Here is a 55,147-nt window from a genome sequence, read left to right on the forward strand (position 1 = left end):
ACCGGCGACATACACCGTCGAGCCGACGCCCACCCCGGCGCGGACCGCGCCATGGAAGCCGGTCGGCAGAATGTCGGACAGCATGGTCAGGTCGCGAATCTTGGCCATCGCCTTGTCGCGATCCGGAATCTTCAGGAGGTTGAAGTCGGCATAGGGGATGGTGACGTAGCGGGCCTGACCGCCGATCCAGCCGCCCATGTCTACATAGCCATAGGCGCCGCCTGCGCGCGACGGATTGACCGTCAGGCAGACGCCGGTGTCCTGCGACTTGCAGCAGCGGCAACGGCCGCAGGCAACATTGAACGGAACGGAGACAATGTCGCCGATTTCGAGCATCTCGACATCGATGCCCTTCTCGATGACTTCGCCGGTGATTTCGTGGCCGAGAACCAGGCCGGGCATGGCTGTCGTGCGGCCGCGGACCATGTGCTGGTCGGAGCCGCAGATGTTGGTGGAAATGACTTTCAGGATGACGCCATGTTCGATGCGGCGGCCATCGGGGGCCTCCAGCTTCGGATCGTCGATGTCGCGGACTTCGACCTTGCCGGGCCGCAGATAGACTACGCCTCTATTCTTGCTCATTCTCGTCTCCTCCGTTGAAAATGCCGCCATCCCGCAGGGCTCCTCCCGCTGCGGGCTGTGCTCACAGATTAGAGCATATGCAAACAGGCACCGTTCCGAATGCGACGGTTTGGGTCCGGAATTGGCCTGTTAGTGCCGCTTCGGCTGGCCGCTTTCTTTCGCCAGGCTCTTCTTCAGGGCATCCATGATATTGACGACATTGCCTGTCGATTTGACAGCAGGTGCCTTCTTGGCCGGTGCCGCCTTTTTCATGGTTTTCAGCTTGGCGCGGATAATGCTCTGCAGCCGCTTCTGCACCGGATCCTGCATCAGGGCGGGGCTCCAGTCCTGCGTCTGGTCCTTCACCAGCTTCTTCATCATCGCCAGCACCTTGGCATCGGGCTTGGCGTCGATAGCGACCGTTCCCACAGCCTCGCGAACCTCGTCGCCGTAATGCAGCGTCCAGAGCACGATCCCCTTGCCCTGCGGCTCCAGAAGCACCGCGCGTTCGCGGCGATAGAGCACCAGCCGGGCGATGCCGACCACGTCATTGGCAGCCATCGCCTCGCGGATGACGCAGAAAGCCTCGGTCCCGACCTTGTCTTCGGGTGCCAGGAAATGCGGCTTGTCGTACCAGATCCAGTCGATCGAGCCGCGCGGCACGAACGTGTCGATATCGATCGTCCGCGTGCTTTCCAGGCCGACCTCGTCGAGTTCGGCATCTTCGAGCAGCACATAATCGTCCTCGCCGCGCGGATAGCCCTTCACCTGCTCCCTGGCCGCAACCGCCCGGTGGGTAACGCTGTCCACATAGCGGCTTTCGACGCGGTTCTTGGTGTTGCGGTTCAAAACGTTGAACCGCACCTTGTTGCTGTCCGTCGTCGCCGGCGTCAGCGACACCTGCGCCGTCACCAACGAGAGCTTCAGATAGCCTTTCCAGAATGTCTGCCGGGGCATCTCGGTTCTCCTCAGGCCGCCTTGTCCAGTTCCGGATAGTGGCGGAAAATGCCGTTTACGTTGAAGGCGAGGCGGCGAGCGGATTTCAGGTAGGCAGCGATATTCGGCCGCTGCTCGACCCTATCGTGCAGCGCCTGCAACAACGGATATGTCTCCGCCGAGCCCTTCATCGCCTTGGGAAAGGCATAGCGCAGTCCTTTGAGCACCTGAAACAGCGACAGGTCCACATAGGTTAGCTTGTCGCCCGAGATATGCGCCGGCCCCTTCGGGTTGTTGGCGATGACGCGCTCGAAATAGCCGAAAAATTTGGGGATGCGCTCCTTGATGAACTCGCCCGAGCGCGCCTTTGCCTCTTCCTTCTGGTCTTCATAGTAGAGTGACGTTGCGATCGGGTGATGCGTGTCGTGCACCTCTGCGACGAAATCGGTGATCGTCAGCTGCAGGCCGTTGAGGACATAGCGCGCCGTATCATGCTTCGGTGCCAGGTCAAGCTTCGCTCCGAGATAGAACAGAATGTTGGCGACATGGGAAATGATCAGGTCGCCGTCCTTCAGGAATGGCGGCGCGAAGGGGATGTCACTACCCGAGCCGCTCTTCATGATTTCCATCATTTCGCCCGTGCCTCTGCCGGGCTCCCGCGTCACGTCGATGTRGCTGGCGCCARCTTCCTCAAGCGCAAGGCGGACGAATTCGCCGCGACCCTGTATGCCGTCCCAATAATAGAGCTCGTATGCCATTCAACTCCCCGGCCAGATACGCCATGTTTCATCCATTGAAGTGTAGCGGCTGGCGCATCCGTCAACAGGCGCGGCTTTTACCATCAGTGATGAGCGTGTTGCGCATTGCGCTTGCGAGTTGCCGCTGCCTTGCTGGCGGAAGCGGAGCGCTCGGCGGGCGTGCGTGAGGCAGAGGCTTTGCCGCCGGTCCGGCCGCCCTTTCCCGCGGAGACGTGGGTGTCCGTCTTGCCGCGGCCGGATCCGGATTTGTTGCCGCCGCCGTCTTCCTTGTTGACGGTCGCCCAGGCCCGGCGCTCGGCCTCCTCGTGGGAGAGCCCGCGATCCTCGTAGCTCTCTTCGATATGCTCCGCCTTGCGCTTCTGCTTGCCGATATAGGCCGATTTTTCGCCTCTGGGCATCATCGCCTCCTGTTGCTCCAAACAAGTTTCAACCGCCCGGAACTTGAAAAGTTCCGTCCATTCCGCGGCGCGGTACGATTCTTACGTAAACGGAACAAAAATCGCGTTGACCCCGTTTTTGGCGGCGAGTCCTGAAACCTCATGACCAAAAAGGAAGGAGCACAGACATGGACAACCACATCAGCGAAGCCGATGGAAACGGCAAGATCGATCTGAATGGCCAGCTATCGCCTGTGGCCTACAGCCTCAAGGTAAGGAAGGGCACAGGCCAATCCTTTGAGATCAACGTTCGCCTGATGGCGTCGCGCGACTGGCTGCTGCAACGCGGCTTCGCCAGCGATGCCGTGCTGATCAGCGCCAGTGGCGCGCGTATTCCCGTCTATCACCCTGGCGGCGCGCTTAATATCGGCGACAGTCTGGCGGTCGAACTGATTGCGCGCGACGACAGCTGCGTCAGCACCGATGACATCGTCCGCAAATATCCCGAGTTCAACAGCGGCAGCCACAAGCTCGATGGGTTCTAGGCGATCGGGCGCTGCTGGGCCGCGGTCTTGATGGCTGTGTCGAGAGCCGTGCTGCTGAAGGGTTTTGTCAGCAACACGGAGCCGGCAAAGCGGGCCGCTTCCGGAAGGCTGCTATTGCCGGTGGCAAAGACCAATCCGACGGACGGGAATGCCGCACGCGCCTTGGCGGCAAAGGCGGGGCCGGACATACCCGGCAACCCGACATCGGCGACGATGATATCGACCGAGGCAGCAGCGAGGATTTCTACGCCGCGTTCGCCGCTCTCGGCTTCGATCACGTCATAGCCGAGATCCTGCAGGATCTCGGCTGTATCCATGCGGATGAAAGCGTCGTCTTCGACCAGCAGCAGCTTGAGCTTTTCCTGGACGATTTCGCGCGGCGGCGTTCCGGGCGCGCTGATTGCCGCTGCGGCGCTCTGGCGGCGCTGGGCCTGATTGGCAAGCACATGGCGGATCTTCCGGGCCAGCGCTTCGCGGGTATAAGGCTTCGAAAGCAGCTCCAGCCCCGGATCCAGACGGCCGCCATGGACGATGGAGTTTTCGGTATAGCCGGATGTGTAGAGGACGCCGACATGCGGAAGCCGTTCGCGCGCCATGCGGGCCAGTTCCGGGCTCTTCAGCGTGCCGGGCATGACGACATCTGTGAACAGAAGGTCGATATGGACGCCGCTCTCGATGACCGTCAGCGCGCTCTGCGCATCGCGGGCCTTAAGCACGTAATAACCGAGATCGGTCAGCATCTCGACGACGGTGGCGCGCACGCCTTCGTCGTCCTCGGCGACCAGAATGGTCTCGGTGCCGCCTACGGCAGGCACGGTCTCGATGCTGGCGATACGATCCTCGCTCTGGAAGGAGCGCGGCAGATACAGCTTCAGCGTCGTGCCTTCGCCGATCTCACTATAGATCTTCACATGCCCGCCGGATTGCTTGACGAAGCCATAGACCATTGACAGGCCGAGCCCGGTGCCCTTGCCTTCCGGCTTGGTGGAGAAGAACGGTTCGAAAGCCTGCTCGATGACATCAGCCGTCATGCCCGAACCGGTGTCGCTGACGGCGAGCACGACATATTGGCCGGCAACGACCTCGGGATGGGTGCGGCTGTAGGAATCGTCGAGAAACGCGTTGCCGACCTCGATCGTCAGCCTTCCCGAGCCATCCATTGCATCGCGAGCGTTGATCGCCAGATTGAGCAGGGCATTCTCGATCTGGATCGGATCGGCAAAGGTGTTCCAGAGCCCGCCGGAGACGATGGTCTCAACCTCGATTTCCTCACCCAGCGCGCGGCGCAGCATGTCGTCCATGCCCGAGACGAAGCGGCCGATATTGATCACCTTCGGTTCCAGCGGCTGGCGGCGGCCGAAGGCCAGAAGCTGGCTGGCAAGCCGTGAACCGCGATCGACGGCGGTGAGGGCGTTGGAGATACGCTCCTTGGCGCGGGTATTGCTGGAGACATCCTTGCCAAGCAGCTGGAGATTGCCCGAAATCACCTGCAGCAGGTTGTTGAAGTCATGCGCCACGCCACCGGTCAGCTTGCCGATCGATTCCATCTTCTGCGCCTGCTGGAGGGCAGCTTCCGCATGCTGGCGATCGGCGATCTCTGCGGCAACACGAACCTCGAGCGTCTCGTTCAGCCGCCGGAGCTGTTCCTCGACATTGCGGCGCTGATTGAGTTCCATCTCCTGGGCGCGAACGAGGCGCGCATTGTCGATCGCCACGGCGGCCTGGCCGGCGAGGCTAACAAGGCTCGATTCCGCGGCATCATTGAAGCGGCCGGGTTGCGCATGGCCAAAGAACAGGCCGCCGATCACCGAGCCGTCGCGCGACTTGACCGGCACGGCGAGATAGCTGCGCACGGGCAGGTGGCCCTTCGGCATTCCCGCATGCGGCGCGTTCTTGCCATAGCGTGGGTCGAGCAGGATGTCGTCGGAGCGTACGACGCCTTCACCATTGAAGGTCGGCGCGAAGACCTTGGTGTTGCGCGGCATCGGAAAGCGCTCGAAGTTCTTCCGGTCAACGCCCGACAGGGCATAGAGCATATAGCTGCCGCCTTCTCCGTCATCGACATTGTAGAAGAAGGCGCCGAACTCGGCGCCGGTCAGTGCTACGCCGGCATCGACTGCGGTTTGCGTCAGACGCTCGACATTCAGCTCGGCGGTGATCGCCGATCCCGCCGCATTGACGATCGATAGCGCATCCGACTTGATCCGGAGTTCATCGAGCGCCCGCCGCTCGCCACGTTTCGCGGTGACCTGGCCGGAGACCTCCATCGTCGCACAGAGAATGCCGACGATCGAGCCGGTCTCGTCGCGTAGCGGCGTATAGGAGAAGGTGAACCAGGCATCCGCAAGCTTGCCGCCGCGGCGCATCGGAACCAGCAGCTCTTCGAAAAGCTGCGCCTGGCCGTCAAGCGTTGCCTTTACGATCGGCTCGAACTGCGGCCAGATATCGCTCCAGACTTCCTTGAAGGGACGACCGAGAGCATGTGGATGGCGCTCCGAAAAGATCGGCACATAGGCGTCGTTGTAGATGAAGGCGAGGTCCGGACCCCAGGCGATGAACTTGGCATGGCGGGAATCGAGGGCGGCGTCGACGATGAAGCGGAGCGAGGCGGGCCATTGATCGACAGGTCCCAGACCTGAGGCGCGGAACTCCGGATCCCGAAGCATTTTGCCGATCCCGCCGCCACCCTTCGGCCAATCGCCTTCAGTCTGCCCCGTCATTCAAATTCACTTCCGTGCGATGCCGCTGCTTTCGCAGCGCGATTCTGCCCAATTGCAGGCTAAAATAGAGGGTCGCACGTATTGGGAAAGGCCTGACGGAAAATAAGCTTAACACGCGTGTATTCTTGCGCGCGAAGGACTGCCGGAGATGGGGGAACTACTTGCGGCCGAAGCGCTGGGCAACCGCGATCGCCTTGGTCAGATCGAAGAAGCGGCCGGATGCCGGACGGCGCTCCGGAAAGACGAAGCCGACCATATTGTCGATGACAATCACCAGCCCGATAGCGAGCAGAAAATAGGCCAGCGCGGCGATCGTCAGGACAAGCATTGTTCCCTCACACCGGCGCTATGAACATGTAGCAGCTGGCTACGATCAGGGACACGAGGATGACGTCGAAATAGCCTTTGTTCATGGCGGTTCTCCCATTCCCGCCAATAACATTCCAGGCGGGCTTTGGTTCCGCCATTCGTGGCCATTTCGCGGCAATATTTTGAAGATGCCAGATTGTGGTCTTCATTTGGCCTGATCGATCCCCCGGGGAGCTGTCTGCTCCATGAATCACACCATAAAACGCAAGTAATTCAGATATATGACACGAATAGGCAGACGCGGGTTTCCGCGCGTCTGCGAAGATCGGATAAATGATGTCAGGCTAAGCCGATTTGCGGCTTGCCGTCTTCTTGGGTGCGGCCACGGCCTTCACGGCGCCATTGGTCTTGGCACCGGCCGTTGTGGTCCGCTTTGCCCTGGTCTTGACTTCGGTGCCGTCCTTGGATGCGGCAGAGGTCTCGAGCGTTTCGCGCTCTTTCCTTGCCTGTTCCCAATGAACTGAATCGCGCCCCGTCGGGTGGCCCTCTTCTTCCCAGAGGGAATATGCACGCTTCTTGATCCACTCGTCGCGAGTTTCTGCCATCGCTGATCTCCCGTCACAACATGCCGCAGTCAAACGCTAGACTAGATGGGATGGTTCCAGAGGAATCATGCAGTTTCAAGAAGAATTTTGACACACTGCAAAATATTGTTTGCGGTGCAATATAAATGGGCAGTTTTGCTCGCTGGCAGCCTGCAATACTGCACAAAACTTGTGCTTTTCTCACTGCTAATGTTCGTGGGTCTGTACCGATGGAACAACCGGCGCGATCACGGATTTCGGAACATGTTCGGATATCAGCGACAAGGGGACGGCATGACCGGCAATGCGAAGCACGCCTGGGGGCCAATCAGGGACGGCGATGAGACCAAGTTCCGGCTTTGGGCACCGGGAGAAGCGGCGGTTGTTCTGCAGCTGGCTGGCGCCGGCCATGCAATGCAAGATACCGGTGATGGCTGGTTCGAGACGCGCGTGCCCGGACCGCTCGAAGGACAGGATTACGTCTTCGTTCTCGGAGATGGACGCGCCGTGCCCGACCCTGCTTCGCGCCAGCAGCGCGGCGATGTGCATGGCCCGTCGCTTGTGCCTGCCAGCGTCTATCGCTGGCGGACCGACTGGAAGGGAAGGGACTGGGAAGAGGCCGTCATCAGCGAGATCCACGTCGGCACCTTCACCGGCGAGGGCACGTTCTCAAGCGCGATCTCCAAGCTCGATCATCTGGCAGGGGCGGGCATCACGGCAATCGAAATGATGCCGGTGGCGCAGTTTTCCGGCGAGCGCGGATGGGGCTACGACGGGGTGCTGCATTACGCGCCGCATTCGGCCTACGGGACACCGGATGACTTTCGCGCCTTCATCGATGCAGCGCATGCCCGCGGCATCATGGTGCTGCTCGATGTCGTCTACAATCACTTCGGCCCTGAAGGAAACTACCTGCACGGCTATGCCCCGGATTTCTTCCGCGCCGACCGTCAGACACCGTGGGGAGCGGCAATCGATTTCGCTCAGCCCGCGGTGCGCCGCTATTTCATCGACAACGCACTCTATTGGATCGGCGAATTTCAGCTCGATGGCCTGAGGCTCGATGCCGTCGAACAGATCCATGACCTGTCGGAGCGCCATGTCCTCGAAGAATTGTCGAAAGAAGTGCGTAGCGCTTTTCCGGGCCGAAAGGTTCACCTGATCGTCGAGGATCAGCGCAATCTCGTCAGTCTGCTGGAGCGGGATGAAAAAGGCGAGGTCAAGACCTACACGGCCGAATGGAACGACGATTTCCACCATGTCGCGCATATCATCGCAACCGGCGAGGACAACGGTCACTACAAGCCCTTTGCCGGCGACCTCTGGGAAAAGACGAAGCTCGCCCTGCAGCATGGCTTCGTCTATCCCGACCGTGCCGATCCGCCGGTGCTGCCGCGCGACGAACGTGTCTATCTGCCGCCCGAAGCCTTTGTGAATTTTCTGCAGAACCACGACCAGATCGGCAATCGTGCCTTCGGCGAGCGTTTGCTGAGCCTGTCCCGGCCGCCGATGGTGGAGACGCTGACAGCGATCATGATGCTGGCGCCGCAGATCCCGTTCCTGTTCATGGGCGAGGAATATGGGGAGACGCAGCCCTTCTATTTCTTCTGCGACTACGCCGGCGAACTCGGCGATATGATCCGCAAAGGCCGCATGAGGGAAGCTGAAGGCTTCGGTGGTCTGAAGGAAGGCCAATCGAAGGAGACGCTGCCGGACCCGAATGCGCGCGCGACCTTCGATGGCTCAGCCCTGCAATGGCAGCGCGCCGAGACTTCGGATGGCAGGCGCCGGAAAGCGTTCGTCGCGGAGCTTGCGCGGATCCGGCAACAGCATGTCGTACCGCTGCTGAAGCGGACACCGCGGATGCAGGCCGAGGCACCGGAAACCGCCGATGGCGCCCTGGCGATCGATTGGGCGATGGACGGCGCGCGGCTGCAGCTGCGTGCCAACCTCACGTCGCAATCGATAACGCTGCCCGCGGTCAATGGTCAGACGATCTTCGAGCTGGTCCGCGAGGTACATGGGGAGGGATTGCCGGCGGAATCGGTGGTTTTCGCCATTGCCTGACCGCATTTCACAGCCGCATGAAAGATTCACGCCTGACGCGAAGAGTGGCGAATTGAACGCTGCCATTTCGCGGCTATATTCCTGACCGATGTTTTATCTCATCTCGACCTACTGGCCGCATATTCTTTTCATCATCTCGATCGCCATGGGAGCCGCGGCGGCGATTCACGCCGCCATGACCAAGGAGGAAGTGCGCGCCGCGATCGGCTGGGTCGGCGTCATCATCCTGTCGCCGATCGTCGGTGCCGTGCTTTATGCCATTGCCGGCGTCAATCGCATCCGCCGCAAGTCGCTGAGTATCCGGCGCGATGAACTGCTGCCCGATGAAGCGCTGGACGAGCTCGAGACCTTCGATGCCGATGCGGAGATGGTGATCAGCGGCTATGGCTACCGCTTTGCCGCCATGCAGACGCTCGGCGACCGCGTTGCGCGCAATCCGCTGACAACGGGCAACACGATCGACATGCTGGAAACGGGTGACGATGCCTATCGTGCAATGAAGGCGGCGATCGATGGTGCCGAGCGCAGCGTTCTGCTGGAGACCTATATCTTCGACCGCGACAGGATCGGCCTCAGGATCGCCGATGCGCTGATAGCGGCCGTCAAGCGCGGCGTGGAAGTGCGGGTCCTGATCGATGCCGTCGGCGCCCGCTATTCCGTGCCGAGCATCCTCGGCTATCTCGCCGAGGGCGGCGTGACCGTCTCGGTCTTTAACGGCAACGTCATCATAGGCCTCAGGCTGCCCTATGCGAATCTCAGGACCCACCGCAAGATCGTCATTGTCGATGGGCGGCTGGCGCTGACCGGCGGGATGAATATCCGCGAAGGGTTCAGCGAGGAGATGTCGGGCGAGAGCTATGCCCGCGACACGCATTTTTCTGTCACCGGTCCGGCCGTCGCCGATCTGTTCGATGTCGCCGCCGAAGACTGGCGGTTTGCGACGGGAGAGCTTTTGAACAGCGCGGCCTGGCAGACCGCCACGCCGGAGCGCGAGCCGGGTGATCCGGTGTTCATGCGCGTCGTTGCATCGGGGCCGGACCGCAGCGTCGAAACCAATCACAAGATGCTGATGGGTGCCTTCTCTGTCGCGCGAAAATCGATCCGCATCATGTCTCCCTATTTCCTGCCGGATCGTGAACTGATCAGCGCGCTGGTGACGGCGGCGCGGCGCGGCGTCGAGGTGGATATCATCGTTCCCGCCGTCAACAATCTGATGCTGGTCGACCGGGCAATGACGGCGCAGTTTGACCAGATCCTCAAGAATTACTGCCGAATCTGGCGGGCGACCGGCAGCTTCAGCCATTCCAAGCTTATGACGGTCGATGGCGCCTGGGCTTATGTCGGTTCCTCCAACATCGACCCGCGGTCGCTGCGTCTGAATTTCGAGATCGATCTCGAAGTGTTCAATGAAGGATTTGCAGCCGAGATCGACGAGCACGCCGAAGAGGTGCTGCGCACGGCAACGCCGGTGACGCTGGAGGGCTTGCGCGCCCGGCCCTTCCTGGTTCGTCTCGTCGAGAAGGTTCTCTGGCTCGGCTCGCCCTATCTCTGATTTTCTGCGCTTCCCCTATGGCAGCTTCTGTTGTGCCGCCTATAATCCCGGGAGAGCTATTTTCGATCAACGGAGCCTTTGCCCACTCCGATGCATGCCAGAAAAGACAGTATCCCCGCCAGCATCCTGGCCTCGATCCGCAACAGGAAGAAGCGGCTTGACGCCGCCCTTGCCGAAGCGCGGCCGCGTGCCGAAGGCACATTGATCGCCTCCTACAACGTGCACAAATGCGTCGGCGCTGACCGGCGGTTCGACCCTGAGCGGACCAGCCGCGTCATCCACGAGATTGATGCCGACCTGATCGCGCTTCAGGAGGCCGACACGCGTTTCGGCGAGCGCACCGGCATTCTCGATCTTGCCCGTCTGGAGCGCGAGACCGGCCTTATCCCGGTGCCGATCACCGGCATGGCGAAGGCGCATGGCTGGCACGGCAATGTCGTGCTTTTCAAGAAAGGCCTGGTGCGCGACGTCCACCAGATCAAGCTCCCCGGCCTTGAGCCGCGCGGCGCGTTGGTGGCCGAAATCGAGCTGGAGCGTGGCGGGGCACTGCGCATCATCGCCGCGCATTTCGGCCTGCTGCGCCATTCGCGCGCCCGTCAGGCGCAGATGCTGGTCGAACTGATGGCCGACCGGCACGAGATGCCGACGATCCTGCTTGGCGATCTCAACGAATGGCGGCTCGGCGACCGCTCGTCGCTGAACAGCTTTCAATCGGCTTTCGGGCCGCAGCCGCCGGCTGTTCCAAGCTTCCCGGCGCGACTGCCGATCCTGGCGCTCGATCGCATCATCGCCAACCGCAAGGGCGTTCTGACGACGATTGAAGCGCATGATACGCCGCTGTCGCGCGTTGCCTCTGATCATCTGCCGATCAAGGCGGTGATCAATCTGCAGACGATAGAGAAACTGGCGAAGGCATAGATTCTGTCGCTATCGAATGATGTCAGCGCATCTGTTCAGCATAGATGAAATGACATCCCGGCTTTGCGGCGATGACCGCGTCGAGCGCGGCTGCGGCAATCCTTTCCGCCGGATTGAGATGAAACTTCTTCGGCAGGACCGGCGCCAGAAGCCGAACCACGGCGAGTGCCGCTCTCTCCGCCCGCCGCGTCTCGCTACGCTCTCCGCCGATCAGGCTCGGCCTGCAGATCGTCAGGGATCGAAAACCGATATTCCGGATGTCCCGCTCGACCTCGCCTTTCGTCCGCGAATAGCAATTCATGGACTTTTCCGATGCGCCAACGGCGCTGACGATGGCATAGGTTTTGACGCCGGCGTCAAACGCCGCTTGGCCGAACGCGACCGGTAATTCGTGGTCGACGTAGCGAAATGCTTCCTTCGAACCAGCCTTAGCTTGTGTTGTTCCGAGCGCGCACAGGATTGCGTCCGGCTGGTACGATATGGAGGTTTGAACAAGCGCCTCCAGACGCGGGGCAACGGCGTTCAACAACCGGTCGCGGGCAGGCAGCGGCGTTCTTGTCGGCGCGACGACTTCGGAGATCGCGGCGTTGGCAAGTGCCAACTCCAATGCCTTGTTGCCGACCAGTCCCGTTGCGCCAAGCAATAGCAGCTTCATCTTCAGCTCTTTCATAGGGTGAGATCACGCCGGCCTTGTCAGGCATAGAGAATGCCCTGGCCCCGGAAGCCGTCAAGCAATTCCCGGGGCTTATATGGCTTAGGCGTCCGGGCGGCCTTGAGCGGCGTACGTCACGGCTTCCCATTCACCCCAATTTTTCAGCCGCGCCTCGTAGACCGATTTGAATTTCACGATCGTTCCCGTGCCGAGCGCCAAGCGGAGCGGTGGCTGATCTGCGTCCACGGCCTGAAACAGTGCCGCACTTGTTGCTTCCGGATCGCCGAAGTCTTCCGGCTTGAACGAGGCGCGAATGGCCTGGCGTATCGGGTTGTAGATGTCGATCGCCGGTGCAGACCGGGCCGATGAGCCGAAGCCGGTGGTGAAGTGGCCCGGCTCAAGGATCGTGACCTTGATGCCGAATGCTGCGACTTCACCGGCCAATCCCTCTGAAATGGCTTCGACCGCAAATTTGGTTGCCGTATATGTCCCGCCGGTCGGAAAGCCGATGACGCCGCCGATGCTCGACACCGTTATGATGTGACCGCTGGCCTGCGCCCGCAGGATCGGCAAGGTGGCCTGCATCAGCCACAGCGTGCCGAACACGTTCGTTTCAAAATTGGCCTTGGCCTGCTCGGGCTCGATCTCCTCGATAGCCCCGAAATAGCCATAGCCGGCATTGCTCACAACGACGTCCAGACGCCCGAAGTGCCTGTGCGCGTTGCCGACCGCCTCGAATACCGCGCCGCGATCCGCAACATCGAGAGGCAGTACCAGAATTGCATTACCATGAGCTGCTGCGAGCTCTTCGAGCGATGTGATGTCTCGTGCGGTGGCAGCGACCTTGTCGCCGCGCCGCAGGGCGGCTTCAGCCCAGACACGCCCAAATCCTCGCGCCGCTCCGGTGATGAACCAAACTTTGGCCGATGTCATATTGCGCTTCTCCGTTGATATAATTGCACTGAGTGCAGAAAATAAATATCGCACTGAGTGCAAGTTTGGCAAGCGCCTTTTTTGCGGTAAGAGTTGTGGTCATGGAAACCGCTGACACCGCCCCCATCGGCTTGCGCGAAAGCAAACGCAGATCGACGCTCGACCGCATCGCAAAAGCAGGCCTGAAACTGTTCATGGAGAATGGCTACGAGGCCACCACGCTTGACGCGATCGCGGCGGCGTCGGGAATATCGCGCCGGACGTTCTTTTCTTATTTGAAGTCGAAGGAGGATGTTCTCCTGGCGCACGAGAGCGGCGGCATTCCCGACATGCTGCGCCCCACCTTTCTTGCGCAGTCACCGGACCAGCCGCCGCTGGAGGCTGCTCGCAAGACATTCCTGATTCTTGCTTCAAGATATGAAAGCAAGGAATCCATTCTCGCCGACCGGATCCTGCGCTCGACGGAAACGCTTCGGCTGCGCAAGGATGCGCTTCACATTCAGTTGGAGGACGTGCTGGCGGAGGCGATGTACGAATTATGGCCGGGTGAGGCAGGGCGGTCGGCACTGCGGCTGGCGGCGATCACCGCAATGGGAACACTTCGCTTCGCCAAGGAGAACTGGCGGCAGGCAAATGGCGCACATCCGCTCACGTACTATATCGATGAGGGTTTTGATCTTCTTCAGCGCCCACTCGATCTCGCATAAAGCGAGCCGCAAACGGAAAAGCCCGCCGCAAGCGGCGGGCCTTCCGGAGACCGGGTCTCTTCCCTGGGAGGAATTATTCGGCGGCCTGAAGAACCGGGACCGGCTCTTCGGTTGCCTGACCGGAAAGCGCTCGGGCCAGCATGCCTTCGTCCAGTTCGTTTTCCCAGCGGGCGACGACGACAGTTGCGACCGCGTTGCCGACGAAGTTGGTGAGGGCGCGGCATTCCGACATGAAGCGGTCGATGCCGAGGATCAGCGCCATGCCGGCCACTGGGACGGACGGGACGACAGAGAGTGTTGCCGCAAGCGTGATGAAGCCGGCGCCGGTGATGCCTGCGGCACCCTTGGAGCTCAGCATCGCGACGAGCAGCAGCAGGATCTGGTCGCCGAAGGTGAGCGGCGTGTCGGTTGCCTGGGCGATGAACAGGGCTGCCAGCGTCATGTAGATGTTGGTGCCGTCGAGGTTGAACGAATAGCCGGTCGGGATGACCAGACCGACGACGGATCGCTTGCAGCCGGCCCGTTCCATCTTCTGCATTAGGCCGGGAAGGGCGGCTTCCGACGACGAGGTGCCGAGAACCAGCAGAAGCTCTTCCTTGATGTAGCGGATCAGCGCGAAGATCGAGAAGCCGTTGTACTTGGCAACAGCGCCGAGCACGACGATCACGAAGAGCAGTGACGTCAGGTAGAACGTGCCGATCAGGAAGGCGAGGTTGGCGATCGAGCCGATGCCGTATTTGCCGATGGTGAAGGCCATGGCGCCGAACGCGCCGATCGGTGCTGCCTTCATCAGGATGGCGACAAGGCGGAAGATCGGTGCAGTCAACGCGTTCAGGAAGTCGAGAACTGGCTTGCCGCGATCGCCGACCATGCCGAGCGCGATACCGAAGAGCACCGAGAAGAACAGCACCTGCAGGATGTCGCCCTGGGCGAAGGCGCCGACGATCGTGTCCGGAATGATGTTCATCAGGAAGCCGGTGATGGTCGCGTCATGCGCCTTGCTGGCATAGCTGGAGACGGCATTCGCATCGAGCGAGGCGGCGGAAATATGCATTCCGGCGCCCGGCTGCAGAACGTTGGCGATCAGCATGCCGACGGCGAGCGCCAGCGTCGAGAAGACGAGGAAGTAGATCATCGCCTTGCCGGCAACGCGTCCGACCTTTTTCAGATCGGACATTCCGGCAATGCCGGTCGCGACCGTCAGGAAAATAACCGGGGCGATGATCATCTTCACGAGCTTGATGAAGGCATCGCCGAGCGGCTTCAGCGCCGTACCGGTATCCGGATAGAAGTGGCCGAGCAGGATGCCGGCGACAATGGCGGCGATCACCTGTACGTAAAGATGCCGGTAGAACGGCAGAGGCGCACGCGGCTGCGTGTCTTGGTGTGCAATGTCCATGATATCCTCCATGAAGCCCCAACCAAGGATTTGGCTCTCCCGGGGCGAATTGCGTTTCGTCGCAGAACGATCAGCAATCGGCGTGCCAGACTCGGAAATTCTGACTAAGGCATTGATTTATTTTGAGACTATACATTGGTCTGCAAGTCGTCTGATGCGGAATGTGCGTAAATCCGCACGGATTATATTGAATGAAGTGCGGTTTTGTGCTCAATATTGGCGATGGCCATAGCCGTTCCATCCGCGGAAGACGCGCGCCTTCGCCTCGGCATTCGCCGGACGTGGGTCGTCTTTGCGCTGATATCGGCGCTGATCGCGGCTGCCGCACTGACCACTGCGGCGATCTATGGGCGCTCTGCAGCACTTTCGGCGCTGCAACAGCAGGGCCGCACCGATGCCAATCTGAAGGTTGCCCTGCTTCAGGCCGTTCTGGAACGGCCGCGTGCGCTGCCCCTTCTGCTGTCGCGTGACCGCGATGTGGAGGACGCGCTGACCCAGTCCGGTCAGGAAAAGAAGGATGCGTTGAGCGGCAAGCTGGAAGATCTGGTCAAGGGCACCAATGCCGCCGTCATCTACGTGGTCAACGCGGATGGTATCGCGGTTTCGGCCAGCAACTGGCACGAAGCGACGAGTTTCGTCGGAAACGACTATACGTTCCGCAGCTATTTCACCCGCGGCATGCGGGAGGGGATGGCCGAGCATTTTGCGCTCGGCTCCGTCAGCAAGCGCCCCGGGCTCTATATCTCGCACCGTATCGGGCCTGCATCGGCTCCGCTTGGCGTCGTTGTCGTCAAGATGGAGTTCGATCAGCTGGAGAGCGATTGGAGCGACACGCAGCGTCCGGCCTTCGTGGTCGATCAGAACAACGTGGTGCTGATCACCAGCGTGCCCTCCTGGCGGTTCATGACGTCGGAAGCGCTTGCTGCCGATAGCCTGCTTTCGATCCGCGAGAGCCTGCAGTTCGGCGATGCGCCGCTTTTGCCTCTGCCTTTCCGGCCGGTGAAGGCGCTGGGAGCCGACGCGCTGCTGATCCGCGCCATCCTTCCGGGTGGCCGGGCCGCGACCTATCTCAAGATCATAGCGCCTGTGCCTTCGACGAACTGGACGTTTCAGTATCTGTTGCCGGTCGAATTGCCGGTGGCTGCGGCCGTGCGCGAGGCCCTGCTGGTGACGGCGCTGGCGCTTTTGACCGTGATTGCCATTGCCGCCATCTGGCTGCGCCGCAGGGATGTGGCGCTGATGACCATCGTGCGCGAGCAGCTGGCGCGCGAAGAGCTGGAGCAGCGTGTTGCCGAGCGGACGCGTGATCTCAGCCGGACGCGCGATAGCCTCGAGGCCGAGATCACCCGTCACCGGGCGACCGATGCGCGGCTGCAGAGCGTGCAGCAGGATCTGGTCAATGCCAACCGGCTGGCGATCCTCGGCCAGATCGCGGCCGGTGTCGCCCATGAGATCAATCAGCCGGTCGCGACGATCCGCGCCTATGCCGACAATTCCGCGGTCTATCTCAAGCGCCAGCAGACCGAACCGGTTGCGGAGAACCTTGCGCTGATTGCCGGACTGACGGAGCGGATCGGGACCATCACCGAGGATCTGAAGGCACTCGCCCGGCGCGGACGAACGGCGCCCGAAGCGGTTGGCGTCGAGGAGATGATAGACGGCGCGCTGATGTTGCTGCGCAGCCGTTTCACCGGCCGGCTTGAGATGCTGACCGTCGAGCCTGTCCCTGAAGGCCTGCAGGTCATGGGCACCCGGCTGCGGCTGGAGCAGGTGTTCATCAACCTGTTTCAGAATGCGCTGGAAGCCGTGGAGGCGCGCGATGGCGGCCGGGTGACGGTTTCGGCAGGTGTTTCCGGCGACGGCGTTGCCATTTCGGTCGCCGATAACGGTCCGGGCATTGCCCCCGATATTCTCGAAGCCCTGTTCGAACCCTTTAATTCCTCCAAGGAAAAAGGCCTCGGCCTCGGCCTGGTGATCTCCAAGGACATTGTCTCCGACTATGGCGGCAGCATCGATGTCGAGAGCGGGGCCGACGGCACCCGCTTCATCGTCCATCTGAAGGAGGTTTCCGCATGAGCAAGGCAGCCCCGGTCATTCTCGTTGACGACGACAAGGATCTGTTGCGCGCCACCGGGCAGACGCTCGATCTCGCCGGCTTCGACGTCACGCTTTGCACGTCGGCGATGGAAGCGCTCGGCAAGCTCGACCGCACATTTCCGGGCGTGCTGGTGTCGGACATCCGCATGCCTGGCCTCGATGGATTGCAGATGTTCGAGCGCATCCGCCAGCTCGACGCCGAGCTACCCGTTATCCTGATGACCGGCCACGGAGATATCCAGATGGCCGTCAAGGCGATCCAGGACGGTGCCTATGATTTCATTGCAAAGCCGTTTGCCACCGAGCGGCTGATTCAATGCGTACGGCGTGCGGCCGAAAAGCGGGCGCTGGTGATCGAAAACCGCAATCTCCGCGAAGCCGCGCAGCAGGCCGACCCGGGCATGCCTCTGATTGGGCAGACCCCTGTGATGGAGCGCCTGCGCCATATGCTGCGCCAGATCGCCGATACCGATGTCGATGTGCTTGTCACCGGCGAAACCGGCAGTGGCAAGGAGGTTGTGGCGAGCCTGCTGCATGGTTGGAGCCGCCGTTCGAAAGGCAATTTCGTGGCGCTGAACTGCGGCGCGCTTCCCGAACAGATCATCGAGAGCGAGCTTTTCGGCCACGAGCCCGGCGCGTTTACCGGCGCGCAGAAGAAACGCGTCGGGCGGATCGAGCATTCGAGCGGCGGTACGCTGTTTCTCGATGAGATCGAGAGCATGCCGCTGTCGACGCAGGTGCAGATGCTGCGTGTTCTGGAGATGCGCCAGGTGACGCCGCTCGGAACGAACGAGGTGCGCCCCGTCGATCTGCGCATCGTTGCGGCGGCGAAGGTCGATCTCGGCGATCCCGGACAACGCCAGAGTTTTCGGGAAGATCTCTATTACCGTCTGAACGTGGTGACGCTGGCGATCCCGCCGCTTCGCGAGCGGCGCGACGATATTCCGCTGCTTTTCAGCTATTTTGCCGAGCGGGCGGCCCGCCGCTTCCATCGCGATGTGCCGCAGATCACCGCAACCGTCAGCCGCCATCTGCGGGATCATGACTGGCCGGGCAATGTCCGCGAACTCTCGCATTTCGCCGAGCGCACCGTCCTGGGCATGCAGCCCGCCGAGCCCGAACCGCCGAAGGCCGATCCCGGCGCTTCCAACGGCGTGCCGCTGCCCGAGCGGCTGGATCACTACGAAGCCGGGATCATTCGCGATACACTGATCTCGTTCGGTGGCAACGTGCAGCAGACGATCGCCGCCTTGGGCATCCCGAGAAAGACGTTTTATGACAAGATGCAGCGTCACGGGATCGTTCGCAGCGACTACGCCGACAAGCGGTGAACGGTTAAATCACCGTTAACTCCCATATACAACTACTTGGCTTCTACGCCGTTGCGGCTTTCCAGCCGGTAGCGGTGGCCAGGATAGATGAGGCGCGCGACGGACACGACGCCGCGTGAAGACCATGTCCGCCGGCGGATTGTCAGGCAGGGTTCGGACTTCAGGATCGTCAGCAGCTTGCATTCCCAAGGCTGCGGCATGACCGCCTCGACAATGTGTTCCGAGCCCGTCAGCGGTGCGACTTCCGAGAGGTAAGCGTTCGGCGTCTTGCTGCGGAAATCCTGAGTAAGGTAATCAGGGGCGGCATCCGGGTGGACGTGGCGGTCCTCGATCTGCACCGGGACGCCGTTTTCGCTGTGGACGACGAGTGAATGGAACACCGCCGAGCCGATCTCCAGACCCAATGCATCCGCCATTTCAGGCGATGCAGTCTCCTGCGCCAGCACGATAACCGCCGCTTCATGGGCGTGGCCGCGCTCGGCGATCTCCTCGGCGATGTTGCGCACTTCGAAGAGGGCGGAGACGCCCTTGCGTTCGGCAACGAACGAACCGACGCCTTGAATACGCACCAGTTCGCCCTCGCTGGCAAGCTCGCGAAGCGCCCGGTTGGCGGTCATCTTGCTGACGCCGAGTTCGACAACTAGCTCGTTTTCCGACGGTACGCGGTATTTGGGCGGCCACTCGCCGCTGTGAATCCTGTCGAGAATGATCTGCTTGACGCCCGCATAAAGCGGGGTCGCGTCATTCTCGGCCAATTCCCGCTTCATTTCACCGGCACGTTTCATTGCCTAATCCCTTGGCATCGACAGCAATTGCCGCAAAACTCAACTTTCCATCTTGCATATCACAAAATTATTCATATGGTACCCTATACAACCTTCGGCGAGATATGATCTTCGCAAAAGGCAAGCCGGCGGAGATCGGCAGGAAAGACGGTCAATCGAATTTCAGAGGAGTTTGGAACATGAAATTGCATAGCATCATCGTGTCTGGAGCGGTGGCAATCTCCGCTCTCGCAACGCCGGTTCTCGGCAAGGACTGGAAGACTGCGACGATTACCCTCGAGGGTGCCTACGCACCCTGGAACATGACGAATGCCGACGGCACGCTAGGCGGCTTCGAGCCGGAACTGGCCAAGGTGCTCTGCGAGCGCGCCAAGATCGAATGCAAGCTTGTCGCGTCCGACTGGGACGGCATGATCCCGGCGCTGAATGCCGGCAAATTCGATGTGATCATGGATGCGCTGTCGATCACCGAAGAGCGCAAGAAGATCATCGACTTCACCGTTCCCTATGCCGCGACGCCTGCCGCTTTCGCGACCGCCAAGGATAGCCCGCTGGCAAATGCCGCCGGTACCGGCGTGACGATCAAGATGACGCCCGGCCAGACCGGCGTGAAGGAAATCGATGCGCTGAAGGAAGCCTTCAAGGGCAAGACGATCGGCATCCAGGCCGCGACCGTCTATGCGAAGTTCGTCTATGACAACTTCGGCTCGATCGCCGAAATCCGCGAATACAAGACCGGCGCCGACCGCGATCTCGATCTGCAGAACGGCCGTATCGATCTCGGCTTCGACGACGCGGTCTATTTCAACAACGCATTCGCGTCGGCAAACGATACGCTTGCCTTCACCGGCCCGGAAATCGCCGGCTCGATCTGGGGCGAGGGCGAAGGTCTCGGCATCCGGAAGGAAGACACCGACCTGCGCGACAAGTTCAGCGAAGCCATCAAGTCCGCGCTGGCCGACGGTACCGTCAAGACCCTCTCGATGAAGTGGTTCAAGGTCGACGTCAGCCCGCAATAAGCAACCTTCGGGCTATCACCGATACGGTCTCCGGCACCTTGCCGGAGACGCCTGTGATAATCTCGACGCCTGAAGCTGCTATCGACGGGAACGGACGCAATGGGAACCTTGGGACTCTTGGGCTTCGGCTCGAACGGATGGGGCGCATTGTTGCTTGTTGCAACCTTGATGACGCTCGCCGTGACCGCGACTGCGCTGGCGATCGGCGCCGTACTCGGCACCATCATCGCCTCGACCAAACTCTCCGGCAATATGCTGCTGGTGACGCTCGGCAATATCTATACGACCGTGTTTCGCGGCGTGCCTGAATTGCTGATCATCTATTTGATCTATTTCGGCGGCTCGGCGGCGGTGACATCCGTCGGTCAATGGCTAGGCTACGAGGGCTTCCTCGGCCTGCCCTCCTTTGCCGCCGGCGCCCTTGCCGTCGGCATCATCTCCGGCGCCTATCAGGCGGAAGTCTATCGCGGCGCCTTTCTGGCGATCTCCAAGGGAGAGCTGGAAGCGGCCTCGGCGATCGGCATGCCGCGCGCGCTGCGCCTGCGGCGCGTCATCATTCCGCAGGTCCTGCGCTTCGCGATCCCCGGTCTCGGCAATGTCTGGCAGCTAAGCCTCAAGGATTCGGCGCTGATCTCCGTCACCGGTCTCGCCGAGCTGATGCGCACCAGCCAGGTGGCCGCAGGCTCGACGCGTCAGTATTTCCTGTTTTTCATCGCCGGCGGCCTTCTCTATCTGTTGCTCACCAGTCTCTCGGACCGGATCTTCAACACCGCCGAACGGCGCGCAAACCGCAGTATGCCTGCGTCGGCGATGGGGCAAGCGTGATGGATTTCGAATTTCTGTTCTCCACCATGGTGACGCTGCTGAAAGCAGTGCCGACGACGCTGATCCTGTTTTCGCTGTCGATCTTTTTCGGCGGCCTGCTGGCGCTCGTCATCGTCTCGCTTCGCGTCAGCGGCAATCCGTTGCTGGCCGGTTTCGCCAAGGGCTACATCTTCATCTTCCGCGGCTCCCCGCTGCTGATCCAGATGTTCCTGGTCTTTTACGGGCTTGGTCAGTTCGGCGTCATCCGCTACTCCTTCCTCTGGCCCTTCCTGCGCGAGCCAATGGTCTGCGCCGTGCTTTCGCTGGCGCTCTGCACGGCAGGCTACTCTGCGGAAATCTTCCGCAGCGGCATCCGCGCCGTCTCGCCAAAGGAAATCGAGGCGGCCCGCGCCATCGGCATGCCGCGCATGCTGATGATCCGGCGGATCATCGCGCCCATCGCCTTCCGTCATGCGCTGCCTGCCTATTCCACCGAGATCGTGCTGATGATGAAATCGACAGCGCTCGCAAGCCTCGTCACCGTCTGGGAAGTCACCGGCGTCGCGCAGCGGCTGATTTCGCAGACCTATCGCACCATGGAAGTCTTCCTGTGCGCCGCCATCATCTACCTGGTGCTGAACTTCATCATCCTGCAGGCCATGGCGCTGCTCGAATATTCACTCTCCAAACACCGCCGCGCCATCCCGCCGGCACTCAAGGCCTAAGGAGCAACCGCGATGCCCGGTGTGACACGCCTTTCCGTTCGCAACATCCGCAAGAGCTTCGGCACCCATGAGGTCCTGCGCGGCATTTCCCTTGAGGCCCAGGACGGCGATGTTATTTCGCTGCTCGGCGCTTCCGGCTCGGGAAAGTCGACCTTCCTGCGCTGTATCAATCTCCTGGAAACCGCGAGCGATGGCGAGATCTGGGTCGATGGCGAGCAAATCCGCATGGTGCACAAGAACGGCAGCAGCCGTCCTGCCAGCCAGAAGCAGGTCGACCACATCCGTTCCGAACTCGGCATGGTGTTCCAGAGCTTCAACCTCTGGTCTCACATGACCATCCTGCAGAATGTCATCGAGGGGCCGGTCCACGTTTTGAAGCGCCCGAAGGCCGAGTGTATTGCCGAGGCCGAGGCGCTTCTGGAAAAGGTCGGCATCGCCGACAAGCGCCATGCCTATCCGGCGCATCTTTCCGGCGGCCAGCAGCAGCGTGCCGCGATCGCTCGCGCCCTTGCCATGAAGCCAAAGGTCATGCTGTTCGATGAGCCGACATCGGCGCTCGATCCGGAATTGGTCGGCGAAGTGCTGCGCGTCATGCGCGCGCTGGCCGAGGAAGGCATGACGATGCTCGTCGTCACCCACGAGATGAGCTTTGCCCGCAACGTTTCCAACCGCGTCGTCTTCATGCGCGAAGGCCTGATCGAAAGCAGCGGCGCGCCCGACGATATGTTCGGCAGTGCGGCCACGCCGGCCTTCCGCCAGTTCATCGGCCATTTCGGAACCGGGCAATGACCATCGTCCTGCATGAACGTCTGTCGTGGCGCGATGTCGCCCGCGTTGGCGAGGGTGAAGCTCTGGCCTTGTCGGCCGCAGCACGCGACCGTGTCGCCCGCGCCAGACAGATCGTGGAGAGCATCGTCGAAAGCGGCGTCAGGGCTTATGGCATTAATACCGGGGTCGGCGCGTTGTCCGACACGGTCGTTGACCGCACCTCGCAGAGCCGCCTGTCGCGCAATATCATTCTGAGCCATGCCTGCGGTGTCGGTCCTCTGCTGGCGCCGCGCGAAGTGCGCGCGATCATCGCTGCGCAGATCGCCAATTTCGGCCACGGCCATTCCGGCGTGCGCCCTGAAATCCTCGAACATCTCACGGCATTCCTCGCGAAGGACTGCATTCCCGATGTGCCGTCCAGGGGATCGGCCGGATATCTCACCCACAACGCCCATTCGGCTCTAGTGCTGATCGGAGAGGGCCATGCAACCGTCGGCGGGCGGCGCATGACGGGGCGCGAGGCACTTCTCGCGATCGGGCTCGCGCCGCTTGTGCTTCAAGCCAAGGAAGGCCTGAGCCTCGTCAACGGAACGGCCTGCGCAACGGGCTTGTCTTCCGTTGCCCTGTCCCGCGCCGAACGGCTGCTCGATTGGGCCGACGCCGCCGCAGCGCTGACGCTCGAAGCTGTCGGCTGCCAGATAGCCGCTTTTGAGAAATCAGTGCTGTCGCTCCGTCCTTCCAAAGGTATTGCGAAGGTAGGCGGGCGCTTACGCTCCCGGTTAAAGGGCAGCGCGCTGGTCGACGCCGCCAAGGGCAAACGGACGCAGGACGCGCTCAGCCTCCGCTCGGTGCCCCACGCCCACGGCGCTGCGTGGGACGTGTTCGAGGAGACGGCCCGGATCGTCGATCAGGAGCTGGCTTCCGTGACCGACAACCCCGCGATCTCCGGGACGCCGGATCGTCCCGTGGTGTCCTCCGAAGCGCATGCCGTGGCGCCCGCCCTGGCGCAGGCCGCCGATGCTCTCGCAATCGCGATCGCGCAGATCGGCGCAATGAGCGAGCGGCGCGCGGACAGGCTGGTCAATCCGCTTGTCAGCGGGTTGCCGCCGTTTCTCGCCAGCGATGCCGGCAGCCATTCGGGCTTCATGATCGCGCAATATACCGCTGTGGCACTTGCCAACGAAAATCGCCGTCTCGCGGCACCCGCCTCGCTCGACGGCGGCATCACCTCCGGTTTGCAGGAGGACTTCCTGGCCCATCCGACGGCGGCGGCAAACAAGCTGCTCGCCATCATCGATAACGCCGAATATATCTTGGCTGTCGAACTGATGGCGGCAGCGCAGGCGCATGATTTCGTGGCCGTCAACGGTGCACGCGCCACCGGAACCGGCGCCATTCACGCGATGGTGCGCGGCGTTGCAGGCCATTACCATGACGACCGGCCGTTGCATGGCGATATCGAGGCGCTCCGAACCCTGATATCAACCCATCAGCCGGCCGAGTGAGAGAATGGACATGTCTGCAGAATTCGATGTCGCCGTCATCGGTCTTGGTGCCATGGGGAGTTCGGCCGCCGCCTTCGCGGCATCGCGCGGTGCCAAAGTCATCGGGCTCGAAGCCTATTTCCCGGCCCATGCGCTCAGCTCGTCGCATGGTGACAGCCGTCTCATCCGGCTCGGCTATTTCGAAGACCCGTCCTATGTGCCGCTGCTGCAGCGTGCCTATGAAAACTGGCGGGCGCTGGAAGCACAGCTGCGAACCGATATCCTGACCGTCACAGGCGTGCTGCAGATCGGCGCACCGGACAGCAAGATCGTCAGCGGAACGAAGGCATCCTGTGAGATGCATGGCCTGGCGCATCAGATCCTCGACAAGCAGGAGATGGCGCGGCGGTTTCCGGCCTTTGCCCTCGATGACGGCGAGATCGGGCTGCTCGATCCGCAGGGCGGTTATGTCAAGCCTGAAGCCGCGATCATGGGCTACCTGAAGCTGGCCGCCGAACACGGTGCTGCGCTGCATTTCGGCGAACCGGTGCTTTCGATCGACCAGAGCGGCAATGGCGTGACGATCGTCTCGGGCACCGCGACCTACCGCGCACGCAAGGTCATCGTTGCGACCGGCGCCTGGATCGCCGAGCTCGTGCCGCAACTGCGGTCGCGTGCCGTGCCGATCCGCCAGGTGGTGGCCTGGTATCAGCCATCCGATGGCTTCGTTGCCGAGCCGCAGCGCATGCCCTGCTTCCTGCGGGATGACGGCGAGGGCGGATCCTATTTCGGTTTTCCGAATATCGGCATCGACGGCGTCAAGGTCGGCCGTCACGCGCATTTCCGCGAGCCGATCGATCCGCGTGCTCCCAATCCGCCCGTCAACGAGGCCGATACCGCGCTTCTTGACAGCTTCGTCCTCAAGCGTCTGCCGCATGCGGCTTCGATGCGGGTGCGGGCGACGACCTGCCGCTACACGATGCTGCCGAGCGAGGACTTCCTGATCGATCATGTGCCGGGTGCGCCTGATGTCGTCGTCTCCTCCGCCTGCTCCGGCCACGGCTTCAAATTCACCAGCGTCATCGGCGAACTTCTGGCGGATCTCGCGCTGGAGGGCGGCAGCGCGCTGCCGCACGGCCTGTTCTCGTTTGCGCGGCACTTCCCGAACGGCTGAGGCACAAGATGCATCTTGTCTGCCTGGCAATGTATGTTACCCCGCCGCCGCTTGCCGCGGCGACCGCTGAACTCTGGGAGTTCCTGCGCGCATATCTCGCGCGCCCGGGTGTCTCAGGATTGCCGGATCGTCTGGATACCGATCTGGCCTATGACGAAGCCTGGCTTCGTCCCGACCTCCTGCTCTCGCAGACCTGCGGCTATCCCTATGTGACACAGCTACGGGGCAGGGTCCGCCTCGTCGCAACGCCAGTCTACAGCCATCCGGGCTGCGACGGGCCGCTGATGCGCAGCGTCATCGTCGTCAGACGCGACTCGGTTTTTGCTGCGATCGAAGATCTGCGTGGCGCAGTCGCGGCGATCAATAGCCCGACCAGCAATTCCGGCGCCAATCTCCTGCGCGCCGCCGTTACTCCTCTTGCCCGGGAGGGGCGCTTCTTTGCTGCCTTTATCGAGACGGGAAGCCATGGCGCCAGCATCGATGCGGTTGCCCAGGGCCGCGCCGATTGTGCGGCCATCGATTGCGTTACACTTGCAAATATCCAACGCTTCGACCGTGAGCGCGTGACTGAAATCCGGCAGCTTGCGCTCACGCCTGCCAGTCCCGGGTTGCCCTTCATCACGTCTGGCGGTGCAACCGACGAACAGGTTGAGCTGCTTCGTGAAGCGCTCATGGCCTCGATCCGCGCGCCATTTCTTGCGGTGGCGCGCGATACGATGGGGCTGGTCGATTTCGACATCCTGCCGGACGCCCGTTACGAAGTGCTGCTGACGCTTGCCAAGCAGGCCGAGGAATTCGGCTACCGCGATTTCGACAGGCTGAAATGAGCGCCGCCTTCCCGGCGGCGCGCTTCCTCAGCCGATCCTGTTGCCCGACGCCGCGTCGAAGATGTGAACGGCGCCTTTGGTGAGGGTCAGTGTCTGTTTGCTGCCGACATCGAACCATGGCCGTTCGCGAAGCACCACCGAGACGAGTTGATCGCCGAGCTTGAGCTCGATGAAGGCTTCGGAGCCGGTCGGCTCGATATTCTCGACGGTTGCGTGCAGGTCGCCTTCTGCCCCAAGGCCGATTTCTTCCGGCCGCTTGCCGATCAGCAGCTTCTGGCCTTCCTGAACAGCTGATGGCGCTGCAAGTCCCGACGGTTGGCCATTCTGCAGGATCAGTTTGCCGCCGGTGACGGTTGCCGGGAACAGGTTCATCGCCGGCGAGCCGATGAACTGGGCGACGAAGGCATTGGCCGGGCGGTCGTAGAGTTCCAGTGGCGTGCCGATCTGCTCGATGCGGCCCGCCTGCATGACGACGATCCGGTCGGCCATGGTCATTGCCTCCACCTGGTCGTGGGTGACGTAGACCATGGTGGTGCCGAGGCGGCGGTGCAGGCTCTTGATTTCGCCGCGCATCTGCACGCGCAGCTTGGCGTCGAGGTTCGACAGCGGTTCGTCGAAGAGGAAGACCTGCGGATTGCGGACGATGGAACGGCCCATCGCGACGCGCTGGCGCTGGCCGCCGGACAGTGCCTTCGGCTTGCGCTGCAGCAGGCTTTCCAGGCCGAGAATCTCGGCCGCTTCGCGGACCTTCTTTTCCTTCTCAGCCTTGCCGGCGCCCGCCAGCGTCAGCGAGAAGGCCATGTTTTCCTCGACGGTCATATGCGGGTAGAGCGCATAGTTCTGGAACACCATCGAGATGTCGCGGCTCTTCGGGGGTAGGGTGTTGACCACCTTGCCGCCGATCGAGATCGTTCCGCCCGAAATGTCCTCAAGACCGGCGATCATCCGCAGCAGCGTGGACTTGCCGCAACCCGACGGGCCGACCAGGACGACGAATTCGCCGTCACCGATCGCCGCATCGATCCCGTGAATGACCTCGGCGCTGCCGTAGCGCTTGACGACCTTGTCGATCGTGACACTTGCCATGGGGATCTCCTTACGCCGCGCCGATGTGGATGCGGGTGGCCGAGAGGGCTCCCTCGTGAATGATCAGTCCGGCCGATCCGCCGGCAAAGGTCTGGTCATTGGCTTCGACCGTGGTGCCGCCGACCGTAGCGGAAAGCTTGTCGCCCCTGGCCGAGAGCTTCATCGTAAAGCGCGTCTCGAATTCGACCTGGAGTGCGGTCGAGGCGAGCACCGTCTGCTTCTCATCCTTGCGGCAGACGATCTGCAGCTTGCCGTCGCGGGTAACCAGAGCCGCATAGTAGCGGCGCTGTCCCTCGGCGCGGATCGCCAGGCCGCCGTGATCGCCGAGATGCAGCATCAGGTCGGCCTCGATAGCATAATCGGTCCAGTCGCGCGTGCCCTGCAGGATCAATCCTTCACCGCGGTTCTGGCTGATGCGGAAGTCCTGCGGGAAGTTCTTCGAGAAGAAATGCACATTGCTGACCCAGGCGCGGCGCCAGAAGTCGCTGGCGCCTTCCGGACGCTTGAAGGTCACATCAGGGCAACCATCCCAGGTGAGCGCATCGACCAGGACCCGCCCGTTTGCTCGTCCCTGCGGTGCCGTCAACACCAGGCCGATTTCGGCGATCGGCTGGTGGCCGGTTGCGGGGACGGTCCATTCGAGCGCTGCCGAATTGCCGGGGTTGAGAAGCTTGCCGGAGGGCATGTCGATATCGACGAGGGCATCGCTGCCATCATAGTGGCGGATGCGGAGCTTCGCCTCGACGGAGCCGCTGTTTGCCGCTTCGGCGCGGATGGTTGCGCGCAGCGTCTGTCCGGCATGGATGCGCGGGCTGGCGACCAGATCGTAGGTGCGCATCTTGGTGACTTCGAGCGGCGTGAAGACCGGCGTGGTGGCCGCAGCCTCACGACCTTGGGCAAGCGCCTGGTAATCGATCGCCAGCGCCGATCCGGTTCCTGTCACCTTCAGCCCGTCAAGAGCGGTCTGGCCCGCCTGCGGACGGAAGCCCTGGACCGAGCCCGGCAGCGAGAAGTGGAATTTCGCGCCATTCTTCGGCGCCGGTTCGGCTGTCTGTCCGGCAAGCTTGCGACCGAGATTGGCCAGCCACAACGAGACGTCGGCGGCGTCGGCAATCGAGCGGCCGCCATCGGCGGTCGACATGTAGAGACGGTCGGCGACCGGGCCGCGCCAGTCGGGACCGGCATCGAGACCGTCGAGGCCGAGCATGATGCCGTGCAGGCAGCCGAGGTTGCCGGCGTTGCAATCGGTATCCCAACCGGAGGTGTTGACGATCATCTGGCCGCGCTGGAAGTCGTGCGGCGCATGCAACAGCGCCATGATCATCAGCGCGTGGTTGGGCACGACATGGCAATTGCCCGGATATTTGTCGTAACCGTAATTGTCCTCGATCTTCTGACGCGTCGCTTCCCAATCCTCGTTGCCCGATGTCCAGCCGCGGATATCGGCGATCAGCCTGGCGATCAGGCTGTCCTTCGGGATATGCGCAAGGCCGGTATCGAGCAGATGGTTCACATCCTTGCTGACGAAGGCCTCCGCCTCCATCGCAGCCCAGAGGACGGCGGCATTCACCGCTTCTCCGTCGTGACTGACGGAGCCTGCGGCGCGTGCCAGCTTGGCGGCCTGCGCCGGGTTGCCGGGGGAGACCAGCGCCCAGCCGTCGATGAAAATCTGCGCGCCGATCTGCTCGGCAACGGTGGCGCCGTTGACGGCGATCGAACCGGAGGCCGGCGCCGGAATGCCGCGCTGTAGGTTGAGCCAGGCGGTGTGTTCCGTCGAATTGCCGGCACCACCCCACCAGAGGATCGAACGTTCCTCGATGATGTAGTTCAGCCAGGCCTTGCCGATGTCTTCGGCCGACAGATCCGGCGAGATGCCGTAGTCGTCAAGCGCTCGCGGGAAGGTGAAGGTCCCGGCCACGTCGTCATCGGTGACGATCAGCGGATCGCCGAGGCGGTCATGGACGTAATAGGTGATCGGGCCGAGCTTTTCGAGAATGTCCTTGTAGCGCCAGTTCTCGAACGGGCGGCCGAGATAGACGCCGATCAGCTTGCCGAGAACGCCTGCATAGACGCGGTTGTTGTAGTCTGCGGGAATGGACATGCGAACTCCTTGATCAGCCCTTCACCGAACCGCCGGCCATTCCTTCGATGAAGTGGCGCTGCAGCAGGACGAAGAGGATTACGATGGGAAGAATGATGATGAGGGCGGCGGCCATGATCTCACCCCAGTCGGACGAGTATTGGCCGGAAAGCAGGAAGAACGAGACGACGGCCGTCAGCCTGTCCTGGCCCTGCAGGAACGTCGTGGCGATCAGGAACTCGTTCCAGGAATAGAGGCCGATGATCAGCGCCACCGTCAGGATCCCGGGCGAGACGATCGGCAGGAAGACGCGGCGGAACACCTGCCAATGCGTCGCCCCGTCGATCAGCGCTGCTTCCTCCAGCTCCTTGGGAACCGCAAGGAAGTAAGTCCGCAGCAGCATGATCGCGAAGGGCGAATAGACCGCCGTATAGATGAAGGCGACGGCGACAGGGTTGTTGATCAGCCCGAAGCGGGCAAAGCCGAAATAGAGCGGGAAGAGGAAGAGCTGGATCGGCGCGGTGGTGCTGGCCAAGAGATAGAAGGTCAGGATTTTCCAGCGCTTGATCTTCTGGCGGGCCAGAACATAGGCGGTCAGCGATCCGGTCGAGCAGACGAGGATGATCGTCAGGCCCGTCAGCACGGCGGAGTTCAGCAGCGTCTGGCCGAAATTCGCGTCCGTCCAGGCGCGGGTGAAATTGTCCCAGCGGATGACGGAGGGGAGCGCCAGCGGATTCTGGACGATCTCTGCCGATGGCTTCAATGCGTTGAGCACGGTCAGCGCGATGGGAAACAGGGTGACGATCAGCAGCACCGACAGGGTGATGTAGACGATCGCGAAGGTGAGGCGGCTTTCGGTGATGTTCATTGTTCGAACTCCGTCGCTTGGGCGCGGATGTAGAAGACGGTTGCGGCCAGGCCGAAGAGGCTGATCACCACCGAGATCGCTGCCGCCTTGCCGACAGCAAGGTCGTAGAAGGCCGAGCGATAGGCGAAGGTCGATAGCACTTCGGAGGAATAGGCCGGGCCGCCCTGGGTCAGGATGTAGACGAAGTCGAAGACCAGGAACGACCAGATGACGGTCATGATCATCATCAGCGTGATGGTCGGCATGATGCCTGGCAGGAGGACATAGCGGATGGTCTGGAAGAAGGTTGCACCCTCGATGCGCGACGCTTCGATCTGTTCGTTCGGCACCTGACGCAGGGCCGCGAAGAAGATGACGCAGAGGAAGCCCCACCAATGCCAGAGGTCGACGACCGCGATACCATAGAGCGCGCTCGACGTCTCGGTCAGAGGATTGGCGATATCGAGACCCATGCGCTGCAGAAGGCCGGTGATGCCGGTGACCGGCGAATAGATCATGCCCTGCCAGACACGGCCGGTGATCGCCGTGGCGATGATAACAGGCAGGAAATAGACGACCTGGAAGAAGTTCGAGCCGCGGCGCACGACCAGCATCATGGTGGCTGCCAGCAGGCCCATGGCGATCGGTACCGTCAGGAAGATAAGCGTCCAGATGATGTTGTTGGTCAACGCCGTCCAGAACACGCTGTCGTCCCAAAGGGCCTGGAAATTGTCGAGGCCGACGAACACGGGCGTGCTGATGCCGTCCCATTCGAAGAAGGCGAGAGCCACCGTGAGCAGCGCCGGTATGGCGATGATGACGACATTGATGATCAATGTCGGCAGGACGTAAAGTCGGTGCATTGCAGACCTTTCAAGGCAAACAGGCCACTCCCGCGCCGACGCGGCGCAGGCGAAGGTGAGGGCGCCGAAGCTGCGCCCTCACGGCCATTTTGATCAGCGGGCCGGGACCGCAGGCGCCTTTCCGGCCTTCATTTCCTTCTGGAAGGAAGCGTCCATCTTGGCGAGGAAGTCGGCGGTCGTTGTCTTCTTCAGCCAGACTTCCTCGATGCCGTTGATGACATAGCTGTCTGTCGCCGGCGGCAGGAAGGTCCAGGTCGTGTAGCCGTATTTGCCGTCGTTTACCGATGAGGAGAGGTTCTTCATCGTCTCGGTAAAGAGCGGCGTCACTTCGCTCGCCATCTTGACGTTGGAGATATCCTTCAGTGGAATGTTCCATTCGCCCTGCCAGGCCGAATTCATCGTCTCGTAGACTTCAGGCGAGAAGACATAGTTGATCGCCGCTGCCGCGCCATCCGGGTTCTTGGCCTTGGTGGCGATCGAGAAGGTGGAGCCGATGCCGAGCGGGAAGACCGGGTCGCCCGAAGCACTCGGGAAGCCGACGAAGCCCGCCTCGCTGCCTGCCTTCTTGCCGTAGGTATCGACATTCTGGAACTGCCAGGTGCCGGTCGGCATCATCCCGGCCTTGCCGGATGCCATGGCGTCTGCTGCCTGTTCGCTGCTCGTCACCGAGAAGTAATTCTTGCCGAAATAACCCTTCTGCCACCAGGAATTCAGCCGGTCGATCGATTTGACGAAGGGCTCGGCGGTCCAGGGCATTTCGCCGCGCAGCGCCTTGTTCAGGTTTTCGGGGCCGGCAACCGAGTTGAGCGCCAGTGTCACGAACCACTCGTTTGCGCCGCGCCAATCGGCATTGCCTGCCGCAAACGGAGTGATGCCGTCCTTCAGCATGGCGTCGGCGACGGTCTCGAGTTCGTCCAGCGTCTTCGGTGCCTGCCAGTTCTTCTGGGCAAACAGCGTCTTGTTGTAGAACAGGCCGACCGTTTCGTAGGTCTTTGGCAGGGCGTAGATCTTGCCGTTATACTCGCCCATCTTCAGGAAGACCGGCAGGATACGGTCCTGCCACTTGTACTTGGCGGCATAGTCATCCAGCGGCATCAGCTGGCCGGACTGGGCCATCGGCGCGACATAGCTCGGGCCTGCCGTATAGACGACATCAGGACCGTTGCCGGAGAGCATGGCAACGCGCAGCTGCTTGTCGAGTTCGTTGCCGCGATAGTCGATGACAAGGCTGTAATCGGGATTGGCCTTGGCGAAGGGCTCGACGATATCTTTCTGGATCAGCTTCTGTTGGTCCGGGGTCGCCTGTTCGTACCACCAAGAGACCTTCTCCTGCGCGATGGCGATATGCGACGTGCTGGCAATCAATGCGGTGGCGGCGAAAAGCTTCAGCCTGGTCATAATGTTTCCTCCCTGGTTTGATGCATGTGCTCCGGCTGTCCCTTGAAGGGGGCAACCGAGGCGCGGATGATGAGTTCGTATGGCATTTCTTCTGCCTGGCCGGGTTCGGAGGCCCCGTCTGCCAGCCGTTCGATCAGTTTCTCGGCGGCGCGGGCGCCGATCCGATCCTGAAACTGTGCGACTGTCGTCAGTGCCGGTGTCACCAGCGCTGCCGCCAGAATGTCGTCGAAACCGGCAACCGAAACGTCGCCGGGAACGGACAGGCCGTGGGCGGCGAGGCTCTGCATGGTGCCGATCGCCATCAGGTCGTTGGCCGCGATGATGGCGCTGACCGGACGGCCGCTTTCCAGCAGGCGGTCGGCGATCTCGCGCCCGCCCTCCAGCGTGAAATGCGCGGCTTCCAGCACGATCGGCGCGGCACCCATGGTCGCCATCGCCTCGAGATAGCCCTGCAGGCGGACCTGCTGCGGACCGCCGGGCGCTGCGATCATGGCGATCGACCGGTGGCCGAGGTTCAGAAGGTGCTTGGTCAGCGTCCGGGCGGCGGCGACGTTGTCGATGAACAGGTTGTCGATCGGCAGCGGGCCGCCGACCTTCCTGGAGACTTCGATACGGACGACGGGAACGCCCGTCTTGCCGAGCGGCGCGAGATCCCTGGCGCTGGTCTTGAAGAATACGCCGACCACGCCGTCGAAGCGGCCCTGCTGCGCGGCTAGGATCACCTGCCGCTCATTGTTCAGCTCGCCCTCGGTATCGATCGTCACCACTTCGTAGCCGGCGGCGCGCGCGACCTTCTGCACGGCAACGACGAGCGAGGGATAAAAGGGGTTCGCGAGATCCGGAACCACGCAGGCGATCACATAGGTCCGCTTGGTCCGCAGCGCCTGCGCAAACCGGTTCGGCTGATAGCCGAGTTCCAGGATTGCCGCCTCGATGCGTTCGGCGGTCTCAGGCGTAACCTTCTCACGGCCACCATTGAGGATCAGCGAGACGGTGGCTTGCGCAACGCCCGCTCTTTCGGCCACCTCCTTCTGCGTAATCCGCCGTCCCGTCACCTGAGATATCCATAATTGATACGTAGCAACAACTTATTGCTACGTATCAATTAGTCAATGGCGATATTTAAGTTCGCTGGAGCCCCCGTCCGCTTTAGCCTATCGCGGCGTCTTTAGCGGATGCGGATGCAAGCGCTATTTCAGAGGGTTGGAGGGGGCGCGGTCCCGGCAGAATTTCCGGCACGGGCGTCACGATAGATGTGGATTTCGCTTCGCTCGCCATTCATGATCCGGCCCAATGAAGGAGCAGGAGGACGACAGAATGGATTGGAATGGGCGCCGCGTGCTGGTGACGGGAGCTGGCAAGGGCATCGGCCGGGCGACGGCGGTGATGCTGGCAAAGCGCGGGGCAAAGGTCGTCGCTCTCAGCCGCAGTGCCGATGATCTGGCGAGCCTTGCCGCGGAGATCGCCTGCGAGACGATCTGCGCCGACCTTGCCGGGATCGGTGCGATTGAAGCGGCGGTCCGCCTGGCGCTTCCGGTCGATCTGCTCGTCAACTGCGCCGGAACGACCGTGCTGCAGAGCTTCGTGACCAGTGATCTCGCGGAATTCAACCGGGTGATGAACGTCAACACGGTCGCGCCGATGGTGCTGTCGCAGATCGTGGTGCGGGATTGGCTGGCCCGCGGCATCAAGGGCGCGATCGTCAACGTTTCCAGCGATGCGGCGCGGCGCGGTGTCGCCAATCACACCGCCTATTGCGCCTCGAAGGCAGCGCTCGATGCGATGACGCGGGTGATGGCAGCCGAGCTCGGCCCGTCAGGCATCAGGGTTAACAGCGTCAACCCGACGGTGACGCTGACGCCGATGGGCGAGCTTGCCTGGAGCGATCCGGCCAAGGCCGATCCGGTCAAGGCCCGCATTCCGCTTGGCCGGTTCCTCGATCCGGACGAGGTCGCCGAGGCGATCCTGTTTCTGCTCAGCGACGGTGCATCGATGGTCAACGGTGTGTCGCTGCCTGTCGATGGCGGTCTCGCGGTTTCCTAGGTGGCCGATTTGGCCGTCAGCCGTGCCTGCAGGATGACGACGACGAGCAGGAAAGCGCCGCGAATCACCGATTGCCAATAGGCAGACAGCGAGATCCAGCCGAGACCGTTCTCGAAATTCAACACGTTGAAGACCATGCCTAGCAGCAGCGCGCCTGCCAGCGTTGCCCCGACCGACCCGGATCCGCCGGTCAGGAGCGTGCCGCCGACGACGACCGAGGCGATGGCGAAAAGCTCCCAGCCGACGCCTTCGGTCGGCTGTCCCGCGCCGAACTGGGCAGCGAGGATCACGCCTGCAAGTCCGGCAAGCGCGCCCGAGAGAGCATAGATCGCAAACAGCGTGCGATTGACCTTCAGGCCCATCAGCGCGGCCGTGTGCTCGCCATCGCCGATCGCCAGAATATGGCGGCCGGAGGGGCGGCGTTCGAGGAAAATCCATCCGGCGATGTAAGCAGCGAGCGCGATCCAGGCTGGGATCGGAAAGCCGAGGAAATCGTCCTGGCCGATCGATACGAAAGCGGTGTCGTAGTCGACGGAGACCGATTGATTGTCAGCTAGCAGCAAGGCGGTGCCATAGGCGGCGAGCATAGCGGCCAGTGTGGCGATGAACGGCTGAATCCGCATCTTGGAGATGACGAAGCCGTTGAGCATGCCGACGAGCAGACCGGCGCCGACGCCCGCCACCAGCCCCGCCGCCCAGCCATAGGGCGAGGCGAGTGCGGAAACGACGCTTGCCAGCGCCGCAACCCCGCCGACGGAGAGATCGATGCCGCCGGTCATGATCACGAAGGCCATGCCGAGCGCGATCAGCGCGAACATCGAATTGTAGCGCAGGAAGCTCAGGATATTGAAGGGCGACAGGAAATTCTCGTAGCGCAGGGCGCCGAAGAGAATGAGCGCGGCCAGCGCGATCAGTACGCCGAGGCGGGCAAGGTCACCGGCGGATTTCGGGGCGAAGGGTTTGAAGAGGGCGGAAAGCATCTCGGTGTCCTCAGGTCTTGTCGGCGCGCTGCTGGATGAAGACGGCAATGACGATCAGTCCCGCTTTGACGATCAGCGCGGCGGCATCGGGCACGCCATTGGCAAGCAGCGTGTAGCGCACCAGCTGAATGACGAAGGCGCCAAGCAGCGTGCCGAAGATATTGGCCCGCCCGCCCGTCAGCAGCGATCCACCGACGGCGACGGCGGCAATCGCGTCAAGCTCCATGCCCATGCCGACCAGATTGGCGTCGCTGGCGGAGTTTCTGGCCACGACGATCAGCCCCGCGATACCGGCAAGCGCACCGCTGATCACATAAACCAGCGTCTTCACCCGCTTGACCGGAATGCCCGTCAGCCGCGCCGCCTTTTCGTTGCCGCCGACGGCGATGATCTGGCGGCCGATGACAGTGAAGCGGATCAGCGCATAGGCGAGGGCGGCAATGACGATCATCAGAGCCACCTGCGCCGGGATGCCGGCGAAATGGCCCATGGCAATCCATTGGAATGCCGGGTTCTTGAAGACCTGCAGATTGCCATTGGTCATCACCTGCGCGATGCCGCGCCCGGCGATGAACAGCACCAGGGTGGCGACGATCGGCTGGATCGAGAAATGCGTGACGAGAAAGCCGTTGAACCAACCAAACAGCATGGCGACGATGACCGGCACCACGAAAGCAAGGCCAACGGCAAGCGCGACGTTGTCGATCGGGAACAGGGTTCCCAGGAAGATCATCGGCGCGATGGCGCCCGATATTGCCATCAGCGAGCCGACCGAAAGATCGATGCCGCCGGTGGCGATCACCAGCGTCATGCCGGTTGCGACGATGACGATCGTGGCGACCTGGGTCAGATTGACGTTCAGCGTCTGCCACGAGAAGAAGTTCGGGGTGATCGCAATGTTGACGGCGATCAAGAGCAGGAATGCAGCTAAGGTGCCGTAGCGGCTGGCGATGCGAAGCGCTGACGCCTTCGACATGGTTGACGGCTTGATGGCGGTATCCGATATCGTCATGTCAATTCACCTGATGCGCCATGGCGGCAAGGAGGCTTTGCTCCGAGAGTTCACGTCTCGGCAGAACCGCGACCGACATACCGTCGCTGAGCACGGTGACGCGATCGGCGGCGGCCAGCAGCTCTTCCAGTTCCGACGAGATCATCAGCACGCTGAGGCCATCATCTGCGAGGTTTCGCAGCAGCCGCAGGATCTCGGACTTGGCGCCGATATCGATGCCGCGTGTCGGCTCGTCGACGATCAGCACTCGCGGATCGGTGCAGAGCCAGCGGGCCAGCAGCACCTTCTGCTGGTTGCCGCCCGACAGTTCCTTGATCGGCTGGTCCGGAGAGGCACATTTGACGCCGAGCGATTTGATGAAGCGGGCGACGATCTCGTCCTGGCGGGCGCGGTCGACGATGCCTGCTTTCTTCAGTTTTGGCAGCAGCGCCAGCGTCATGTTCTCGCGGATACTCATATCCGGAATGATCCCGTCGATCTTGCGGTCTTCGGAAACGAGCCCGATGCCATCGGCGATCGCCGCGGCCGGTTCGGCATAGCTGCGCGAGGTGCCGTTGAAGCTCAGGCTGCCGCGCTCCAGCTTGTCGACGCCGAAGATGATGCGGGCGGTCTCCGTGCGGCCGGAGCCGAGAAGGCCGGCCAGTCCGGAAATCTCGCCCTCGCGGATCAGCAGATCGACGTCGCGGACGCGCAGGCCCGAACCGGCGCCCTGCAGCTCAAGGCGCACCGGCCGTTCGATCGCATTGTCGGCATCGCGGCTGAGCGCTTCGAAAGCCGCCAGTTCGCGGCCGAGCATGTGGCGCACCAGCTCCATTTTGGGGATATCCTTCATGGCGCTGACGGCAACCGTCTGGCCGTCACGCATGATGGTGACGCGGTCGCAAATCGCATAGAGCTCGTCGAGGCGGTGGCCGATGAAGATCACTGCGACGCCGCTTTTCTGCAGTGTGCGGATCGTCTCGAAAAGGACGGCGACCTCGCGCTCGTCCAGCGATGAGGTCGGCTCGTCCATGATCAGCAGCCGGGCGTTCTGGGTCACGGCGCGGGCGATCGACACCATCTGGCGGGTGGCGGCGCTGAAGCGCGCAACCGGCAGATCGACGTCGATATCGAGATTGAAGGTGGCAAGCACCTTGCGGGCGCCATCGCGCATGGCGCGGCGGTCAAGGAAGCCGAATTTCTTCGGTTCCCGCGACAGATAGATGTTCTCGGCGACGGAGCGCTGCGGCGCCAGGTTGATCTCCTGATAGATCGTGGCGATCCCGGCGGCCTGGCTTTCTGCCGGCGTCGAGAAGGCGACGTCCTCGCCGTTGAAACAGATCGATCCTTCGTCGCGCTGATAGGCGCCGGTCAGGATCTTGATCAGCGTCGACTTGCCGGCGCCGTTCTGGCCGACAAGCGCCATAATCTCGCCCTCGGCAATATCGAGGGAAGCGGCGCGCAGCGCGGCGATCCCGGCAAAGGATTTGGAGATACCCTGCATCGACAGCAGCATGCCGGTCGACTCCGTATTCAATAAAGGAAAAGCCGGCCGGAACGGCGTCTGCCGAACCGGCCGGAGCGGTCACGCTGGGAGTTTAGTAGGCGCTGGAGAGCTCGGCCTTGGCGTTGGATGCATCGTAGAACTTGTCGTCGTTGATGACCCAAGGCTCGATCTTCTCGCCCTTTGCATAGCGCGCCATCGTTTCGAAAGCCTTCGGTCCGAAACGCGGGTTGCATTCGACGACTGCGCCGATCTTGCCTTCAGCCACGAGGCCGACAGCTTCCTTGCCGCCGTCGATCGACAGCACTAGGATGTCCTTGCCCGGCACCTTGCCGGCGGCTTCGATGGCGGAGATGGCGCCGATCGCCATTTCGTCATTGTGGGCGTAGACGATATCCGCATCCGGATGCGCCTGAAGCAGCGCTTCGGCAACCTGGCGGCCCTTGTCGCGGGCGAAATCGCCGGACTGCGATGCGACGATCTCGAAGCCGCCAGCGGCCTTGATGGCGTCGTCGAAGCCCTTCTTGCGGTCGTTGGCAGGCGAGGAGCCGGTCGTGCCTTCGAGCTCGATGATCTTCTTCTTGCCGTTGGCGTTCTTCGCCAGCCATTCGGCAACGCGCTGGCCTTCCTTGATGAAGTCGGAGCCGATGAAGGTCAGGTAGTCCTTGCCGGGCTTGGCGAGCTTCGGATCGACGCTACGGTCGAGCAGGATGACCGGGATTCCGGCCTTCTCGGCAGCCTTGACGGCCGGGATCAGCGGCTTTTCTTCGCGCGGCGAGAGGAAGATCAGGTCGACGCCCTGGGCGATCATCGAGTTGACGTCGGCAACCTGCTTGGCGGCCGAGCCGGCGGCATCGGTATAGACCAGCTGGTAGCCAAGCTTTTCAGCCTGCGCCTTCATGCTTTCGGTCTGGGCGATGCGCCACGGATTGTTTGATTCGGTCTGCGCGAAGCCGACCTTGTACTTTTCCTTCTGCTTCAGCGCAGGCACTTCTGCCATGGCAACTGTGCCGGCCACGGCGACGGCGCCGAGTGCGGTTGCAGCAAGCATGAATGTACGACGTGAGAATGCGGACATCTCAGTTTCTCCTCCCGAATTTTCCGGTATCTTCCCAACCGGCAGTGAGCAATAACTGCTTCACATGAGCTAATCTTGTAGCTAATAATATTAGCAGTCAAGCGTCATTTTATGAGCTATTGCACAAATTTTGGTTTGTGCTGCAGCAAGTCATCGGGAGGATATTGTGATGACGAAAAAGAATGGCCGCGGCGGGGAAAACGGGCGCCGCGGTGAGGCTGGACGGCCTACAATGACCGATGTTGCCCGTATTGCGGGCGTTTCGCAGTCCAGCGTGTCGCTTGTGCTCAATGAAATGTCGGGATCACGCATCTCGCCGGACACCCAGGCCAAGGTTTTGGAGGCTGCTCATAAAATTGGTTATAAATTACCTGGAGTTCGTCATGAAGCTCAGCCGGACACGCGAATCGAGAAAGACACGATCGCCTTCGTCGTCGACGAAATCTCCACCAGCCCGCATCCCGTTGTCAGCCTCGACGGCGTGCGCGATTTTGCTTTCGAGCAGGGTTTCCTGACCTCGGCGCATGCAACGCGTTCCAATCCGGATCTCGAAGACGCCGTGCTGCGCTCGATCCTGCGCGACCCGACGATCGTCGGCGTCATCTATGCGACGATCTTCACCCGCAAGGTGAAGGTGCCGGAACTGCTGAAGAACATCCCGACCGTATTGCTGAACTGCTATGCCGAGCCGCGTCAGCATATGGCGATCGTGCCCGGCGAAGTGGCGGGCGGCTTTGCCGCGACGGCGCATCTGACCTCGCTCGGCCACCGGCGCATCGGCTTCATCAACGGCGAACCCTGGATGGACGCGGCGGTCGATCGCCTCAAGGGCTACAAGCAGGCGCTCGCCACCGTCGATGTCGCCTTCGACGAGACGCTGGTGCGCGACGGCGACTGGCTGCCCTTGCGCGGCTATGAGGCTGGTCTCGACCTGTTGTCGATGAGCAATCCGCCGACAGCGATCTTTTGCGGCAACGATCTGATGGCGATCGGCGTGATGAAAGCGGCGGCCGAGAAGGGCTTTCGCGTTCCCGAAGATCTCTCCGTCATGGGCTATGACGACCAGGAGCTGGCGCGCTACACCCATCCGCCGCTCTCGACGCTGGTCCTGCCGAACTACGAGATGGGGCAGAAGGCGGCGGAGACGCTCATCGATATGGCCATCCACGGCAAGACGCTGCGGCCGATGACCATCAAGGTCGATGGTCCGCTCGTCGTCAGAACCTCGACCGCAAAGACCAAACCCTGATCAGCCGACGGCGCTGATCACCAGGGTCACGGAAAAAAACATCAGCACGGCAGAGGCGCAGCGCTGCGCCAGCAGAGGCATGGCGGTGCCCCGCCCGATGATCAGCCGGCCAAGGACAATCCAGAGCGTCGACGTCACCGTGACCGATGCCACGAAGATCAGCACTGTCAGCAGGAGCGGCGCCTCGACGGCCGGCACCATGGTCAGGCCGATGATGATGGCTTTCGGGTTGAGCAGGGTGGTGAGGAAAAGTTCGCGGATGCCGACCGGCGCTGCCGCCCCTTCAGATTGCGACCGCCAGAGCTTCAATGCCAGAAACAGAACCCAGACCGCCGATATCAGCCGCACTGCCTGCGCAATGGCCGGATGCGCGTGAAGGAATGGACCGGCGATGCCGGATACCGGCAGGATGACCAGCAGATAGGCGGAGACAACAGCGAGCAGCAGGGACGTCAGGCGTTTCACCGTCAGGCCTGGTGACATCATGGCAAGGACGGCGTTCGTCGGCCCGGGCAGGATGAGCAGTGCCAGGATGCCCAGAGAGAAAGTCGGCAGGTTCATCTGATTGTGTGTCCTTGAAGCCTGCGGTTTCAGTAGGCAACGATAGTCCCTGCCCGTTGCCATTTCCAGCGGGTGCGTGCGCGGATTTATAAGGCTGGCCGGTTGGGGAAGGGGAGCCCGGCCGCGTTTGGCGTATGGATCGAAGCGCTGTCCGCCGGATCGTCCATCGCGCGCAGGCCACGCCAGTTTCGGACGTGGTTGGCATTGATGAAGATCATCCCGGTGGCGTCGGGTTCGATATTCTGTGTCCTGATGACATCGCAGAAGGCTTCGAGATGTTGCAGAAGCCGGCTTTCTGTTGCCCTTGGCGGGGAAGCGATGCTGAGCAGCGCGCGCCGGGTGATGATGACGGTGCGTGCCACTGCCCCATCGAGCATCTCGATACGGCCGCACTTTTCCCTCTCGTCCAGTCGCGCAGCAATGATCGCGTATCGCATCGAATGGTCCTCTCACGCCCGCAACGCGCCAAGTCTACGCGATGCATGGAGACGATACTTTGATTTCGATCAAGACCGCCTGAGGCGTGTCCGGTTCGTTGATCTAGGACAAGGAAGGGTGAGCGGCCGCGCGGCATAAGCCCGCGAGACGAAGATGAAGGAAATCACGATGTCCGATGCCCTGGTCGCCAAATATGGTGAAGCCCGCCTGCCGCGCTACACCAGTTATCCAACAGCACCGGCCTTTTCGGCTGCCGTCGGCCCGGAGGCCTATGCGGATGGGCTGGCGCGGCTCGGTGCGGCCGATCCGGTATCGCTTTATCTGCATATCCCGTTCTGCCGCTCGATGTGCTGGTATTGCGGCTGCCACACGTCGGTGACGCGCCAGGACGGACCGGTTGCCGATTATCTCGACGTGCTGAGCGAGGAGATCGAACTGGTGTCGCAGGCAGCCGGCAATGATCTGCCGGTTCGAAACATCCATTTCGGCGGCGGCACACCGACGATCATGACGCCTCAGGCCTTTGCCGCATTGATGGCGAAGCTGAGGAGCGCCTTCCGGTTCGAGGCGGATTGCAGCGTTGCCGTCGAGATCGATCCGCGAACCCTGTCCGCAGCAATGATTGGCGCGCTCGGCGACAACGGCGTCGATCGCGCCAGCCTCGGGGTCCAGAGTTTCGATCCGCGGGTGCAACATGCGATCAACAGGATACAGACCTTCGATCAGACGAAAGCAGCCGTCGAAGGCTTGAGGGAAAACGGCACCCGCAGCATCAATTTCGACCTGATCTACGGCCTGCCGCTGCAGACCGTGCGCTCCTGTCTTGAGACGGTCAGGATGGCTGTCGAGCTCCGGCCGGAACGGTTTTCGGTATTCGGTTACGCCCATATCCCGTCCTTCAAGAAGCATCAGCGGCTGATCGACGAGACGCAGCTGCCGGATGCCAGCCAGCGCAATGCCCAGGCCGAGGCGATCGCCGACGAACTCGTCGGCGCCGGTTATGTCCGCATCGGCCTCGATCACTTCGCGCTGCCGCATGACCCGCTGGCGCTGGCATCGCATGAGGGAACGCTGCGGCGGAATTTTCAGGGATATACCACCGACGACTGCGAAACGCTGATTGGTCTCGGCGCCTCTGCGATCGGCAAGCTTCCCGGAGGCTATGTCCAGAACGAGGTCGCCCCCGGCCGCTATGCGGAGCGCGTCGCCTCCGGCATCCTGCCGACTGCGAAAGGCTATGTGCTGAGCGCTGAGGACAGGCTGCGGGCAAAGGTCATCGAAAGGCTGATGTGCAGCTTCGAGGCCGATCTTGCTGCGCTCAGCGGCGAAGCCGGATATGACCCTGCCTTCCTGACGCGCCGCAACGAGCGGCTGGCGCAACTGCTGGCCGACGGCGTGGTGACGCTGGCGGACGGGCGGCTGACCGTTTCGCAGCAAGCACGCTTCATGGTGCGCGCCGTGGCCGCTGCCTTCGATGCCTATCTCGGAGCGCCGGGGCGCACGCATAGCAAGGGTGCCTGAAACGGCTACAACTCTCTGACGAGGCGACCCCTCCATAGCCGGGGATTGCGATCAAAATCTCATAGTGGGCGCTGCCCGCGGGGTTGCCCTTTTGGCCGATGGCTGCAAATTGTCTGCTAATGCCCGACCGACGTGGCATGAAAAACGGATGGCCGTGCCTGTCCGTCGGAGCAGCAATGAATCTTTTCGTCACAGATCTCCACCACGATGGGTGGCGGAGCCAGCCCCTTCAGATGGTGCCGAAGAAGAAGGAGCGAAAGCTTGCGCCGGAAAAGCCGAAGACGCTTCTCCAGCAGCTCGCCGCCACGCCCGACAAGCTGTTCACCGGCGCCTTCCGCCAGCAATATGGGGCGCTCTGCTACCGCAAGGCGCCGGGCAGCTCCGGCATCGAAGTGCTGGTGATGACCTCGCGCGAAAGCCGGCGATGGGTGATCCCCAAGGGCTGGCCGATGAAGAAGAAGAAGCCCTATGAGGCGGCGGCGACCGAAGCCTGGGAAGAGGCTGGCGTGCGTGGCACCGTCGGCAAGAAGCCGGTCGGCCGCTACACGTACCTGAAATGGCTCGACAATGGCGACGTCGCCCCCTGCATCGTCGATGTCTATACGGTCGAGGTGCTGGAGCAGTCCGAGAACTTCAAGGAGCGAGGCCAGCGGGTGCTTGCCTGGGTCGAGCCGGAAGAGGCGGCGCGGCGCGTTCGCGAGATCGAGCTGAAATCCCTGCTGGTCGATTTCAAGGTCAAGTGACAGCCCATTGCCGCCCAAATCACGGTCTTGTTGATCGATCTCAAAGAAAATCCTGACTGTTCTCTATAGCCCGTCTTCGGACGAACACGCCGATGGCCTCGTGTTCGCCGGTTCAAGGGGGCTTGGAATGATAGATGAGACACGTGGCGGCCTCGATGCACTGGAAACGCACCTTAGCGAATTGTCGTCTTGGTGCGATCTGATCGAGGCGATTGCCGATTTTCTGCCCTGCCATGTCGATGAGGGATTGTGCAGGACACTGACGCGAGACCTCGTTCCGCTTTTGGTGAGGATACATCAGTTGGAAGAGACCAGCGTCGATCGGCATCCTGCCCTCGCTATCAGCGTCCCGGCACCGAGAGACGAAGAGCAGCGCCGGATTTCCGATCGGCTCGAGCAACGCGATATGGCAGAGCGCGCCGTCAAGGTGTTGTGCGACTTGAGCAGGGGGCGAAGCAGCCTCTCGGCGGACGCCATCGCCTATGCGCTCCGTTCATTCTGCTGCCCGGCGCGCCGGCATATCAAAGAAGAGCGGCAGCTGATCGGCGAGATCCGCCAGGCGATCGCGGTGCCTTCTCTCGTATCAGACGCGAAGCTGACGCCTGCCGGCGCTTGATCTACGTCAAGGCGTAGCGCTCCCGCCCGTTGTTCACTTCGCGGTGAGAGAAGGAGCTCCGTGATGTTTGTGAACGATATCGTGCCGATCGGCGATGACGCGTTATCGACTGCCGTGCGCAGCCGGCTGCAGATGGAACTCGGGCTGACACATGACGTGGTGAAGGCGACCGTGGCGAACGGCGTCGTCACCCTCAAGGGGCGGCTGGCAAGCACGGGAACGCGCGAGGCGGCAGGTGCTGCTGCCGGAAATGTGCGAGGCATCAAGCGTGTCGTCAACGACGACATCTCGACGGCGTATCATCTGGTGCGGCGTCTGGCGCCTTAGGCCAGGGATTGCTCGCCTCAATCCCACGTCTTGCGTTCGCGAGCTTTTTGCCGCAATGCCTCGAACACGCTTCGAGCCTGCGGCGAAAGCTCCTTGCCCTTCAATTGCACCAGGCCGAAGCCCGGAATGTCGATGCGGGCGTGGATCGGCAGCGCCGTCAGCAGCTGGTGCTGGTCGAGCATCTCGGCGACGGTCTTGGCGAAGATCCCGACCCGGCCGCTGCTCTTGACGAGCAGGATGGTCATGAGCACCGACGAAGTGGAAATGACACTGCGCGGCACGATGGCATGCGCCCGGTGATAATCATCCATCACATCCCGCAGATAGGAGCCTTCCGGCTGCAGCACCCAGTCGAGCCCCTCGAGATCTGCCTCCTCTACGGCCGGTTTTGCAGCCAGCGGATGCCCGCGCGCCACCACCATCCGGAAGGTTTCCTCGCCGAGCGGCTCGTAGTCGAACATTGTCCGGTTGAAATTCTCGGGCAGACGGCAGATCGCGAAATCGAGGCTCCCGGCGCTCAGCTGTGCGAGAAGCGCATCGCTGCTGCCGTGCGAGACGTTGATGTCGAGATCCTGATACCCAGCCTGCGCATCGTTGAGGGCGGGAACGACGATCTCGGAAGCGGGCGTCATCACCGTGCCGATGCTGACGCTGCCGCGCTTGCCCGAGGCAATGACCTTCATGTCGTATTCGGCGCGTGCCGCTTCCGCCAGCAAGGTCCGGGCGTAGCGCGCCAGAACCTTGCCCTCCGGCGTCAGCGCCGTTCCGCGGTTGTGCCGTTCGAACAGCCGATGCCCGGCCAGTGATTCGAGCTCGACCAGCGTTCGCGACAGCGAGGGCTGGGACAAGCCGAACATTCCGGCTACGCTGCCGACCTTGCCGTGCTCTTCCAGAGCGACGAGCATGCGCAGATGCTTGAGTTTGAAGGCGTCAAGCCTTGTCATCATCACTCCTGATATTCGGTTTTGCTAAGTCAGAATAGGAGAACGGTATTATACAATCCGCCTGCCTTAGGATATTTGCATGTCAATAAACAACGTGGATAGCGCAATGACCCAACACGACAGCAAGCCCCGCCTTCGTTCCCGCGCCTGGTTCGACAATCCTGATAATGCCGACATGACGGCGCTTTATCTCGAGCGCTACATGAATTTCGGCCTCAGCCAGGAAGAGCTGCAGTCGGACAAGCCGATCATCGGCATTGCCCAGACAGGCTCCGATCTGTCGCCTTGCAACCGGCATCATCTTGAGCTCGCCAATCGCCTGCGCGAAGGCATTCGCGAAGCCGGCGGCATCGCCATCGAGTTTCCGGTTCATCCGATCCAGGAAACCGGCAAGCGTCCGACCGCGGGCCTTGACCGCAACCTTGCCTATCTCGGCCTCGTCGAAGTGCTCTACGGCTATCCGCTCGATGGCGTGGTGCTGACCATCGGCTGCGACAAGACCACGCCGGCCTGTCTGATGGCGGCGGCCACCGTCAATATTCCGGCGATCGCGCTCTCCGTCGGGCCGATGCTGAACGGCTGGTTCCGCGGCGAGCGCACCGGCTCCGGCACCATCGTCTGGAAGGCCCGCGAGCTACTGGCAAAGGGCGAGATCGATTATGCGGGCTTTGTGAAGCTTGTTGCGTCGTCGGCCCCTTCGACCGGCTATTGCAACACCATGGGCACGGCGACGACGATGAATTCGCTGGCCGAAGCCCTCGGCATGCAGCTTCCGGGTTCGGCCGCCATTCCGGCGCCGTATCGCGACCGTCAGGAGATTTCCTATCGCACCGGCCTGCGCATCGTCGATATGGTCCGCGAAGACCTCAAGCCATCGGATATCCTGACGAAGGATGCCTTCATCAACGCCATCCGCGTCAATTCGGCGATCGGCGGATCGACCAATGCACCGATCCATCTCAACGCGCTGGCCCGCCATATCGGCGTCGAGCTGACGGTCGACGACTGGCAGACCTATGGCGAGGAAGTGCCGCTGCTCGTCAACCTGCAGCCGGCCGGTGAATATCTCGGCGAAGACTATTATCACGCTGGCGGCGTTCCCGCCGTGGTGAATGAGCTGATGGGCCAGGGCCTGATCAAGGAAGACGCGCTGACGGTCAACGGCAAGTCGATGGGCGACAACTGTCGCGGGCAGACGATCCAGGACGAAAAGGTCATCCGCCGCTACGAGACACCGCTGAAGCCACGTGCCGGTTTCCGCGTGCTGCGCGGCAATCTGTTCTCCTCGGCGATCATGAAGACCAGCGTCATCTCGCCGGAGTTCCGCGAACGCTACCTCTCCAATCCCAAGGATCCGGAAGCTTTCGAGGGCAGGGCGGTCGTCTTCGATGGTCCCGAAGATTATCACAAGCGGATCGACGATCCGTCGCTCGGGATCGATGCCTATACCATCCTCTTCATGCGCGGCGCCGGTCCGATCGGCTATCCGGGTGCCGCAGAGGTCGTCAACATGCGTGCGCCCGACTACCTCTTGAAGCAGGGCGTCTCGTCGCTGCCCTGCATCGGCGACGGACGCCAGTCTGGCACATCAGGCAGCCCGTCGATCCTCAACGCTTCGCCGGAAGCCGCCGCGGGCGGCGGGCTCGCGGTTCTGAAGACTGGCGACCGGGTGCGTATCGACGTTGGCCAGGGCCGCGCCGATATTCTGATCTCGGACGCCGAGCTTGCCGAGCGGCATGCGACTCTCAAGGCCGATGGTGGCTACCGCTATCCCGACCACCAGACGCCATGGCAGGAAATCCAGCGCTCGGTCGTCGGCCAGCTGGAAACCGGCGCGGTGCTCGAACCGGCGGTCAAGTATCAGCGCATTGCCCAGACCAAGGGCGTGCCGCGCGACAACCACTGAGCTGAAATCAGCTGCGATGAAACAAAAATGGCACGGGCTCGCCCGTGCCATTTTTGTTTTGGCGGCCAGGCGGCGGCCGCTCAGAAAGGCAGTGGCGAGCCGAGAAGTGCCAGGATCAGCGATGTCAGCGCCACGAGAAAAGCTATTCCGAATGAAATATGGATTTTGGTCAATTTAGGTCCCTCGAATTGAAAGACCCGCCTAAAAAGGCGGGTCTCCTGAACAGGACGCTTCGCTACTCGAACTCTGGCGAAGCCGTTTCATGAGCGGCCCCCCAGCCCCTCGGAAAAAAGCTAATCACAACCTCGGATCATCGTCGCGTGACATCGGCGTGACACGGCCCCGGCGGTGCAAAAGCTTGAGAGGAAAGGCGAAACCGTGCCCGTCTGAGCCGCCCAGCCGCTCTATCGCAAGGTCGCCCTCGAACGGGATCCGTCCTCGTCGATAAAGGTGACACTGGCTCCCTTCAGGATGACGCGCGAGCAATCCTCATCGTCGTCTTCGTCATCATCGTCGTAGTAGAAGCAGATCTCGTTGCCATCGACTTCCCATTCCCCGGTATAGCTCCCGTCAAGGCTGGAGCGCCCCTGAATCGAACCGTTGGCAAGAAGTTTCTCCTGATAGGCTGCGCCATCTTCCGTTCCAGAGACCGTCCTGCCGGCGAAGGCGGCCTTGATCTGCGCCCCGGACAGCGATGCCTCCTGGGCAAGCGCCGGCGTTGCTATGGCCATGGCGGCCAGGACTATGCGGAATCTCATCTACCCCTCCTCAAAGATCGTAGAGCATGATTGCGATTTCGATCAGGATACCGGCCAGGATGGCCGCTTCGATCACGCATGACACCAGGAACATGCGGTATTCGAAACTGCGTTCGGCAGCGGTTCCGTAGAGCGTCTCCCGCGCTTCGACCGCCTCGCCGATCAACTGAAGCCGGCGGCCGAAGTCCATCTGCTGGCAAAGTTCGAAGAAGCTGCGGCGGGAGGCGGCTGGAAGGCCGCGGTCGCCGCGCTCCAGAAGCAGCGTGGTCTTCAGAAACCACTGCCGAAGCCGTGCGGTTTCAGCCGCCTTGGCGGAGAGCTCACGGCTGATCTGGCGGCTGTAGGTACGGCGCTCAAGAAGCGCGGCATCGCGATATTGCCCATCCCAGGCGGTCTCGAATGCCCGCTCGGTATCCTCGATACCAAGCCAGAGCCAGCCGAATGCCCCGATGCCTATGAGCAGGTCTCTGAAAAGCTCCGGCGCGGACTGGATGACGACGCGGTGACCGCGGATGCTGATCTGCCCGTTGCGAAGTTTGAGATCGGCGGACAGGCTTTCGAATCGGTCTTGCGCGGCTGCGTTGCGCAGCCAGTCTGCTGCCGCTTCCTGTAGAGCAAAGGAGGTCTGGGAGCCGCTCGGCAGCAAGATGACTTCAAACTGCTGATCATTGGTATCGGGAAATGGCGCACCCGGAACGGTCTCGCTCTCGATCGGCGTGATCGATGCATGCAGCGAAACCGGACGTGGATATGAGAGGCTGCAAAGGAGGGGAGCGTCGGCGCGGCTGGCTTCACCCGGAGGAAGCAGGAACAGCCGGCAATGCTGAGCGCCGTTCGCAGCCATCGGCTACTCGTCCGCCAGCGCGGGCAGCTGCCGCATGCCGTCATCGACCGTATGGACATCGGGAGGCGGGATGAATGCCACGCCGTCTTCCAGCACCGGGCCGGCAAGGCCGAGCAGAAAGCCGGTCTCCTTGTCGAAGCAGAAGCGCGACATGATGAAGGCGCCAGTCGCGTGATCGAGCCAGTCATCGCCGAGCCTGGCATCGATCAGCTGGTCAAGGCGGACAGCATTCTCCTCTTCCGGGTCGAGCCAGTCTGACGCCAGAATGAAGCCCCACACGGCGAGAAACGACGGGATCGGCACCTGATAGCTGCTGACCTTGGTGAAGGCCGTCTGCAGCGTCCGGCGAAGTGCGGTGTGGCCCTTGTAGTTGCAGGACGAAAATTCGAGCGCCTGCACGACCAGAATGCCGCCGTCGCGCAGGCAGCCGCGCAGCGAGCGATAGAACTCCTTGGTGTAGAGGTGCTGGGCCGGGCCGTTATCCAGCATGTCCACGACGTCGATGATGATGATATCGAAGAGTTCGTCGGTCGTCTCCAAATAGTCCCGGCCGTCGCGATAATGCAATTCCGCCCGGGGATCGGTGAAAGCGCCGTAGTTCCAGGTGCCAAGATGTTCGCGGCAGCAATCGACCACATCCCGGTCGATATCGACCATCACGGCGCGCGTCACGTCGCGATAGGCAAGCACTTCGCGGAGCGTTGCGCCTTCACCGCCGCCGATGATCAGCACCTGACGCGGGTTGTCATGCATCAGCATGGCCGGATGCACGAGCAGTTCGTGATACAGCGCCTCGTCGTCCTCCGCGCTCTGGATGGCGCCGTCGAGGAACAGCGCACGGCCGAAGCTGTAGGTATCGGCGATCGTGACGTTCTGAAACGGCGTTCGAAACGAGCAGACGATGGACTGGGCGCGATAGTGATACTCGTCGAAGATATCGGCGTCCTCGAGAACGAAGACGCTGCCGCTCCGCGGCGGCACGTCGGTATCCAGCCCTTCGACAAAGACCCGGCCTGGCGGCAGCTCCGGCAGAGGGTAGGGCCGCGAAATCGCTGGCAGCGGCTCCAGTGCGGTTTCTTCCGGATCGTCCGAAATGACAATGACCATTACAGATCCGTTGCCTCTCTCCGAATGATCTGGCGCAGTTCCACCAGGGCAGGCGAGAGCGCCTCGACCAGTGCCGGCAGGGCATTCAGCGGATCGCAGGCGCCGCACATGAAGATATCGAGCGCTGCATACGCGTGCTCGGGCCATGTGTGGATGGACATGTGGCTTTCCGCCAGCGAGACGGTTCCTGTCACGCCGCCGCCGGGGTCGAAGACGTGAAAATTCATACCGAGAAGGGTGGCGCCCGCAGCTTTCACGGCTGCGCGGAACGCTGCCTCGATATGTGCGACGTCACCGAGTTGTGTGGCGCCGCTGAAATCGGCGATGAGATGCCGGCCGGGAAGTTCGCCATTGGTCCTGCCCGCATGAACCACGCTGCCAACGGGCATGGGTGGCATGTAGCAGGCTGCAGACTTGCGATGAACGGACACCGTCATGGCGTCCCCGGCCGCTCTTCCACCCATGGAACCCAACATCGAACGGAGTTTGTAATGAGCATGCCACAAAATATTAGCCAGACAACATATATTGCCGGGAGCCAGAGGCGGGCCGCATCCAGGGATTGCAACCCGCGCTCCGTCCGACGATCGGCGCCTTATTGCGCGGCGGCCCTCGCAAGTTCGCCATCCAGGCGCTTGCGTGCCAGGTTCGGAACCTTGGCCGTCTTGATGGCGTCGAGATTGGCGGGTTGGTCGCCCACCTGAATCAGCGCTACCATGCCCATGGCAAAATGCGGCGTGCACTTGACGACATATGCGCCGGGGATATCGAATTTCGTCTGGAACTGCTCGCTCGGCTTCGACTTGAATTCCGCAGCGCCATCCGGGATCAGACCCTTGAAGGTCTCGACATTGTGGCTCTTGTCGGTCGGCACGAAGGTCACGGTATCGCCGGGAGCGATCTTGATGAAGTCCGGCTCGAAGACCATGGCGCCATCAGTGCCTTTGTTGAGCATCTGGACCTGGTGATCGGCTGCCATCAGCGGTGCTGGCGAGGCGATCATGGCCGCCGTTGCGGCGATCAGGCCGTATTTCAAATTCATCGCACGTCTCCTGTTTTGCGGGCCGTTCGCCCCGAGACGTTCTAAGTCATCCACCAGAGATGCATCTTTGATGCCGGTCAAACTTCAGGTGCGGAATCGGCGTTTCGCCCCAGGATCATCTGGCGTCGAGAAGGTCGCGGATCTTCGCGGCGAGCTCGCGGGCCGTATAGGGTTTTCGCAGCCATTGGGCGCCGGGGATCACCTCGTTAGCCGCCAGCGCCGGCTCCGAATAGCCGGAGGTGAAGAGCACGGCGATATCGGGCCGGATAGCGCGGGCGGCGCGTGCCACCTCATCGCCGGTCATTCCGCCGGGCATGACGATATCGCTGAAGAGCAGGGCAATCTCCGGATTGTCCTTGAGGATTTCAAGCGCCCGCCGGCCATTGTCGGCTTCGAGCACCGCGTATCCCATGCCGGAAAGCCTTGCGACGGCAACGCGTCTGACGCGAATGTCGTCCTCGGCCACCAGGATTTGCTCGTGACCGCGCGGCATCGGGCTTTCGACGGCCGATCCGTCCTCAGCGGATGCTTTCGGCGTCGGGCCGATTGCCGGGAGGTAGATGCGGATCGTCGTTCCCCGGCCGTCCTCGCTGTAGATCTGCAGATGGCCGCCGGATTGCTTGACGAAGCCATAGACCATGCTCAATCCGAGCCCAGTGCCGGAGCCGGTTTCCTTGGTGGTGAAGAACGGCTCGACGGCACGTTTCTTCACGTCTTCGGTCATCCCCGAACCGGTGTCGGTCATCGAGATCAGCACGAAGTTTCCACTGCGGACTTCGGGATACATCTTGGCGTAGTCGGCATCCAGATGCACGGACGAAATCTCGGTTGTCAGACTGCCGCCCTTCGGCATCGCGTCGCGGGCGTTGAGAGCGATGTTCAAAATGGCGTTCTGGAGCTGCGAGCTATCGACAAGCACATTGAATTCGGATCCGGAGAGAATGGTCGAGAGCTTGATATTTTCTCCGAGCGTCCGCCGCAGCAGATCCGAAAAGCCGGTGAGAAGCTGGCCAAGATCGGCATGCCGGGGATTGAGCGGCTGGCGCCTGCCGAAGGCAAGCAACTGTCCCGTCAGCTTCGCTCCGTCTGTCGCCGCACCCTGCGCTTCACGCAGCATATCGCGCAGTGGCCCCGGCGGCAGCTTGTCTTCGATCATCTCGAGATTGCCGCTGATCACAGTCAAAAGGTTGTTGAAATCGTGTGCGAGGCCACCGGTCAACTGGCCGACCGCTTCCATTTTCTGCGCCTGGCGCAGGTCTTCCTCTATCTTGAAGCGGCTGGTCAGGTCACGGACGAAACCGGTAAAAATCCGCTCGCCATTCGCGGTCGCTTCGCCGACATGCAGTTCCATAGGAAACTGCGAGCCATCGGCGCGCTGGCCGGTGACGACGCGGCCGTAGCCGATAATCCGCTTCTCGCCGGTTTCCAGGTAACGGCCGATATAGCCGTCATGGGCGCTGCGGTAGGGCGAGGGCATGAGATTGCTGACATTCCTGCCGCAGATCTGGTCCGAGGTCATCTCGAACAGCTTTTCCGCTGCTGTGCTGAAGGAGAGAACCTTGCCCTTCTGGTCGATGACGACCATCGCGTCGGGCACCGTCTCGAGAATCGAGCTCAGATGCGCCTCTCTTGCGCTGACGGCCTCTTCGGCTTTCCGGAGAGCGCTGACGTCGCTGTTCGCCTGAATGACAGCTGGTTCACCATCCGGAAGGTTGACGAGCACGCAGCGGGTGGCGACGTGAAGGTCGTAGCCGCTCTTGTGGCGGTGGACGATCTCGCCCTGCCAGAAACCGCGTGACCTCAGGTGTGCGTGGATATCTTCGACCGGCTCCGGAAACCGCGTGGCGAGCAGTACATCGACCTTTTCGCCGACCGCTTCCTCGCGCGCCCAGCCATACATGTTCTCGCAGCCGATCGACCAATGGGTGATCGTGCCTTCGAGGCGATGCACGATGATATCGGCGCCATCGAGAACATGCACAAGCGCGTCCAGTTCCTGGGGGGAGGCCGTGCGCGGCGAGATCAGGCGATGGGGCATGGCTGCTTCCTGCTGCGATCAGTGAACGCTGACCCTATGGCAGTTTTTCTCCGGAAAATCATCTGCGTTACCCGAGAGCTGGATCAACTTGCCCTTGCTGAGAATCCTCAAGTCATGACGGCCTTCGGGGACCACGACGTTGCGCTGCGAGAGCTTGGTGATCGTGCGTGAAACCGTCTCGATCGTCAGGCCGAGATAGTCGGCGATATCCTGCCGGTTCATCGGCACGCGCAGTAATCCCGGGCGCGGCTGGGCGCCGGGGCGGGCGGCGAGCGTGGCGATGAAGCTGCACAGCCGCTCCTCGGCATTCTTCTTCGACAGGAGCACCATCTGATCATGGGCCGCTGCCGTCTCGTGACAGAGGAGTGCGATATATTCGGGGCGTAGCGCATCCGAGCGCGCCACCTCGTCCTGGAAGGTCTTGCGCGAGACGCGGCGGATCTTGCAATCGGTGACAGCCTCGGCAGTGAACAGGAAGTCGCCCTGCAGGAAGGCGCCGACGATTTCTCCGGCAAAATGAAACCCGGTGATCACCCGGCGGCCCTCGCCGATGATGCGTTGCAGGCGGACAACGCCTTCGACCACCTGAAACAGATGCTTTGCCGCATCGCCTTCCCAGCAGAGCGCCTTGCCGGCGGCGACCGGTTCGAGTGCCGAGAGATGAAACACCGACGACAGCGAGCGCCCCGTCTTTGCCGCTTCACCGGCGGGCTTTCCATGTTCGAACGCCTGGTGGTTCTGCATCAGCATCGTCGTAGTCCCCTCGTTTGCACGCGAGGGAATAGACAGCCGCTGCGTCACACGAGGATGAGCGGACGGTGCCAAATGGTGAGACTGCGTAACAGTTTGTAACAGGCTGGGTATCACCGGCTAAGCCGTTCGGTTCGTTGATGTAAATCAAGGAGTGCCGGAGAGCTCCATGACAGTCCTTGCTGCAAAGTACGAGAAAGCGCGCCGTCACGCGGCCTGCTGCGCACTGGGGACGATACCATGAACTACACAACCGAGACCGTGATGGTCGCGGTCGCAGCGTTCCTAGCCTTGCTAGGAGCAGCCTTCGCCCACGATCAGCTCTTTGCCGCCCATATGGGGATCCTGTGTTTCTGCCTGTTTGCCGGAACGGTGATCTTAATACGCCGCGTCGATTTCTCGCCGGCGGGACGTCAGCCGAAGCCGGAGGCATCCGGTTATTTCGATGAGGTCATCCGCTACGGGCTGATCGCCACCGTCTTCTGGGGTGTCGTCGGCTTCCTCGTCGGCGTGATCATTGCCGCGCAGCTCGCATGTCCCGATCTCAATCTGGCACCCTACCTGAATTTCGGGCGGCTGCGGCCGGTTCACACATCGGCCGTTGTCTTCGCCTTCGGCGGCAATGCGCTGATCATGACCTCGTTCTATGTCGTACAGCGCACCTGTCATGCGCGGCTCTTCGGCGGCAGTCTCGCCTGGTTCGTCTTCTGGGGCTACCAGCTGTTCATCGTCATGGCGGCGACCGGCTACGTGCTCGGCATCACTCAGGCCCGCGAATATGCCGAGCCGGAATGGTATGTCGATATCTGGCTGACCATCGTCTGGGTCGCCTATCTCGTCGTCTATCTCGGCACGATCCTGAAGCGTCGCGAGCCGCATATCTATGTGGCGAACTGGTTCTATCTCGGCTTCATCGTCACCATCGCCATGCTGCACGTCGTCAACAATCTCGCCGTGCCCGTGTCGTTCCTGGGATCGAAGAGCTACTCGGTCTTCTCCGGCGTCCAGGATGCGCTGACGCAGTGGTGGTACGGCCATAACGCCGTCGGCTTCTTCCTGACCGCAGGCTTCCTGGGGATGATGTACTACTTCGTTCCGAAACAGGCCAACCGCCCGGTCTATTCCTACCGCCTGTCGATCATCCACTTCTGGGCGCTGATCTTCATGTATATCTGGGCTGGTCCGCACCACCTGCATTACACGGCTCTGCCCGATTGGGCCCAGACGCTCGGCATGGTGTTTTCGATCATGCTCTGGATGCCGTCGTGGGGCGGCATGATCAACGGGTTGATGACGCTTTCGGGCGCCTGGGACAAGATCCGCACCGATCCGATCATCCGCATGATGATCGTCGCCATCGCTTTCTACGGGATGTCGACCTTCGAAGGGCCGATGATGTCG

Annotated in this window: 53 protein-coding genes (2 of these 53 cut by a window edge); 22 read left to right on the plus strand and 31 right to left on the minus strand. The window is 61.9% G+C overall.

Features of this window, described 5'->3' with window-relative positions; all coding sequences use genetic code 11:
- The 4 genes from fdhA to AC1DIJ_RS04060 all read right to left on the minus strand — a co-directional run.
- Window positions 1–582: the 5' portion of a formaldehyde dehydrogenase, glutathione-independent gene (gene fdhA / locus AC1DIJ_RS04045; protein WP_112386696.1), read on the minus strand. Its footprint begins 609 nt before the window's first position; only the first 582 of its 1,191 coding nucleotides appear in the window; it begins with the start codon at window positions 580–582; the stop codon falls past the left edge of the window.
- Window positions 583–711: 129 nt separating this feature from the next.
- The gene (gene ku / locus AC1DIJ_RS04050; RefSeq protein ID WP_112386697.1) at window positions 712–1,518 is read right to left on the minus strand and encodes a non-homologous end joining protein Ku; all 807 of its coding nucleotides are present in this window, start codon (window positions 1,516–1,518) and stop codon (window positions 712–714) included.
- Window positions 1,519–1,529: 11 nt separating this feature from the next.
- The gene (locus tag AC1DIJ_RS04055) at window positions 1,530–2,255 is read right to left on the minus strand and encodes a glutathione S-transferase (RefSeq protein WP_477831178.1); all 726 of its coding nucleotides are present in this window, start codon (window positions 2,253–2,255) and stop codon (window positions 1,530–1,532) included.
- Between the two features lie 83 nt (window positions 2,256–2,338).
- Entirely contained in the window at window positions 2,339–2,653 is a 315-nt protein-coding gene (locus tag AC1DIJ_RS04060) for a plasmid stabilization protein (RefSeq protein WP_112386753.1), read from the minus strand.
- 167 nt (window positions 2,654–2,820) lie between these two features.
- On the opposite strand from AC1DIJ_RS04060, the gene AC1DIJ_RS04065 reads away from it, so the two are divergent.
- Complete coding sequence (locus tag AC1DIJ_RS04065) at window positions 2,821–3,177, plus strand: hypothetical protein (protein WP_112386699.1); 357 nt, start codon at window positions 2,821–2,823, stop codon at window positions 3,175–3,177.
- Here AC1DIJ_RS04065 and AC1DIJ_RS04070 read toward each other — a convergent pair.
- The 3 genes from AC1DIJ_RS04070 to AC1DIJ_RS04080 form a co-directional block, all read right to left on the minus strand.
- The gene (locus AC1DIJ_RS04070; RefSeq protein WP_112386700.1) at window positions 3,174–5,897 is read right to left on the minus strand and encodes a hybrid sensor histidine kinase/response regulator; all 2,724 of its coding nucleotides are present in this window, start codon (window positions 5,895–5,897) and stop codon (window positions 3,174–3,176) included. The genes AC1DIJ_RS04065 and AC1DIJ_RS04070 overlap by 4 nt on opposite strands.
- A 157-nt stretch (window positions 5,898–6,054) precedes the next feature.
- Window positions 6,055–6,225 (minus strand): hypothetical protein, encoded by a 171-nt coding sequence (locus tag AC1DIJ_RS04075; RefSeq protein ID WP_162698734.1) that lies wholly within the window; start codon window positions 6,223–6,225, stop codon window positions 6,055–6,057.
- A gap of 325 nt (window positions 6,226–6,550) precedes the next feature.
- Window positions 6,551–6,811 carry a DUF2934 domain-containing protein gene (locus AC1DIJ_RS04080; RefSeq protein WP_112386702.1) on the minus strand — a complete coding sequence of 87 codons (261 nt, stop codon included), beginning with the start codon at window positions 6,809–6,811 and terminating at the stop codon, window positions 6,551–6,553.
- A gap of 273 nt (window positions 6,812–7,084) precedes the next feature.
- Here AC1DIJ_RS04080 and treZ point away from each other — a divergent pair, with 273 nt between their 5' ends.
- From treZ to AC1DIJ_RS04095, 3 genes are all read left to right on the plus strand, one after another.
- The gene (treZ, locus tag AC1DIJ_RS04085; RefSeq protein WP_112386703.1) at window positions 7,085–8,857 is read left to right on the plus strand and encodes a malto-oligosyltrehalose trehalohydrolase; all 1,773 of its coding nucleotides are present in this window, start codon (window positions 7,085–7,087) and stop codon (window positions 8,855–8,857) included.
- Window positions 8,858–8,945: 88 nt separating this feature from the next.
- Entirely contained in the window at window positions 8,946–10,409 is a 1,464-nt protein-coding gene (locus tag AC1DIJ_RS04090) for a phospholipase D-like domain-containing protein (RefSeq protein ID WP_112386704.1), read from the plus strand.
- A 90-nt stretch (window positions 10,410–10,499) separates the two neighbouring features.
- Window positions 10,500–11,327 (plus strand): endonuclease/exonuclease/phosphatase family protein, encoded by an 828-nt coding sequence (locus AC1DIJ_RS04095; protein WP_112386705.1) that lies wholly within the window; start codon window positions 10,500–10,502, stop codon window positions 11,325–11,327.
- 22 nt (window positions 11,328–11,349) lie between these two features.
- Here the strand turns inward: AC1DIJ_RS04095 and AC1DIJ_RS04100 are convergent, their stop codons facing one another.
- Window positions 11,350–11,982, minus strand: a complete 633-nt coding sequence (locus AC1DIJ_RS04100; protein WP_477831179.1) for a Rossmann-fold NAD(P)-binding domain-containing protein — start codon at window positions 11,980–11,982, stop codon at window positions 11,350–11,352.
- Between the two features lie 99 nt (window positions 11,983–12,081).
- The gene (locus AC1DIJ_RS04105; protein WP_112386706.1) at window positions 12,082–12,912 is read right to left on the minus strand and encodes an SDR family NAD(P)-dependent oxidoreductase; all 831 of its coding nucleotides are present in this window, start codon (window positions 12,910–12,912) and stop codon (window positions 12,082–12,084) included.
- A gap of 101 nt (window positions 12,913–13,013) precedes the next feature.
- Between AC1DIJ_RS04105 and AC1DIJ_RS04110 the strand changes: the two genes are divergently transcribed.
- Window positions 13,014–13,619 (plus strand): TetR/AcrR family transcriptional regulator, encoded by a 606-nt coding sequence (locus AC1DIJ_RS04110; protein WP_112386707.1) that lies wholly within the window; start codon window positions 13,014–13,016, stop codon window positions 13,617–13,619.
- 73 nt (window positions 13,620–13,692) lie between these two features.
- On the opposite strand, the gene AC1DIJ_RS04115 is transcribed toward AC1DIJ_RS04110, so the two are convergent.
- Window positions 13,693–15,018, minus strand: coding sequence for a dicarboxylate/amino acid:cation symporter (locus AC1DIJ_RS04115; RefSeq protein ID WP_405049552.1), 1,326 nt, complete (start codon window positions 15,016–15,018; stop codon window positions 13,693–13,695).
- 222 nt (window positions 15,019–15,240) lie between these two features.
- Here AC1DIJ_RS04115 and AC1DIJ_RS04120 point away from each other — a divergent pair, with 222 nt between their 5' ends.
- Window positions 15,241–17,094: a sensor histidine kinase gene (locus tag AC1DIJ_RS04120; RefSeq protein WP_310290109.1), complete on the plus strand. Its 1,854-nt coding sequence runs from the start codon at window positions 15,241–15,243 to the stop codon at window positions 17,092–17,094.
- Window positions 17,091–18,446 carry a sigma-54-dependent transcriptional regulator gene (locus AC1DIJ_RS04125; protein WP_112386709.1) on the plus strand — a complete coding sequence of 452 codons (1,356 nt, stop codon included), beginning with the start codon at window positions 17,091–17,093 and terminating at the stop codon, window positions 18,444–18,446. Before AC1DIJ_RS04120 ends, AC1DIJ_RS04125 begins: the two co-directional genes overlap by 4 nt.
- Before the next feature lie 32 nt (window positions 18,447–18,478).
- Here AC1DIJ_RS04125 and hutC read toward each other — a convergent pair whose 3' ends face one another.
- Window positions 18,479–19,231, minus strand: coding sequence for a histidine utilization repressor (hutC, locus tag AC1DIJ_RS04130; protein WP_112386710.1), 753 nt, complete (start codon window positions 19,229–19,231; stop codon window positions 18,479–18,481).
- A gap of 179 nt (window positions 19,232–19,410) precedes the next feature.
- Between hutC and AC1DIJ_RS04135 the strand changes: the two genes are divergently transcribed.
- The 7 genes from AC1DIJ_RS04135 to AC1DIJ_RS04165 all read left to right on the plus strand — a co-directional run bounded on the left by AC1DIJ_RS04135 (window position 19,411) and on the right by AC1DIJ_RS04165 (window position 26,032).
- Window positions 19,411–20,250 (plus strand): transporter substrate-binding domain-containing protein, encoded by an 840-nt coding sequence (locus AC1DIJ_RS04135; RefSeq protein WP_112386756.1) that lies wholly within the window; start codon window positions 19,411–19,413, stop codon window positions 20,248–20,250.
- A gap of 99 nt (window positions 20,251–20,349) precedes the next feature.
- Window positions 20,350–21,075: an ABC transporter permease gene (locus AC1DIJ_RS04140; RefSeq protein WP_112386711.1), complete on the plus strand. Its 726-nt coding sequence runs from the start codon at window positions 20,350–20,352 to the stop codon at window positions 21,073–21,075.
- Window positions 21,075–21,779 (plus strand): ABC transporter permease, encoded by a 705-nt coding sequence (locus AC1DIJ_RS04145; protein WP_112386712.1) that lies wholly within the window; start codon window positions 21,075–21,077, stop codon window positions 21,777–21,779. The genes AC1DIJ_RS04140 and AC1DIJ_RS04145 overlap by 1 nt, the downstream gene beginning before the upstream one ends.
- Window positions 21,780–21,791: 12 nt before the next feature.
- Window positions 21,792–22,568 carry an ABC transporter ATP-binding protein gene (locus AC1DIJ_RS04150; protein ID WP_112386713.1) on the plus strand — a complete coding sequence of 259 codons (777 nt, stop codon included), beginning with the start codon at window positions 21,792–21,794 and terminating at the stop codon, window positions 22,566–22,568.
- Window positions 22,565–24,052: an HAL/PAL/TAL family ammonia-lyase gene (locus AC1DIJ_RS04155; protein WP_112386714.1), complete on the plus strand. Its 1,488-nt coding sequence runs from the start codon at window positions 22,565–22,567 to the stop codon at window positions 24,050–24,052. Before AC1DIJ_RS04150 ends, AC1DIJ_RS04155 begins: the two co-directional genes overlap by 4 nt.
- Window positions 24,053–24,062: 10 nt before the next feature.
- Window positions 24,063–25,205 carry an N-methyl-L-tryptophan oxidase gene (solA, locus tag AC1DIJ_RS04160; protein WP_112386715.1) on the plus strand — a complete coding sequence of 381 codons (1,143 nt, stop codon included), beginning with the start codon at window positions 24,063–24,065 and terminating at the stop codon, window positions 25,203–25,205.
- Between the two features lie 8 nt (window positions 25,206–25,213).
- Window positions 25,214–26,032 (plus strand): phosphate/phosphite/phosphonate ABC transporter substrate-binding protein, encoded by an 819-nt coding sequence (locus AC1DIJ_RS04165; RefSeq protein WP_112386716.1) that lies wholly within the window; start codon window positions 25,214–25,216, stop codon window positions 26,030–26,032.
- 27 nt (window positions 26,033–26,059) lie between these two features.
- On the opposite strand, the gene AC1DIJ_RS04170 is transcribed toward AC1DIJ_RS04165, so the two are convergent.
- The 6 genes from AC1DIJ_RS04170 to AC1DIJ_RS04195 all read right to left on the minus strand — a co-directional run bounded on the left by AC1DIJ_RS04170 (window position 26,060) and on the right by AC1DIJ_RS04195 (window position 33,361).
- Complete coding sequence (locus AC1DIJ_RS04170; protein ID WP_112386717.1) at window positions 26,060–27,118, minus strand: ABC transporter ATP-binding protein; 1,059 nt, start codon at window positions 27,116–27,118, stop codon at window positions 26,060–26,062.
- Window positions 27,119–27,128: 10 nt separating this feature from the next.
- Window positions 27,129–29,219 carry an ADP-ribosylglycohydrolase family protein gene (locus AC1DIJ_RS04175; protein ID WP_112386718.1) on the minus strand — a complete coding sequence of 697 codons (2,091 nt, stop codon included), beginning with the start codon at window positions 29,217–29,219 and terminating at the stop codon, window positions 27,129–27,131.
- A gap of 13 nt (window positions 29,220–29,232) precedes the next feature.
- Window positions 29,233–30,066 (minus strand): carbohydrate ABC transporter permease, encoded by an 834-nt coding sequence (locus AC1DIJ_RS04180; RefSeq protein ID WP_112386719.1) that lies wholly within the window; start codon window positions 30,064–30,066, stop codon window positions 29,233–29,235.
- The gene (locus AC1DIJ_RS04185; protein ID WP_112386720.1) at window positions 30,063–30,908 is read right to left on the minus strand and encodes a carbohydrate ABC transporter permease; all 846 of its coding nucleotides are present in this window, start codon (window positions 30,906–30,908) and stop codon (window positions 30,063–30,065) included. Before AC1DIJ_RS04185 ends, AC1DIJ_RS04180 begins: the two co-directional genes overlap by 4 nt.
- 93 nt (window positions 30,909–31,001) lie before the next feature.
- Window positions 31,002–32,306: an ABC transporter substrate-binding protein gene (locus tag AC1DIJ_RS04190; protein ID WP_112386721.1), complete on the minus strand. Its 1,305-nt coding sequence runs from the start codon at window positions 32,304–32,306 to the stop codon at window positions 31,002–31,004.
- A complete protein-coding gene (locus tag AC1DIJ_RS04195; RefSeq protein WP_112386722.1) occupies window positions 32,303–33,361 on the minus strand; it encodes a LacI family DNA-binding transcriptional regulator in 1,059 nt (352 codons plus the stop codon). Before AC1DIJ_RS04195 ends, AC1DIJ_RS04190 begins: the two co-directional genes overlap by 4 nt.
- Before the next feature lie 262 nt (window positions 33,362–33,623).
- Between AC1DIJ_RS04195 and AC1DIJ_RS04200 the strand changes: the two genes are divergently transcribed.
- Window positions 33,624–34,349: an SDR family oxidoreductase gene (locus tag AC1DIJ_RS04200; protein WP_112386723.1), complete on the plus strand. Its 726-nt coding sequence runs from the start codon at window positions 33,624–33,626 to the stop codon at window positions 34,347–34,349.
- Here AC1DIJ_RS04200 and AC1DIJ_RS04205 read toward each other — a convergent pair.
- The 4 genes from AC1DIJ_RS04205 to AC1DIJ_RS04220 all read right to left on the minus strand — a co-directional run bounded on the left by AC1DIJ_RS04205 (window position 34,346) and on the right by AC1DIJ_RS04220 (window position 38,902).
- Window positions 34,346–35,329: an ABC transporter permease gene (locus AC1DIJ_RS04205; protein WP_112386724.1), complete on the minus strand. Its 984-nt coding sequence runs from the start codon at window positions 35,327–35,329 to the stop codon at window positions 34,346–34,348. The two genes, AC1DIJ_RS04200 and AC1DIJ_RS04205, sit on opposite strands and share 4 nt — an antisense overlap.
- 10 nt (window positions 35,330–35,339) lie before the next feature.
- Window positions 35,340–36,305, minus strand: coding sequence for an ABC transporter permease (locus AC1DIJ_RS04210; protein ID WP_405049562.1), 966 nt, complete (start codon window positions 36,303–36,305; stop codon window positions 35,340–35,342).
- Window positions 36,306–36,342: 37 nt separating this feature from the next.
- Window positions 36,343–37,836: a sugar ABC transporter ATP-binding protein gene (locus AC1DIJ_RS04215; RefSeq protein WP_112386757.1), complete on the minus strand. Its 1,494-nt coding sequence runs from the start codon at window positions 37,834–37,836 to the stop codon at window positions 36,343–36,345.
- A gap of 82 nt (window positions 37,837–37,918) precedes the next feature.
- Window positions 37,919–38,902, minus strand: a complete 984-nt coding sequence (locus AC1DIJ_RS04220) for an ABC transporter substrate-binding protein (protein WP_112386726.1) — start codon at window positions 38,900–38,902, stop codon at window positions 37,919–37,921.
- A 169-nt stretch (window positions 38,903–39,071) separates the two neighbouring features.
- On the opposite strand from AC1DIJ_RS04220, the gene AC1DIJ_RS04225 reads away from it, so the two are divergent.
- The gene (locus AC1DIJ_RS04225) at window positions 39,072–40,151 is read left to right on the plus strand and encodes a LacI family DNA-binding transcriptional regulator (protein ID WP_310290085.1); all 1,080 of its coding nucleotides are present in this window, start codon (window positions 39,072–39,074) and stop codon (window positions 40,149–40,151) included.
- Here the strand turns inward: AC1DIJ_RS04225 and AC1DIJ_RS04230 are convergent, their stop codons facing one another.
- Both AC1DIJ_RS04230 and AC1DIJ_RS04235 read right to left on the minus strand, forming a co-directional pair.
- A complete protein-coding gene (locus tag AC1DIJ_RS04230) occupies window positions 40,152–40,712 on the minus strand; it encodes a LysE family transporter (protein WP_112386727.1) in 561 nt (186 codons plus the stop codon).
- Between the two features lie 86 nt (window positions 40,713–40,798).
- Window positions 40,799–41,149, minus strand: a complete 351-nt coding sequence (locus AC1DIJ_RS04235; protein ID WP_112386728.1) for a hypothetical protein — start codon at window positions 41,147–41,149, stop codon at window positions 40,799–40,801.
- Window positions 41,150–41,318: 169 nt separating this feature from the next.
- Here AC1DIJ_RS04235 and hemN point away from each other — a divergent pair, with 169 nt between their 5' ends.
- The 4 genes from hemN to AC1DIJ_RS04255 all read left to right on the plus strand — a co-directional run bounded on the left by hemN (window position 41,319) and on the right by AC1DIJ_RS04255 (window position 44,357).
- Window positions 41,319–42,671: an oxygen-independent coproporphyrinogen III oxidase gene (hemN, locus tag AC1DIJ_RS04240; protein WP_112386760.1), complete on the plus strand. Its 1,353-nt coding sequence runs from the start codon at window positions 41,319–41,321 to the stop codon at window positions 42,669–42,671.
- 233 nt (window positions 42,672–42,904) lie between these two features.
- Window positions 42,905–43,414: an NUDIX hydrolase gene (locus tag AC1DIJ_RS04245; protein WP_112386761.1), complete on the plus strand. Its 510-nt coding sequence runs from the start codon at window positions 42,905–42,907 to the stop codon at window positions 43,412–43,414.
- Window positions 43,415–43,541: 127 nt separating this feature from the next.
- Window positions 43,542–44,030: a hypothetical protein gene (locus AC1DIJ_RS04250; RefSeq protein ID WP_112386729.1), complete on the plus strand. Its 489-nt coding sequence runs from the start codon at window positions 43,542–43,544 to the stop codon at window positions 44,028–44,030.
- Window positions 44,031–44,093: 63 nt separating this feature from the next.
- A complete protein-coding gene (locus tag AC1DIJ_RS04255) occupies window positions 44,094–44,357 on the plus strand; it encodes a BON domain-containing protein (protein ID WP_112386730.1) in 264 nt (87 codons plus the stop codon).
- A 17-nt stretch (window positions 44,358–44,374) separates the two neighbouring features.
- Here the strand turns inward: AC1DIJ_RS04255 and AC1DIJ_RS04260 are convergent, their stop codons facing one another.
- Complete coding sequence (locus AC1DIJ_RS04260) at window positions 44,375–45,301, minus strand: LysR family transcriptional regulator (RefSeq protein ID WP_112386762.1); 927 nt, start codon at window positions 45,299–45,301, stop codon at window positions 44,375–44,377.
- A 106-nt stretch (window positions 45,302–45,407) separates the two neighbouring features.
- Between AC1DIJ_RS04260 and AC1DIJ_RS04265 the strand changes: the two genes are divergently transcribed.
- Window positions 45,408–47,207 (plus strand): IlvD/Edd family dehydratase, encoded by a 1,800-nt coding sequence (locus tag AC1DIJ_RS04265; RefSeq protein ID WP_112386731.1) that lies wholly within the window; start codon window positions 45,408–45,410, stop codon window positions 47,205–47,207.
- A 404-nt stretch (window positions 47,208–47,611) separates the two neighbouring features.
- On the opposite strand, the gene AC1DIJ_RS04270 is transcribed toward AC1DIJ_RS04265, so the two are convergent.
- From AC1DIJ_RS04270 to AC1DIJ_RS04300, 7 genes are all read right to left on the minus strand, one after another.
- Window positions 47,612–47,965, minus strand: a complete 354-nt coding sequence (locus AC1DIJ_RS04270) for a hypothetical protein (protein ID WP_112386732.1) — start codon at window positions 47,963–47,965, stop codon at window positions 47,612–47,614.
- A gap of 10 nt (window positions 47,966–47,975) precedes the next feature.
- Entirely contained in the window at window positions 47,976–48,809 is an 834-nt protein-coding gene (locus AC1DIJ_RS04275) for a hypothetical protein (protein ID WP_112386733.1), read from the minus strand.
- Window positions 48,810–48,812: 3 nt separating this feature from the next.
- Window positions 48,813–49,916, minus strand: coding sequence for a fused MFS/spermidine synthase (locus AC1DIJ_RS04280; protein WP_112386734.1), 1,104 nt, complete (start codon window positions 49,914–49,916; stop codon window positions 48,813–48,815).
- Window positions 49,916–50,353: an adenosylmethionine decarboxylase gene (speD, locus tag AC1DIJ_RS04285; RefSeq protein WP_310289838.1), complete on the minus strand. Its 438-nt coding sequence runs from the start codon at window positions 50,351–50,353 to the stop codon at window positions 49,916–49,918. The genes AC1DIJ_RS04280 and speD overlap by 1 nt, the downstream gene beginning before the upstream one ends.
- Window positions 50,354–50,511: 158 nt before the next feature.
- The gene (locus AC1DIJ_RS04290; RefSeq protein WP_112386735.1) at window positions 50,512–50,958 is read right to left on the minus strand and encodes a pseudoazurin; all 447 of its coding nucleotides are present in this window, start codon (window positions 50,956–50,958) and stop codon (window positions 50,512–50,514) included.
- Between the two features lie 115 nt (window positions 50,959–51,073).
- A complete protein-coding gene (locus tag AC1DIJ_RS04295) occupies window positions 51,074–52,996 on the minus strand; it encodes a PAS domain S-box protein (RefSeq protein ID WP_112386737.1) in 1,923 nt (640 codons plus the stop codon).
- Window positions 52,997–53,014: 18 nt separating this feature from the next.
- Window positions 53,015–53,746: a Crp/Fnr family transcriptional regulator gene (locus AC1DIJ_RS04300; RefSeq protein WP_112386738.1), complete on the minus strand. Its 732-nt coding sequence runs from the start codon at window positions 53,744–53,746 to the stop codon at window positions 53,015–53,017.
- 240 nt (window positions 53,747–53,986) lie between these two features.
- On the opposite strand from AC1DIJ_RS04300, the gene ccoN reads away from it, so the two are divergent.
- Window positions 53,987–55,147, plus strand: partial view of a cytochrome-c oxidase, cbb3-type subunit I gene (ccoN, locus tag AC1DIJ_RS04305; RefSeq protein WP_112444342.1) — the 5' portion only. It continues 462 nt past the right edge of the window; 1,161 of the gene's 1,623 nt are visible here — the first part of the coding sequence; the start codon lies at window positions 53,987–53,989; its stop codon lies off the right edge, out of view.

The organism is Rhizobium sp. 10N427 (assembly GCF_056394605.1).

Excerpts from the sequence above, each read along its gene's own strand:
- ku (WP_112386697.1), bottom strand. The coding sequence starts at position 1,518 with ATGCCCCGGCAGACATTCTGGAAAGGCTATCTGAAGCTCTCGTTGGTG.
- AC1DIJ_RS04060 (WP_112386753.1), bottom strand. The coding sequence starts at position 2,653 with ATGCCCAGAGGCGAAAAATCGGCCTATATCGGCAAGCAGAAGCGCAAG.
- AC1DIJ_RS04065 (WP_112386699.1), top strand. The coding sequence starts at position 2,821 with ATGGACAACCACATCAGCGAAGCCGATGGAAACGGCAAGATCGATCTG.
- AC1DIJ_RS04070 (WP_112386700.1), bottom strand. The coding sequence starts at position 5,897 with ATGACGGGGCAGACTGAAGGCGATTGGCCGAAGGGTGGCGGCGGGATC.
- AC1DIJ_RS04075 (WP_162698734.1), bottom strand. The coding sequence starts at position 6,225 with ATGCTTGTCCTGACGATCGCCGCGCTGGCCTATTTTCTGCTCGCTATC.
- AC1DIJ_RS04080 (WP_112386702.1), bottom strand. The coding sequence starts at position 6,811 with ATGGCAGAAACTCGCGACGAGTGGATCAAGAAGCGTGCATATTCCCTC.
- treZ (WP_112386703.1), top strand. The coding sequence starts at position 7,085 with ATGACCGGCAATGCGAAGCACGCCTGGGGGCCAATCAGGGACGGCGAT.
- AC1DIJ_RS04090 (WP_112386704.1), top strand. The coding sequence starts at position 8,946 with ATGTTTTATCTCATCTCGACCTACTGGCCGCATATTCTTTTCATCATC.
- AC1DIJ_RS04095 (WP_112386705.1), top strand. The coding sequence starts at position 10,500 with ATGCATGCCAGAAAAGACAGTATCCCCGCCAGCATCCTGGCCTCGATC.
- AC1DIJ_RS04100 (WP_477831179.1), bottom strand. The coding sequence starts at position 11,982 with ATGAAGCTGCTATTGCTTGGCGCAACGGGACTGGTCGGCAACAAGGCA.
- AC1DIJ_RS04105 (WP_112386706.1), bottom strand. The coding sequence starts at position 12,912 with ATGACATCGGCCAAAGTTTGGTTCATCACCGGAGCGGCGCGAGGATTT.
- AC1DIJ_RS04110 (WP_112386707.1), top strand. The coding sequence starts at position 13,014 with ATGGAAACCGCTGACACCGCCCCCATCGGCTTGCGCGAAAGCAAACGC.
- AC1DIJ_RS04115 (WP_405049552.1), bottom strand. The coding sequence starts at position 15,018 with ATGGACATTGCACACCAAGACACGCAGCCGCGTGCGCCTCTGCCGTTC.
- AC1DIJ_RS04120 (WP_310290109.1), top strand. The coding sequence starts at position 15,241 with ATGGCCATAGCCGTTCCATCCGCGGAAGACGCGCGCCTTCGCCTCGGC.
- AC1DIJ_RS04125 (WP_112386709.1), top strand. The coding sequence starts at position 17,091 with ATGAGCAAGGCAGCCCCGGTCATTCTCGTTGACGACGACAAGGATCTG.
- hutC (WP_112386710.1), bottom strand. The coding sequence starts at position 19,231 with ATGAAACGTGCCGGTGAAATGAAGCGGGAATTGGCCGAGAATGACGCG.
- AC1DIJ_RS04135 (WP_112386756.1), top strand. The coding sequence starts at position 19,411 with ATGAAATTGCATAGCATCATCGTGTCTGGAGCGGTGGCAATCTCCGCT.
- AC1DIJ_RS04140 (WP_112386711.1), top strand. The coding sequence starts at position 20,350 with ATGGGAACCTTGGGACTCTTGGGCTTCGGCTCGAACGGATGGGGCGCA.
- AC1DIJ_RS04145 (WP_112386712.1), top strand. The coding sequence starts at position 21,075 with ATGGATTTCGAATTTCTGTTCTCCACCATGGTGACGCTGCTGAAAGCA.
- AC1DIJ_RS04150 (WP_112386713.1), top strand. The coding sequence starts at position 21,792 with ATGCCCGGTGTGACACGCCTTTCCGTTCGCAACATCCGCAAGAGCTTC.
- AC1DIJ_RS04155 (WP_112386714.1), top strand. The coding sequence starts at position 22,565 with ATGACCATCGTCCTGCATGAACGTCTGTCGTGGCGCGATGTCGCCCGC.
- solA (WP_112386715.1), top strand. The coding sequence starts at position 24,063 with ATGTCTGCAGAATTCGATGTCGCCGTCATCGGTCTTGGTGCCATGGGG.
- AC1DIJ_RS04165 (WP_112386716.1), top strand. The coding sequence starts at position 25,214 with ATGCATCTTGTCTGCCTGGCAATGTATGTTACCCCGCCGCCGCTTGCC.
- AC1DIJ_RS04170 (WP_112386717.1), bottom strand. The coding sequence starts at position 27,118 with ATGGCAAGTGTCACGATCGACAAGGTCGTCAAGCGCTACGGCAGCGCC.
- AC1DIJ_RS04175 (WP_112386718.1), bottom strand. The coding sequence starts at position 29,219 with ATGTCCATTCCCGCAGACTACAACAACCGCGTCTATGCAGGCGTTCTC.
- AC1DIJ_RS04180 (WP_112386719.1), bottom strand. The coding sequence starts at position 30,066 with ATGAACATCACCGAAAGCCGCCTCACCTTCGCGATCGTCTACATCACC.
- AC1DIJ_RS04185 (WP_112386720.1), bottom strand. The coding sequence starts at position 30,908 with ATGCACCGACTTTACGTCCTGCCGACATTGATCATCAATGTCGTCATC.
- AC1DIJ_RS04190 (WP_112386721.1), bottom strand. The coding sequence starts at position 32,306 with ATGACCAGGCTGAAGCTTTTCGCCGCCACCGCATTGATTGCCAGCACG.
- AC1DIJ_RS04200 (WP_112386723.1), top strand. The coding sequence starts at position 33,624 with ATGGATTGGAATGGGCGCCGCGTGCTGGTGACGGGAGCTGGCAAGGGC.
- AC1DIJ_RS04205 (WP_112386724.1), bottom strand. The coding sequence starts at position 35,329 with ATGCTTTCCGCCCTCTTCAAACCCTTCGCCCCGAAATCCGCCGGTGAC.
- AC1DIJ_RS04210 (WP_405049562.1), bottom strand. The coding sequence starts at position 36,305 with ATGTCGAAGGCGTCAGCGCTTCGCATCGCCAGCCGCTACGGCACCTTA.
- AC1DIJ_RS04215 (WP_112386757.1), bottom strand. The coding sequence starts at position 37,836 with ATGCTGCTGTCGATGCAGGGTATCTCCAAATCCTTTGCCGGGATCGCC.
- AC1DIJ_RS04220 (WP_112386726.1), bottom strand. The coding sequence starts at position 38,902 with ATGTCCGCATTCTCACGTCGTACATTCATGCTTGCTGCAACCGCACTC.
- AC1DIJ_RS04225 (WP_310290085.1), top strand. The coding sequence starts at position 39,072 with ATGACGAAAAAGAATGGCCGCGGCGGGGAAAACGGGCGCCGCGGTGAG.
- AC1DIJ_RS04230 (WP_112386727.1), bottom strand. The coding sequence starts at position 40,712 with ATGAACCTGCCGACTTTCTCTCTGGGCATCCTGGCACTGCTCATCCTG.
- AC1DIJ_RS04235 (WP_112386728.1), bottom strand. The coding sequence starts at position 41,149 with ATGCGATACGCGATCATTGCTGCGCGACTGGACGAGAGGGAAAAGTGC.
- hemN (WP_112386760.1), top strand. The coding sequence starts at position 41,319 with ATGTCCGATGCCCTGGTCGCCAAATATGGTGAAGCCCGCCTGCCGCGC.
- AC1DIJ_RS04245 (WP_112386761.1), top strand. The coding sequence starts at position 42,905 with ATGGTGCCGAAGAAGAAGGAGCGAAAGCTTGCGCCGGAAAAGCCGAAG.
- AC1DIJ_RS04250 (WP_112386729.1), top strand. The coding sequence starts at position 43,542 with ATGATAGATGAGACACGTGGCGGCCTCGATGCACTGGAAACGCACCTT.
- AC1DIJ_RS04255 (WP_112386730.1), top strand. The coding sequence starts at position 44,094 with ATGTTTGTGAACGATATCGTGCCGATCGGCGATGACGCGTTATCGACT.
- AC1DIJ_RS04260 (WP_112386762.1), bottom strand. The coding sequence starts at position 45,301 with ATGACAAGGCTTGACGCCTTCAAACTCAAGCATCTGCGCATGCTCGTC.
- AC1DIJ_RS04265 (WP_112386731.1), top strand. The coding sequence starts at position 45,408 with ATGACCCAACACGACAGCAAGCCCCGCCTTCGTTCCCGCGCCTGGTTC.
- AC1DIJ_RS04270 (WP_112386732.1), bottom strand. The coding sequence starts at position 47,965 with ATGAGATTCCGCATAGTCCTGGCCGCCATGGCCATAGCAACGCCGGCG.
- AC1DIJ_RS04275 (WP_112386733.1), bottom strand. The coding sequence starts at position 48,809 with ATGGCTGCGAACGGCGCTCAGCATTGCCGGCTGTTCCTGCTTCCTCCG.
- AC1DIJ_RS04280 (WP_112386734.1), bottom strand. The coding sequence starts at position 49,916 with ATGGTCATTGTCATTTCGGACGATCCGGAAGAAACCGCACTGGAGCCG.
- speD (WP_310289838.1), bottom strand. The coding sequence starts at position 50,353 with ATGACGGTGTCCGTTCATCGCAAGTCTGCAGCCTGCTACATGCCACCC.
- AC1DIJ_RS04290 (WP_112386735.1), bottom strand. The coding sequence starts at position 50,958 with ATGAATTTGAAATACGGCCTGATCGCCGCAACGGCGGCCATGATCGCC.
- AC1DIJ_RS04295 (WP_112386737.1), bottom strand. The coding sequence starts at position 52,996 with ATGCCCCATCGCCTGATCTCGCCGCGCACGGCCTCCCCCCAGGAACTG.
- AC1DIJ_RS04300 (WP_112386738.1), bottom strand. The coding sequence starts at position 53,746 with ATGCTGATGCAGAACCACCAGGCGTTCGAACATGGAAAGCCCGCCGGT.